The organism is Klebsiella sp. CN_Kp091, from assembly GCF_040065095.1.
In the GTDB taxonomy this organism is placed as follows: domain Bacteria; phylum Pseudomonadota; class Gammaproteobacteria; order Enterobacterales; family Enterobacteriaceae; genus Klebsiella; species Klebsiella aerogenes.
This window is the reverse complement of record NZ_JBEAIO010000003.1, coordinates 1-57551: the sequence shown is the minus strand read 5'-3', so window position 1 is coordinate 57551 and position 57551 is coordinate 1. Positions and strand designations below refer to the sequence as shown.

The following is a 57551-nucleotide window of genomic DNA, read 5'->3' as shown; positions in this document are numbered from 1 at the left end:
ACCGCCGAGGATAACGGCCAGAATCAGACGCGGGTTCATCAGCACGTACGGGAAGTAAATTTCGTGAATACCGCCCAGGAAGTGGATGATTGCCGCACCGCCCGCAGACTGCTTCGCGCTGCCGCGGCCAAAGAACATGTACGCCAGCAGAACGCCCATCCCCGGACCCGGGTTAGCTTCAATCAAGAAGAAGATGGATTTGCCAAGCTCATGGGACTGCTGGATACCCAGCGGCGAGAAGATACCGTGGTTAATCGCGTTATTGAGGAACAGGATTTTCGCCGGTTCAACAAAGATAGACGCCAGCGGCAGCATGTCGTGCGCCACCATGAAGTTAACGCCGGCCGCCAGCAGTTTTGACAGCACTTCAACCGCCGGGCCGATGCCGAGGAACGCCAGAATGGCAAGGATCATCCCGATAATGCCGGCGGAGAAGTTATTCACCAGCATTTCGAAACCGGATTTGATCTTACCGTCTACCCAGGCGTCAAATTTCTTAATGCAGTAGCCGCCGAGCGGGCCGGCGATCATCGAGCCGAGGAACATCGGCATATCCGCACCAACGATAACGCCCATGGTGGTGATAGCGCCGACGACGCCGCCTCGTTCGCCGCCAACCAGCTTACCGCCGGTATAACCGATCAGCAGCGGCAGCAGGTAGGTGATCATCGGGCCGACCAGCTTCGCCAGCGTCTCGTTCGGCAACCACCCTGTTGGAATAAATAACGCGGTGATAATCCCCCACGCGATAAACGCGCCGATATTCGGCATCACCATATTGCTGAGGAAACGACCAAAGCTTTGCACTTTGATCTTGATATCGGATGACATAAAACACCCCTTCTTCTGTTTTGCTTATCGCGCAGGCTGAACGCCCGAGGTTTGTTGTTAATGTGGCGGCAGAGGTAGCCGGACCCTGATTGATAGTGCGAAATCTGGCACTGAATCGTTAAGCTGTCCAGCGAGCGACTTTTTATGTGATTTGCGTCACATGAATATAGGTGTCTGGTACTTATATGTAGTGATCTTCATCACAAAAATGATGTGTAAAAAAACAACAACAGGAGATGAATGGCCATAAATCGCATATTTATGTGACGTTTATCACATTATAACTTTGTGTTTTTGTTATTTGTTTGTGATGCATATCACAAAATATTTTGCACTCAATTCCGCTGTGTGTGATCCACCGCAGGTTCTGCTTTCCCCAGCGGCCAACGATGTAACTTTGCAACCCGTCTGGGCGAAGAACATTTTTTGCCGCTAATGGCGGAAATGAAAGCGGTGAATTATGCTCAAATTGTCAGTCAGGCGTCGCTTCAGCGGCGTTCACAATTCCAATAATCTATTAGCGTGAATCGAGGAAATTATGTTTCTCAATTATTTTGCGCTGGGCGTTCTGATCTTCGTTTTCCTGGTTATTTTTTACGGGATTATTATTTTGCACGATATTCCGTATCTGATCGCGAAGAAACGTAATCACCCGCACTCTGATGCGATTCACGTCGCAGGGTGGGTTAGCCTGTTTACGCTGCACGTGATATGGCCATTTTTATGGATTTGGGCGACCCTTTATCAGCCGGAACGCGGCTGGGGAATGCAGCATAAGCCGAATGACGCAGAGCCTGATGGCACCGACAGCGAGCTGGCGCAGCTCAATCAGCGTATCGCGGAACTTGAACATAAAATCGCGCATTTGCAGCCGACAGCGCCGCCGTCCTCGCCGGAGAAATAATCATGGACCTGTTGATCATTTTGACGTACGTGGCCATTGCGTGGTCGGTATTTAAAATATTCCATATTCCGGTAAATAAATGGACAGTCCCGACAGCGGCCTTAGGCGGTGTATTTATTGTTAGCGCGCTTATTTTATTAATGAACTATAACCACCCTTATACTTTTACTGCGCAGAAAGCGGTTATTTCCATTCCTATTACGCCGCAGGTTACCGGCATTGTTAGCAGCGTGACCGATAAAGCCAACCAGCGGGTGAAAAAGGGCGAAGTACTATTTACTATCGACCCGGCGCGCTACCAGGCGCGTGTCGACAGGCTGCAGGCCGATCTGGTCACCGCATTGCACAGTATCAACACCCTGAAAGCCCAACTGCAGGAAGCGCAGGCGAACACCGTGCGCGTTTCCGCCGAGCGCGACCGGCTGTATAAAGATTATCAGCGCTATTTGAAAGGCAGCCAGGCGCGGGTCAATCCGTTTTCGGAAAGCGATATCGATAATGCGCGGCAAAACTACCTTGCCCAGGATGCGTTGGTGAAAGCCTCGGTTGCCGAGCAGGCGCAGATTCAGAGCCAGCTGGATAGCACGCTGAATGGCGAACAGTCGCAGGTGGTGAGCCTGCGCGCGCAGTTGGCGGAAGCGAAATATAACCTCGATCAGACCACCGTCCGGGCGCCGAGCGATGGTTACATTACCCAGGTGCTGATTCGCCCGGGAACCTACGCCGCGTCGCTGCCGCTGCGCCCGGTGATGGTCTTTATTCCGCAACAGAAACGGCTAATTGTCGCCCAGTTCCGCCAGAACTCGTTGCTCAGGCTGGAGGCCGGCGATGATGCCGAAGCGGTGTTTAACGCCCTGCCAGGCCAAGTATTCCACGGTAAACTGGTCAACGTATTGCCGGTGGTACCGGGTGGGACTTATCAGGCGCAGGGTTCGCTGCAGTCGCTGAGCGTCACGCCGGGTAGCGATGGCGTGCTGGCGACAATTGAGCTGGATCCGGATGCGCAGGTCGATGCGCTACCCGACGGCATCTATGCCCAGGTGGCGGTCTATTCCGACCATTTCACCCACGTGTCGGTGATGAGAAAAGTGCTGCTGCGCATGACCAGCTGGATGCACTACCTCTATCTCGATCATTAATGCGATCGGCGGCAGGTTGAGACAATGTCGCGCCTGCCATTTGCCTGCGCCTGAACCATACTGATCTTTTCGTTGGCGAAAGGAGCAGGCAATGAAACTTATCGGCAGCTACACCAGTCCTTTTGTACGCAAAATTTCTGTCATCTTGCTGGAAAAGGCGATCCCCTTCGAGTTTGTGAACGAATTCCCCTATAACGACGTCAACGGCGTGGCGCAGTACAACCCGCTGGGTAAAGTTCCGGCGCTGCTGACCGATGACGGCGCATGCTGGTTTGATTCGCCCATTATTGCGCAATATCTTGAACTGCTTAACGTCGCGCCGGCGATGCTGCCTACGGAACCTCTGGCGGCGCTGAAGATGCGGCAGCTTGAAGCCTTGTCTGACGGCATCATGGAGGCGGCGATCGCGCTGGTGCGGGAAAAAGCGCGTCCGGCGGCGCAGCAGTCAGAAACCGAACTGCTCCGCCAGCGGGAAAAAATCGCCCGCGGTCTTGATATGTTGGAAGGGTACGCCGCCGACGGCACCTTGCGTCACGGTGAGCTGAATCTGGCGACCATTACTGCCGCCTGCGCCATTGCTTATCTCAATTTCCGTCGCGTGGCGCCCGGCTGGTGCGCGACGCGGCCAAAACTGGTCAAACTGGTCGAGACGTTATTTCAGCGCGCCAGTTTTGCACGTACCGAACCGCCAGGGAGTTGACCCAGGCAGGTAACAGTTTCCTCGCGCAGGCGTTACAATCGCCACTCATTGTTGACTCCCTCTCCCGTCGGGAGGGGGGAAAATAACTTATCGTCAGGTTCACTCATGTCTACCGATACTCGCGCGCTTTATACCCGGCTTCCGGCCATTGATCGTTTACTTCGCGATCCCGCTTTTGCTTTACTGCTCGATCGCCATGGCCATTCGCAAATTGTGGCGCTGCTGCGCCAGATGTTGGATGAGGCGCGGGAGCATATCCGCCAGGCGCAGGCATTGCCAGAGTGGTGCGACGACTGGCCTCAGGAGACCGCCAGCCGGCTGAACCATAGCCAGCAGAGCGCGCTGCGTCCGGTATTCAACCTGACGGGCACCGTGCTGCACACCAATCTGGGTAGAGCCATTCAGGCGGAAGCCGCGGTGCAGGCGGTGGCGCAGGCGATGCGCGCGCCGGTCACGCTGGAATACGATCTCGACGATGCCGGGCGCGGTCATCGCGACCGGGCGCTGGCCGATCTGCTGTGCCGGATCACCGGCGCGGAAGATGCCTGTATCGTCAATAACAACGCGGCGGCGGTGCTGCTGATGCTGGCGGCGACGGCCAGCGGGAAAGAAGTGGTGGTCTCGCGCGGCGAACTGGTCGAGATCGGCGGCGCATTTCGCATCCCCGATGTCATGCGCCAGGCCGGTTGTCTGCTACATGAAGTGGGCACCACTAACCGCACCCACGCCAAAGATTATCGTCAGGCTATCAATGAGCAGACCGCCCTGCTAATGAAAGTGCATACCAGCAACTACAGCATTGAAGGCTTTACCAAAGCGGTCGATGAGGCGGAGCTGGCGGAAATTGGCCGCGAACATGGCGTGCCGGTGGTGGCCGATCTCGGCAGCGGCTCGCTGGTGGATTTGAGCCAGTACGGCTTGCCGAAAGAACCGATGCCGCAGGAATTGATTGCGGCGGGCGTGAACCTGGTGAGCTTTTCCGGCGATAAGCTGCTTGGCGGGCCGCAGGCGGGGATTATCGTCGGCGATCGGGCGTTGATCGCGAAGTTACAGAGTCATCCGCTTAAGCGCGCGCTGCGGGCGGATAAAATGACGCTGGCGGCGCTGGAGGCGACTCTGCGGCTGTATCTGCATCCGGAAGCGCTGACCAACGATCTGCCGACGCTACGTCTGCTAACCCGCCGCGCCGAGGATATCCGCCAGCAGGGCGAGCGTATTCAGCCTGCGTTAGCGGCGCACTATAGCGATTTTGACGTGCGCGTCGAAGCGTGTTTGTCGCAGATCGGCAGCGGGTCGTTGCCGGTCGACCGACTGCCCAGCGCCGCGTTAACCTTTACGCCGCGCGATGGTCGCGGCAGCCAGCTGGAAGCGCTGGCCGCCCGCTGGCGCGCCTTGCCGATACCGACGATCGGCAGAATTTATGATGGCCGCTTATGGCTGGATCTGCGCTGTCTTGAAGATGAACCCCGGTTTATGGAGATGTTATTGAGATGATTATTGCCACCGCCGGACATGTGGACCACGGCAAAACCACGCTGCTGCAGGCGATTACCGGCGTTAACGCCGATCGCCTGCCGGAAGAGAAATCGCGCGGGATGACTATCGATCTCGGCTACGCCTATTGGCCGCAGCCTGATGGCCGGGTGTTAGGTTTTATCGATGTGCCGGGGCATGAAAAGTTTTTGTCCAACATGTTGGCCGGCGTGGGCGGGATCGATCACGCGCTGCTGGTGGTGGCCTGCGATGACGGCGTGATGGCGCAAACCCGCGAGCATCTGGCGATTCTGCAGCTGACGGGAAAACCGACGTTAACCGTCGCGTTGACCAAAACGGACCGCGTGGACGCGGCGCGCGTTGCCGAAGTTCGGGCGCAGGTGGAATCCACGCTGAGCGAGCTGGGGTTCGACGACGTGGCTTTCTTCGCTACCGCGGCAACGGAAAACCTTGGCATTGCCGAACTGCGCAGCCATTTGCTACAGCTGGCCGAGCGCGCGCATCCGCAACAGCAGCGTTTTCGTCTGGCGCTGGATCGCGCCTTTACCGTCAAGGGCGCGGGGCTGGTGGTGACCGGGACGGCGTTATCCGGCGAGGTAAAAATCGGCGATACCCTCTGGCTGACCGGCGCCAATAAACCCATGCGCGTCCGCGGGCTACATGCGCAGAATCAGCCGGTTGAACAGGCGCGGGCCGGGCAGCGCATCGCGCTGAATATCGTTGGCGATGCGCAAAAAGAGGATCTCAGCCGCGGTGACTGGCTGCTCTCGGCTCAGCCCGCAGAACCTTGCGAGCGGGCGATCGTCGAGCTGACCTGTCACGCGCCGCTCAGCCAGTGGCAGTCGCTGCATATCCACCATGCCGCCAGCCATATCACCGGCCGCGTTTCGCTACTGGAAGGCAATCTGGCCGAGCTGGTGCTGGATACGCCGCTGTGGCTGGCGGATAACGATCGCCTGGTATTGCGCGATATTTCCGCCCGCTTGACGCTGGCCGGCGCGCGGGTGGTGACGCTGAATCCGCCGCGCCGCGGTAAACGCAAGCCGGAGTATCTGCAGTGGCTTTACGCGCTGGCCGAAGCGCAGGGCGACGACGTGCAGGCGTTGGATATACATCTGCAGCGCGATGCGGTGCGTCTTGACGAGTTTGCCTGGGCGCGGCAGCTGAGCGCTGACGGCCTCACGGCATTAATTAACCGTCCGGACTATCTGCAGGCCGGGAATAGCCTGCTTAGCGCGCCGCTGGCCGCCCGCTGGCAGAAAAAACTGCTCGACGCGCTGGCCCGTTATCACGACCAGCATCGCGATGAACCGGGGCCGGGGCGCGAACGTCTGCGGCGGATTGCGCTGCCGATGGAAGATGAAGCGCTGGTACTGCTGCTGATTGAGCAGATGCGCAGCAGCGGCGTCATTCAAAGCCATCACGGCTGGCTGCACCTGCCGGAGCATAAAGCCGGGTTTACCGATGAGCAGCAGGCCATCTGGCAGCGGGCGGAGCCGCTCTTCGCCGATGAGCCATGGTGGGTACGCGACCTGGCGCGCGATCTGAACGTCGAAGAGTCGTTGATGCGCGCGGTGCTGCGCCAGGCGGCGCAGCAGGGGATGATTACGGCGATCGTGAAAGATCGTTATTATCGCAACGATCGGATTGTTGAATTTGCGCAATTGATCCGCCGTCTGGATCTGCTGCGTGGTTCCACCTGCGCGGCGGATTTTCGCGATACGTTAAATATTGGCCGTAAACTGGCGATTCAAATACTCGAATATTTCGACCGCATTGGCTTTACCCGCCGCCGGGGCAACGATCATCTACTTCGCGATGCGCTGTTATTCCCTGAAAATAAAAACGGCGAATAATAACGCAAATGGAAAATTAAGCCGGTAATGTTTAACAGTACGTTAAAAAAGGAAATATTAACGTACTGTTTTTCATCCAATTTCTTGCCAGAAATGGCGTTCAGGTCATGTTTTTTATTACGACATCCTCGTACCCTTCCATGATATTCACCTAAATGAAGGAATCATCATGGCTGCATCGACTTTTTATATTCCGCCAGTGAACGTCATTGGCACTGGTTCTGTTACTGAAGCGATGAATACTATCCAGCAATACGGATATCGTCGGGCATTAATCGTCACCGACGCGATGCTGAATAAATTAGGTATGGCGGGTGAAGTACAAAAGGCGTTACAGGAACGGGATATTTTCAGCGTGGTGTATGACGGCGTGCACCCCAACCCGACGACCCTGAACGTCGAAAGCGGTCTGGCGCTGCTAAAAGAAAATAACTGCGACTGCGTGATTTCCCTGGGCGGCGGCTCGCCGCACGATTGCGCGAAAGGCATCGCGCTGGTCGCGGCAAACGGCGGCAACATCCGTGACTATGAAGGGGTGGACCGTTCGGCGAAACCGCAATTGCCGATGATCGCTATCAATACCACCGCCGGTACGGCTTCCGAAATGACCCGCTTCTGCATCATTACCGATGTCGATCGCCACATCAAAATGGCGATTGTCGATAAGCACGTGACTCCGGTTCTGTCGGTTAACGACTCCTCGCTGATGATGGGGATGCCGAAATCGCTGACCGCCGCCACCGGTATGGACGCGCTGACTCACGCTATCGAAGCCTATGTTTCCATCGCGGCGACGCCGATTACCGATGCCTGCGCGTTGAAAGCCATGACCATGATTTCACAGAATTTAACTCATGCAGTGGAAGATGGCAGTAATGAACAGGCGCGTGAAGCGATGGCCTATGCGCAGTTCCTTGCCGGTATGGCCTTCAACAACGCGTCGCTGGGCTACGTCCACGCGATGGCGCACCAGCTGGGCGGCTTCTACGATCTGCCGCACGGCGTCTGCAACGCCGTCCTGCTGCCGTTTGTGCAGGAGTACAACTGCAGCGTCGCCGCCGCGCGTCTGCGTGACTGCGCGCAGGCGATGGGCGTGAACGTAGCCGGGCTGAATGACAAACAGGGGGCGGAAGCCTGCATCGCGGCCATCCGCGAGCTGGCGCGTAAAGTCGGCATCCCGGCTGGTCTGCGCGATCTGAACGTTAAAGAAGAGGATATTCCGCTGCTGGCCAGCAACGCGCTGAAAGATGCCTGCGGTTTAACCAATCCGATTCAGGCGACCCACGAAGAGATTATGGCGATTTTCCGCGCCGCGATGTAATCCGAAAAACTCCCCGGCGGTGATATGCCGCCGGGTGATGTTAGTTTTGCCCGTAATAGGCATTCGCGCCGTGCTTACGCAGATAATGTTTATCGAGCAGTTCTTGCTGCATATCGGCCAGTTGTGGCGTGAGCTGACGGGAAAAAAGCCCCATATAGGCGCACTCTTCGAGGACGACGGCGTTATGCACGGCGTCGGCGGCGTTTTTACCCCACGCAAACGGACCGTGTGAATGCACTAGCACTGCCGGGACCTGCATGGGATCGAGATCGCGCGCTTCAAAGGTTTTAACGATCACCTCGCCGGTCTGATACTCATATTCACCATTAATTTCATCGGCGGTCATCAGGCGGGTACAGGGGATCGCGCCATAAAAATAATCCGCGTGCGTGGTGCCCCAGGCCGGTAAATCCAACCCTGCCTGCGACCAGATCGTCGCGTGGCGCGAATGGGTGTGAACGATACCGCCAATTTGCGGGTAGCGGCGGTACAACGCAAGGTGGGTTGGCGTATCGGAGGAGGGCTTTTTAGCGCCTTCAACCACATGGCCGCTGGCGATATCGACGACCACCATGTCGTCAGCCTGCATGACGTCGTACTCCACCCCGGATGGCTTGATAACCATCAGCTTTCCCGTTTCGTCGACGGCGCTCACGTTGCCCCAGGTGAACGTCACCAGCTGATGCGCAGGTAGCGCCAGGTTGGCGGCTAATACCTCAGACTTCAATTGTTCTAACATGTGAAACCTCCTTCTTGCATCCGCGCTTCTATCCAGCGGCGCGCCTGAATAATTTCCAGTACCGGTTCTTTGGCTTTTTCCGTCCACATTTCAATTAAGAATGAACCGCGATAGTTCAGCTCATGCAGCGTTTTGAAGATGCCGACAAAATCGACACAACCCTCGCCGAAGGGGATGTCGCGAAACTGCCCCGGCGATTGTGCGGTTACGGGTAGCGTGTCTTTAAGATGGATAGCGGCGATGCGGTCGATGCCCAGTTTGAGCTCGGCGCTGACGTCGTTGCCCCAGGCGCTCAGGTTGCCGACATCCGGATAGACGCTGAACCACGGCGAGGCAAGCATCTCGTCCCATTTTTTCCACTTGCTGATGGAGTTCATAAATGCGGTATCCATGATTTCGACCGCCAGCATGACCTGCGCCGCGGCCGCCTGTTCGACCGCCCACGCCAGTCCTTCGGCAAAACGCTGCTGTGTGCCGTCATCGTGTTCTTCGTAGTAGACGTCATAGCCTGCCAGTTGGATGGTGCGGATCCCTAAATCGCGAGCCAGTTGAATGGCTTTGGTCATGATCTCGCGCGCCCGCAGCCGGGTTGATTCATCGCGGCTGCCAAACGGGAAGCGACGATGGGCAGACAGGCACATTGAGGGGATGGCTACCCCGGTTTCCAGCATCGCCGCGACCAGCGAGGCGCGCTGGGTGGCGCTCCACTCCAGGCGCGCCAGACGCTCATCGGTTTCATCGACCGACATTTCGACAAAATCAAAACCGCAGCTTTTCGCCAGCACCAGCCGTTCCGGCCAGCTAAGGTTTTTCGCCAGCGCTTTCTCATAGATACCTAAGGGATGATTACGCATGCTGTTCTCCCCAGATGGCGTCGATTTGGGCGTGGAAATCACCTGCCACCTGCGCGGGCTGCGCCGCGCCCGCCAGCGCGCGTCCGGCAATAAACGCTTTGACGTCAATATCGCTAAACAGGGATAAGTCGGCCGGCGTGATGCCGCCGGTAATAGACAGTTGCAGGCCGATATCCGACAGCGCTTTCATACGCGCCAGATCGGCGTCGCCCCACTGCTGGCCGCTGGCCTGCGCATCGCGGCCGCGGTGATAAATCGCCTGGCGGACGCCGATGCGGTACCAGTCGCGCGCGTCGTCCAGCGTCCAGTTACCGAAGAGTTCGATCTGAATGTCGCCGCCGCAGGACTGGGCGACGGCATGGCCTTTCTCAACGGTCGCCAGCGGCGCGGCGCAGATAATGGTCATCCAGTTGGCGCCTGCGGCAAAGGCCTGTTGAGCCAGCGTTTCGCCAGCGTCGGCGACTTTCCAGTCGGCGACGATAATTTTATCCTGACACTGGGCGCGCAGGGCTTTTACCGCGTTGAGTCCTTCGGTCAGGCACAGAATTGTGCCCGCTTCCACGATATCAACGTGATGGCGCAGTACGGCGACATCGCGCTGGGCGGCTTCCAGGCTGGTATGGTCGAGCGCCAGTTGCAGTAATGGTCGGCTCATAATGTGTGCTCCTTAATGCGGGCGTGGTAGCCCTGTAGTGCGCTAATCAATTGCTGGTATTGGCGGTATTTACGCTGATAAAGACGGTGTGCGGTCATGTCAGGCTGCAGGGTTCGTACCGGATGCTGCAGGCTGCTCAGGGCCTCGCGGAAGTGGCGATAGACGCCGGTGCCGACGCGGGCGGCAAGCGCGGCGCCAAAACAACCGGTCTCTTCAACCTGCGGCAGTTCGATGCGCAGACCGCTGACGTCCGCCAGCATTTGCATCCATACCTCGGAATGCGCCGGACCGCCGGTGACGCGCAGAGCCTGGACTTGGGTAAAGCGCTCGCGCATGCGGTTGAGATGCGTCATATGGCTGAAGACCACCCCTTCATACACCGCCTGTAGTAAATGCGCGCGGGTGTGCATGGCCTGCATGCCGTAAAAACCGCCGGTCATCTCCAGGCCGGCGTTGCTACCGTAAAGGAACGGCAGAAAGAAGAGCTCGCTACCGGCTGTTGGCAGGCTGGCGACGGCCTCATTAATCTCGGTAAATGAGAGCCCTCCCCACTGCGCGGTAAACCATTCAAGATTGCCGGAAGAGGTGGGGCTCGCTTCGTGCACAATGTATTCGCCGTCATTGACGAACCGGCCATAGACGTAAGGATGAGCCTCATGCTCACGCAGCCCGTGGGTGATCCCGCTGGTGACCGCCCAGGTTCCCATCACCGCATTGAGCACTGATTCATCGTTGAGGCCCGCGCAGAGCGCGGTAGAAACCACATCAAACAGACCGCCGACGACGGGCGTTCCCGCCGCCAGACCGGTAACGGCGGCCGCCTGAGCGGTGATTTCCCCGCATATTTCCGCAGAGCCGACGATCGGCGGCAGCGCCTCGTCAATTTCACTAATGCCTAACCACCGGGTCAGGCGCGGGTCGTATTGCCCGCTGTGCATGTTGTAGAGATTGGACTCAGAAATGTTGCTCTCTTCGCAGCCCTTCATCCCGGTTAAACGCCAGCGAAGATAATCATGGGCCATCATGACGCAGCCGATTTGCCCATAGCGCTGCGGTTCATTTTCTTTCAGCCACCGCAGCAATGAAGCGGGATGGCCGGTCCACAGCGTCTGGCGGGTAAGGGGGTAAAGCCGCTCAGGGATGCCATCCTGCTGCCAGCGTTGAACGATTTCCAACGCCCGACGATCGGAGGAGAGCATCGCGTTACCTAACGGGCGATCCTGTTTATCAAGCAGAAATAGCCCTTTGCCCTGCGCGGAGATAGCGATACCTTTGATTTGCTTGCCATTGACGTTGGCGGCGCTGAGCAGCCTGGCGATGGTTTCATGGCAGCGTTGCCAGAGCAGATCCATTTCCCGCTCGGCGTAGCCCGGCTGCGCGCTGAGGGTGCGTAAAGGGCAGCGCTCGATACGCCGCTCTACGCCCTGGCTGTTATATAAACCGGCTTTTAGATAAGTACCGCCACAATCGATACCCAGCCAGAAGGTCTCTTTTTCACTCATCTTAGTCTTCCAGTTTTCCGGACGACGCCTGGCCATCCGGGGCAGTTTTAAGCTGCGTGGTTACGTGGAGTCATGGTCTTTGCGGGTGCTGCGCCGGCATCGCATTTTGCCGGCAGCAGCAGCGCCATCAGGGCCGCCAGCGCCAGTGAGATAGCCAGGCAATAAACGCCGGCATCTTTGCTGTAGAGGGTGATCAGTACGCCTACGGCGTAAGGGCCGCAGAAGCCGCCGAGGTTGCCGAGAGCGTTGATCACCCCGCGGGCTCCACCGGCCATTTCGGCGCTGAACAGGCGCGCCGGAATGGTCCAGAACACACCGGCGGCGGATTGCAAGAAGAACCCGCAGCCAACCAGCGCGGCATAGGCCAGCCAGATGTGATTTTTCAACGCCACGGAGAGGAACATGCACAGTGCGAAGCCGATCAGCGGCAGGCAGACGAATAGCTTGCGTTTGCCGGTACGGTCGGAGAGCGAAGAGAAAAGGAACATACCGGCAATCGCGCCAACGTAGGGCAGGATGGCGAGCACGCCGACTTGCCCCATACTGCTATGGGTCAGCTCTTTCAGAATGGTCGGCAGCCACAGGGTGTAACCGTAAATCCCGGTTTGATAGAAAAAGTTAAGGGCGATGAGCTGCCACATGGTTTTGTCAGAGAGCACCGCGCCGAGCGAGGCATTTTTGACTTCAGTTCCGGCAATCGCCTTTTGCTCCGCCGCCAGCGTTTCGACCAGGTAGGTTTTTTCCGCTGCTGATATCCAGCGCGCTTCCTGCGGGCGGTCATAAACGGTGTATGCCCACAGCGCCAGCACGACCACCGAGAGCAAGCCTTCGATAATAAATAGCCAGCGCCAGTCGAGAACGGTGATGATCCAGCCTGACAGCGGGGCGGTAATAATCCCGGCAATCGGCACAAACATAATCACAATGGCGTTGGCGCGGCCGCGTTCAGCGTCCGGGAACCAGTTGCTGATCATCGTTAGCACCACCGGCAGCATGCCGCCTTCCGCCACCCCTAATAAGAAGCGCAGGATCAGCAGTTGGTATTGATTGGTGATTAAACCGGTCAGTACGGAAATAATGGCCCAGGCGACCAGCGACCAGCCGATAAATTTCTTGCCGCTGCCGTGTACGGCGATTTTTCCGCCAGGGACTTGTAAGAATAAATAACCAATAAAGAAAATACCACCAGCGAGCCCCGCCATGGTAGCGGAAATACCCAGTTCGGCATCCATACCGCCCGGCATCGCAAATGCGATATTAACGCGGTCCATATAGGAAATAATACAGGCAATAAGAATCGGTGGGATAATTCTCAGCCAACGCTGGCGTGGAATATCTTTTGCTGTAGGGCGAGAGGTCATGTTCATATTAATATTCTCGTAGAGTAAATATTATGACAATGAAAACGTAGTTGTTCTTATGCGTTTTTTAATATGCTGATACCGTCACGCAAAATGGCTATGCGGTGGTTAACATCGGCATTTGGGTCTATTTCCAATAATTTAATACCGGCGAACTGCAACGATGCGCCTGCAGCGCAGGCGAAAATATCGCGGGCATGCTGCGCGGTCATCAGGCTTTGCGGGCAGAAGGGCGCAAATGGCGCGTGTAAATCCTGCCATTCGCCATATTCACCCTGGCGGGTGGTTCCGGAAAACATCAGCGCGCCCAGTTTACCGGCCTGTTTAACCTGCCGGGTATGGGCCAACGGCAGCGCGGTATCGCGGCCTTCAATGGCCGAGCGCGCCCAGTTGATGCACACGCTTATCTCATGGTCGGCAATGACTTCCAGTACATTATCCAGTGGCAGAAAGCCTTTACGCGGCGCTGGGCCATTCATCGCGTCACAGTGTTCCAGCACCAGATCGCAGCGCCAGTCCCAACTGGCGATTTCTTTGAGCGAGCGTGAAAAGGCGTCCGTTGCCTGGGCGATGTTTTGATCTCCCGCCAGCGGCGCGGCCTGTAACTCAAGCGCGGCGACTTTACCGGGTTGAATACCGTTGATTTTATTAATTTTGCGATGAAGGTGGCGGTAGTATTCAACGCAGGCTACACGCTGTTGTTCATCGCTGGAGGCCAGGCCGAAGCCGGCGTTTTCTCCGCGGCGGCGCATGGTTTCCATAATGGCGGTAATCACAATTTGCCAGTTATCCGGCGTATGGCGCAGCAGCCACTCATCGCCTAATGGATGGATATGCTCAAGACAAGGCTGTTCTATGCCACGAATATCTGGAGTATCGGCAAGTTGTCGCCAGAATTCCTTCTCTTCCTCTTCACTCTTTTGGTGAAATGAGGGTGCACAGGGATACGCACCGATAATATAACCGGTAGTAATATTCATTATGTGCTCCTGTAAATTTAATGAGATGATTAGTTCTTTTACAGAATATCGATAGCTACCTTAACGACGATTTTTCTAATAGGGGTAGCGGTGCTTTTAATACACCCAGGTCGATGTACATCTTGTGGGAAGAATATGGCATAGCTACCGGGTATCATTTCAATAAACGATTCGTGTTCACTATCGTGATAAAAAATAATATCGCGCTGTTCTAATAACGATTCGCTGATCTGGTTATTCCCATTATCAATGGCGATACCTATTTTTTCTTCACCGGAAGCGAGAAATTGAATATCTAAATAATGCCGATGTACCTCCGGACGGTTTTCTGTCGCCGTACGGGTAGTCAGATCGATGATCTGCGCAAAAATATTCTTACCATCAATTTCGACGACGCCGGGGGGCTGGTGGCGAAAATCGGTAGTCCGAAGAAAATCGAGCGCCTTTTCAATCGCTGCCGGTAGACGGCAAGGATTCGGTTGTGAAATATGGCCGAAAATCATAGTGGTTTCCCCTACAGAGCCTGAATTTTGGCCCATACGCTGTCGTCGACGGTGATCCCGTTACGGCGGTTTTCTTCCAGTAATCGCGTAAACTCGTGGCCCGGTAGGCGGACCGCTACATTTTCATCGGCGCGTTCGGCGGTGGTGATGAAGTCCATGATCCGCTGTAGTTTGGCGTCACGCGTTTTGCCATCAATGAGCTTGTCGACTTCAATAGCGATGAAAATCTGCGATACGCCATATTCGTCGCTATTGTCCTGGGTGACTTCAGCAACGGAGGAACCGTTGGAAAGTAGGGTGGCTATCATATCCAGCACAATTGATAAACCGGAACCCTTCCAGTAGCCCATCGGCAGGATACGGCGATTTTTCTCAATCACGCCGGGCTCTTTCGTCAAATTACCGTCATCATCAAACCCGCCATCTACCGGCAGCGTGCGACCAGCCAGGCGATTAACCTCCAGCATGCCGTAGGAGAACATCGACATCGACATATCGACCATTGTGATCGGAGTGGATGGAATTGCCACGATCAGCGGATTGGTGCCAATGCGGCACTCTTTAGCGCCCCACGGCGGCATGACGGCGATAGAGTTGGTCCAGCAGATGCCTATATAGCCTTTTTCCGCCGCCTGCCAGCCGTAGCTGCCGCCGCGCATCCAGTGATTGGCGTTGCGTAATGCCACCAGGCCAATGCCATGGTCGGAGGCCAATTCAATGGCGCGATCCATCATCTTTTTCGCCGTCAGATTGCCAATCGAACGCCGGGCATCCCACTGCTCAATAGCGCCAAGGCTGGTGACGCGCTGAGGTTTCGCATCCGGAATGATATCGCCGTTATCCAGTTGCTGAATAAAACGTGGAAAGCGATTCACTCCGTGTGAGTAGACGCCGGATTCCGTGGTGCGGGCGAACATTTCCGCGCAGGCGTCGGCGGTTTCCGCCGCAATACCGCGTGAGAGTAATACCCGATTGAACGCCTCTTTTAGCTGCGCAAAAGTTACTTTCATTCCCGTGTTCCCCTTAGGGTTTGAGTGATTTTTTATCTTCATGTTTCACATATCGAAATCTGATTTCAAATATAACGATCAATTTTTGACAGATCAACGGCAGATGCTATTTTTAAAAATCATTAAAATCAGTTGGTTGTGTTTTTTCGGTTCAGATCGTGAACTGAACCACACTTTGCGCTACCATCAGAGCGCGATTAAAAAGGAAGCCGAAGCGATGGGCACAAAAGAGAGTGAAATGACGCAAGAGAAAGAGAGGCCAGCCGGAAGCCAGAGTCTATTTCGCGGGTTAATGCTGATTGAGATCCTCAGTAACTATCCAAACGGTTGTCCGTTGGCGCATCTGTCTGAACTGGCGGGCCTGAATAAAAGTACCGTGCATCGGTTGTTGCAGGGCCTGCAGTCCTGCGGCTACGTTACTCCGGCGCCTGCCGCCGGAAGTTACCGCCTGACCACCAAATTTATTGCCGTTGGGCAAAAGGCGCTGTCGTCGCTGAATATTATTCATGTCGCTGCGCCGCATCTTGAAGCTTTAAACATCGCCACCGGCGAGACGGTGAACTTCTCCAGCCGTGAGGACGACCACGCGATTCTGATTTATAAGCTGGAGCCGACTACCGGTATGCTGCGTACCCGCGCCTATATTGGCCAGCATATGCCGCTGTACTGTTCGGCGATGGGTAAGATCTACATGGCGTTCGGCCATCCTGACTACGTTGCCAGCTACTGGGACAGCCATCAGGATATTATTCAGCCGTTGACCCGTAACACCATTACCGGCCTGCCGGCGATGAACGACGAGCTGGCGCAGATTCGCGAACGTAATATGGCGATGGATCGCGAAGAGAACGAACTCGGCGTCTCGTGCCTGGCGGTACCGGTATTCGATATTCACGGTCGCGTGCCTTACGCCATTTCGATTTCGCTGTCGACTTCGCGCCTGAAACAGGTTGGTGAGAAAAATCTGCTCAAACCATTGCGTGAAACGGCAGAGGCGATTTCCCGCGAGCTGGGGTTTGTGATTCGCGAAGGCTAAGGCAACTGGCGAGATCTTGCTGGGTATTTGCCTAAAACGCAGCTGATTCCATTCAGGATCAAAGCGCACAGCGGGGTTTTTCTGGCACGCTGCGTTTTTATCCCGAATGGAGTTGAGGATGAACCGGTTTATTATCGCCGATGCGCAAAAGTGTATCGGCTGTCGAACCTGCGAGGTGGCCTGCGTGGTGTCGCATCAGCAGGGGCAGGATTGTTCTACCGTTTCTGCAAGACGCTTTGCGCCGCGGATCCGGGTAGTGAAGAGCGATGAGCTATCAACGGCGACGCTGTGCCGTCAGTGCGAGGATGCGCCCTGCGCGAACGTCTGCCCGGAAGGGGCAATACGCCATGAAGGCGACGTCTGGCGTGTCGATCAACGGCTGTGCATTGGTTGTAAAAGCTGTATGGTGGCGTGCCCTTATGGGGCGATGACGGTGATGTTGACCGACGAAGGCGTGCAGGCGCTGAAGTGCGATCTGTGCGCGCACCGGCAAACGGGACCGGCGTGCGTAGCGGCCTGTCCGACTCAGGCGCTGCGCTGTATTGAGCCCGCCGAGCTGGAAAGATTAAGCGCCGAGCGCCGCCGTTGGGCGGCGCAGGCAATGTAACTGCATGTTCCCGGCCAGCGATGGCCGGGAAACACCATCAGGCGTCTTGCTCCTGCCAGGCGCGCTCAATCTCTTCGGCAAGAATTTTAACCCCCGCCTCGATTTTCTCCGGGTCCGGCACGTAGTTCATGCGCATGCACTGATGCGTATGCGGCCACGGCTTGTCCAGCCCCGGGAAGAAGTAATCGCCCGGCACCATCAGCACGCCGCGTTGTTTCAGGCGCTGATACAGCAGCTCGGTGGAGATCGGCAGATCCTTAAACCACAGCCACAGGAAAATCGCCCCTTCTGGTTTATGAATCAGGCAGCGTTCTTCCGGCAAATAGCGGCGAATGGTAGCGATGGTTTCCTGAACACGCTGATAATAGAACGGTTTAATCACCGTCTCCGACAGCCGTAGCAGGTCCTTACGCTTGATCATTTCGCACATCATCGCTGGCCCAATCCCGCCAGGAGCGAGGCTGATAATGCCGTTCATATTACTGATCGCGGTGATGATTTTCTCGTTGGCGATGATGATTCCGCAGCGGGTGCCCGGCAGCCCGAGCTTGGATAAGCTCATACATAGCACGATGTTCGGGTTCCACAGCGGGCGCGCTTCGCTAAAAATAATGCCCGGGAAAGGCACGCCATAGGCGTTATCAATAACCAGCGGCACGCCGTGCTGATTGGCGAGGGCATCAAGCTTAATAAGCTCTTCGTCGGTAATGACGTTGCCGGTCGGGTTAGTTGGCCGGGAGACGCAGATCATTCCCGTCTCTTCGGTGATCTGCAGGTGTTCGAAGTCCACGTGATATTTGAACTGGCCTTCCGGCAGCAGCTCAATGTTGGGGCGGGTGGCGACAAACAGATCCTCTTCCAGCCCGGAATCGGCGTAGCCGATATATTCCGGCGTCAGCGGGAACAGCACCTTGCGGGTGGTGCCGTCGGCACGGCGGCCGGCAAACAGGTTAAATAAGTAGAAAAATGCGCTCTGGCTGCCATTCGTCAGAGCAATATTCTGTGGTTCGATCTCCCAACCTAATTCTTCGCGCAGCATTTGCGCAAGCAAGGTCAGAAGCTCGCTTTTCCCTTGCGGACCATCATAATTGCAAAGCGCATCAAGGGCTTTGCCGTTATCCAGCATATCGGCCAGCAGGCTATTGAAGTATTCATTCATCTCCGGGATTTGCGCGGGGTTGCCGCCGCCCAGCATGATCGCGCCCGGTGTGCGCAGGCCGTCATTGAGGTCTTCCATCAGGCGGGTGATGCCTGAATGACGGGTGAATTTGTCGCCGAAAAGTGAAAATGTCATCGCGGATATTCTGTTGGTCTTCTGGAAAGGGAATTACCATAACGCCAGCGTCAACGCGGTGCAAATCGGCACAGGAGGGAGCGATTTATTTTTTGTTCTGCTAACAGTGTAAGTTTTAGTCATTTGTGCTGAAAAGGCTCCAGCCAGCGGCAAGGAGCCCGGTAAGCGACTGCTATTGCTGTCCGGCCCAGACAACCATCACTTTATCAGCGCTGCTTTCACGTACGAAACCATAGCCCTGCTCTAGCGTCAGCGTCTGTTGTTTTCCCATACCAATGGCCGGATGGCGGGCGCGGAATTGGGCGATTTTTTGCCAGTGCGCGACGTTATCGGATGCGCTACCGGCAACATCCTGCCAGTTCATATCGGAGCGTGTACCCTGCAGCGGGTCGGAACCCGTGGGGCCGAACGGGCGCGAAGACTCATCGCCATAGAAGAGTTGTACGGCGCCTGGGGCGAGTAATAACAGTTCCGCCGCCCGGCTGCCGCCTTCGCGGAACAAGCGGGTATCGTGCGAGGAGAGATAGCTCAGCACGTTGAAATCCTGCAGCTTGTCCGCCATCTGCTGCCAGGTGGCGTCCATGTTTGCCAGACAGTCCACCGCTTTCGCCGCCCGATCCTGATAATCGAAATTGATCATCGCGTCGAAGCCGTGGCGATAGTAGTCGCTTTGCATCACGCCGTGGCCCCAGGCCTCGCCGGTCATCCAGAATGGCGCGTCATCCAGCGCTTTCTGAGGATTCGCTTTTTTCCATTCCGCCAGCGCGGCCGTGGCCTGCGTTTTGAGCTGTTGCCAGGCATCCGGTTCGACGTGTTTTGCGGTATCGACGCGGAAGCCGTCAATACCGTAATCGCGTACCCATTGGCTGAGCCAGTGGGTCAGATAGTCGCGCGGCGTGAAGCCGGCTATCTCTTTGGCGGCGGTATCCGGCTTGTGACGGTAGAAATTTGGCAAGCCAGAAGGGAGCGTCGATTCGGTTTTCAGGTCCGGCAGGAACGCCAGCGACAGGGTGAAATCGTCGAAACCGGGATTGTCGTAGTTGCCGATATCGGTGCGGATCCATTTTTTTCCCCACCATTGTTCCCAGCCTGCTTTATCGCTGAAATTGATGTAATCATTGAAGCTGTGCCAGCTTTGCCCTGGCGCTGGTTTCCAGTCGGTCCAGCGCTCGCCAAGCGTTTTTTTCAGTTCATCGCCTTTCAGGTACAGCGAGCCGAAGTGAAATTCCTGCATATCGGCAAGCGTGGCGTAACCAGTATGGTTCATGACGACATCAAACAGGACGCGCATGCCGCGCCGATGGGCCTCATCAACCAGTTGCCGAAGGTCGGCTTCGTCGCCCATGTTGGCGTCAAGACGGGTCCAGTCCTGGGTGTAGTAACCGTGATAGGCGTAGTGGGGAAAGTCGCCTTTGGTGCCGCCGCCGACCCAGCCGTGAATTTGCTCCAGCGGTGAACTTATCCATAGCGCGTTGACGCCAAGCTGTTGAAGATAATCCAGCTTGCTGGTCAGCCCCTGTAAATCGCCGCCGTGGAAGGTGCCTATCTCCTGCATACCGTCTTTATGGCGCCCGTAGCTGTTGTCGTTGGCCGGATTGCCGTTAACGAAGCGATCGGTCAGGACAAAATAGATAGTGGCGTTATGCCAGTTAAACGGCGCGCTGGCGGCGCTATCCGCTTTTTCAAACAGCACGAGCCCATTACTGTCTGCGGCGGGCTGCAGCGTGATTTTACCTGCTTTCACCGTGGCGAGATTACCGCTGTAAAAATCACGCACCTGGCTTCCCTCGGCAAACGTCTGGCCGACATCGAGCGTCAGCGGTTTACCATCCCATTTCGGACACTGGCGCATCAGCGGCTGCGTGCTGGCCGTGTCCTGTGCCGCCAGCGACAGCATCAGCGTTGGCGTGCCGGAGCGGGTATCGACTTCCAGCGTATAGCGCCCGTCGCGGAACACGCGCCACTGCGGCGGCGTATCCCGACAAGGTTCCAGCGACAGCATCTGATTGAGTTTTATCGCCCCCGCAGGCTGCCAGCACTGTTGGTCAAAACTTATCCGCAAAGGGCGGGTACCCTTCGTCACCTCATTTTGCGTCGTGAAGCGGCCAGTATCCTGTTCAGTGAAGGTGGGAAAGTCAGCGGTTGTCCAGGCGGCAAAGGCCATCCCGGGCAGCAGTAGCGAGGCGAGCGCAGCGAGTTTCATGCCGGAGTCCTGTTAGCGGTTTTTATCACAGAGTGCCTGCGCGCCATAAGGTTGAACTCATCCTGCCGGTAATTTTGCGGGGAGGATGAAAAGGGGTGAGTGATTTAGTTCAAAAAATGAGCTATAAATGAGACGGAGATAGCATTTCTGCACCTTCGCGACGGTGCAGAAACCGATTTCAGATGACAGCGATTCGGAATTGGACTATTTCTCTTGATGCTCTCTCTGGGTATTTTTGATACTATTCGCGATTCAACTATCGATTTTTTGCGAAAAACAAGGTGTTGGAATGAGTAAATCCGACCAGGAGACCTAATGATATCGATTCCCATGCGACGATATGGGGCTGCGATACTCATGTTACTTACCTGTATATTTTCAGGTAGTGTGTTGGCGACAACGCACACAGCAACAAAGAGTCATAAAGCCTCAGTAGTTAAGAAAGTAAAGAAGCCCAGTAGTATCAAGGTTAGCAGTAAACAAGAGTATTCTCGCAATAGTGTAAAGAGCAGTTCACTTCCTGATTTGCGAAAATACCCTTCCGGGACACCAAGGAAAAAAGCGTTTCTCCGGACGGTTATGCCTTACATTACAAAGCAAAATCAAGCGATCACGGCAGATCGTAACTGGCTTGTCTCTAAGCAATACGACGGCCGTTGGTCGCCGAGCGAGCAGGCGCGTCTGAAAGACATCGCTTCACGTTACAAAGTGAAGTGGTCTGGCAATACTCGCCATATACCGTGGAATTCGCTGCTTGAGCGCGTCGACATTATTCCGAACAGCATGGTGGCAACCATGGCGGCTGCGGAAAGCGGTTGGGGCACCTCGAAGCTGGCGCGTGAGAACAACAACCTGTTTGGTATGAAGTGTGGCGGCGGCAACTGCCGCGGTGCAATGAAAGGTTACTCCCAGTTTGAATCTGTCGAGCAGTCGGTTCAGGCCTATGTTAAAAACCTGAATACGCACCCGGCTTATTCATCCTTCCGTAAGTCTCGCGCACAGCTGCGTAAGACGGACCAGGAAGTAACTGCCAGCACCATGATCCACAAGCTGAAGGGGTACTCGACGAAAGGGTCGAGCTATAACAACTATCTCTTCGCCATGTATCAGGACAATCAGCGCTTAATTGCCGCTCATATGTAATCATCAATGCCCGGTGCGTAAGCCCGGGCATTTTTCTTTCCCGCTACATCATCACTTCACTGTGCCGATCGCGGTATTCTTTCGGCGTCACATCGTACTCTTTCTTAAACACCGAATAGAAATACTGCAGCGACGGATAACCGCACATCTGCGAAATTTCGTTTATCGATAGCGTGGTGGAGACCAGCAGGCTGCGCGCTTTTTCCAGCTTTTCGCTGTGGATCACCGTGTGGATGGTTTCCCCGACCTCTTCTTTAAAGCGTTTCTCCAGATTCGATCGGGAAATACCGACGGCATCGAGCACCTGCTCAACCTTAATGCCTTTGCAGGCGTGATTGCGGATGTAATGCATCGCCTGAATCACCGCAGGGTCGGTGAGCGAGCGATAATCGGTGGAGCGCCGCTCAATGACGCGCATCGGCGGCACCAGCAGCCGCTGCAGCGGTAGCGCTTCGTTTTCCAGTAATCGATGCAGGAGTTTCGCCGCCTGGTAGCCCATCTGCCGGGTACCCTGCGCCACGGAAGAGAGCGCGACGCGGGAGAGATAGCGGGTCAATTCTTCGTTATCGATACCGATGACGCACAGTTTTTCCGGCACCGGAATATGCAGCAGCTCGCAGGCCTGCAGGACGTGACGGGCGCGGGCATCGGTCACGGCGATAATGCCGGTTTGCGGCGGCAGCGTTTGCAGCCAATCGGCGAGCCGATTTTGCGCATGCTGCCAGTTTTCCGGCGCGGTCTCCAGCCCCTGATAGACGACGCCACGGTATTTCTCTTTGGCGACTAGCTGGCAGAAGGCATGTTCGCGCTCCCTCGCCCAGCGCTTGCCGCTGGAGGTCGGCAGCCCGTAAAAAGCGAAACGGTTCACCCCTTTTTCTTTCAGATGCAGGAACGCGCTTTCGACCAGCGCGGCATTATCGGTGGCGATATAGTGGACTGACGGGTAGCACTCTGGTTGATGATAGGAGCCGCCGACGCCGACAATCGGTACTTTGACATCTGCCAGCAGTTTTTCTATCTCCGGGTCGTCGTAATCGGCGATAACGCCATCACCCAGCCACTCTTTGATGTTTTCAATACGCGCGCGAAAATCCTCTTCGATAAAAATATCCCATTCCAGCTGCGATGCCTGCAGATATTCGCCAACGCCTTCAACCACCTGACGGTCATAGGCTTTGTTGGCGTTGAATAACAGCGTAATGCGGTGACGCTTTTCAAACATAGATGATATTCCTGCTCTTACCCCGGTCATACAATACCGGCTAATGCCCGAATTATTTCAAGCGCCTTATGGCGAAGTTTGGCGGTGGCGCAAGTTATTCGGGCATTTTTCATCGTGATACCGTTATGTTCTCCGTTTGGTAGCCGAATCCATCCAGACCGCCAATAGTAAAATGGCGCCCTTAACGATGTATTGCCAGAAGGTGGCGACGTCCATCATGCTCATGCCATTATCCAGCGCCGACATAATAAACGCCCCCATTACCGCCCCTGCCACGCTGCCGATGCCGCCGGCCAGACTGGTGCCGCCAATCACGCAGGCGGCGATGGCGTCGAGTTCGGCGATATTACCGGCAGAAGGCGATCCCGCTCCCAGTCGCGAGCTGAGAATCAACCCGGCGATAGCGACCATCAGGCCGTTAATGGCGAAGACCGCAAGCTTGGTGCGCTCGACGTTAATCCCGGAGAGGCGGGCCGCTTCCAGATTACCGCCAATGGCATAGATGCGGCGGCCAAAAGCGGTACGGGTCGCCATAAACATGCCCGCCAGCAGCAGGGCGGCGAGTATGAGTACCGGCGTCGGCACGCCGCGATAATCATTGAGCAGCCAGATAGCGCCCAGCACGATAACCGCGGTGATGGTCTGACGGCCAACGGCGCCGCCAGAACTGGTGGTCGCCAGCCCTAACGCCTGTCGGCGCATCCGACCGCGCCATTGCCAGATGATAAAAGTCGCCATGCCAATAACGCCGATTCCAAAGCCGATACCGTCCGGTAAATAACTTTGACCGATTTGCGACATCGCCGGCGTGGTGGGCGAGACGGTGGTACCGTTGGTAATGCCGATTAAAATTCCGCGAAACGCCAGCATGCCGGCAAGGGTCACAATGAAAGAGGGCACCTTGCGATAGGCGACCCACCATCCGTTCCACGCGCCGAGCAGTAGCCCCATGACCAACGTAACGAGAATGGTGAGCGGCAGCGGCCAGCCGAGCCAAACGTCGAAAATCGCCGCCGCCCCGCCGAGCAAACCCATCATTGAGCCGACGGAGAGGTCGATTTCCGCCGAAATGATCACGAACACCATGCCGACGGCGAGGATGCCGGTGATGGCGGTTTGCCGCAGGAGGTTGGAAATATTACGCGCGCTCAAATAGGCGCCGTCGGTAACCCAGGTAAAGAACAGCATAATGGCGATAATCGCGGCGATCATCACGAAAACCTGGAGGTTAAGCCCTTTCAGCGCCGGGAAAGCGGCAGGGGCGGATGGGGTAAGTTTGATTTCAGACGACGTGTTTTTCGACATGGCGTTCGCTCCTCAGCGCGGCTTCCATCACCTGTTCCTGGGTCAGACCTTGATTATGCAAATTGGCCTTAAGCTTGCCTTCGTGCATCACCAGTACCCTATCGCTTAGCCCGAGCACTTCAGGCAATTCGGATGAGATCACGATGACGGCGATGCCTTGCTGCACCAGTTGATTGATAAGCTTGTAGATTTCGTATTTCGCGCCGATATCGATGCCGCGGGTTGGTTCATCGAGGATCAAAATGCGCGGGTTGAGCAGCAGGCAGCGGGCCAGAATCGCCTTTTGTTGATTGCCGCCGCTCAGGCGGCCAATCGCCAGATCCGGCGATGACGTTTTGATTTTCAGCCGCTGAATCGATTGCTGAATGCAGTGCTGCTCCGCGGCGTCGTCGAGGCTGCTCGCCGGGCCGGTGAACTGATTTAACGCCGCGAGAGTGATGTTCTTGCCGACTGCCATCACCGGCACGATGCCGTCTTTTTTGCGGTCTTCCGGCACCATGGCGATACCATGGGCAATCGCCTGTTGGCAGTTTTTAATCGTTACCGGCTGTCCGTCGATAAAGATGCTTCCCTGCCAGCGCCCCGGCCAGACGCCAAACAGACACTGTACCGCCTCGGTGCGCCCGGCCCCGACTAACCCGGCGATGCCGAGGATTTCGCCGCGGCGGAGGGAAAACGACACGTCGTTGACGCGCTTGATATGGCGGTTAACCGGGTGCCAGGCGGTGAGATGCTCGACCCGCAATATCTCATCGCCATGATTATGTGGTTCGTTTGGATACAAGGCCGTGAGTTCGCGCCCGACCATCATGGTGATGATGTCATCTTCGTTCATCCCGCTGGCGTCGCGGGTGCCAATATGCTGGCCGTCACGTATCACGCAGATAGTGTCGGAGATGGCTTTAACTTCATTGAGCTTGTGCGAAATATAAATACAGGCGATGCCGTGGTTTTGCAGATCGCGAATAATCGCCAGCAGCGTCGCGGTTTCTTGTTCGGTTAACGATGCCGTGGGTTCATCGAGGATCAGCAGCCGTACCTGTTTATTCAGCGCCTTGGCGATCTCGACCAACTGCTGCTGGCCGAGGCCTAAATCGCCAACGCGGGTATCGGGCGAGATCGATAAATTCACCTGCGCTAATAGTTTCTGGCAGCGCAGGGTCATGGTTTCGTAATCCAGCAGGCCATGGCGTGAGATCTCGGCGCCGAGAAAGATATTTTCCAACACCGTGAGATGTTTCACCAACGCCAGCTCCTGGTGAATAATGGCGATACCTTTGCGCTCGGTATCGCGAATATGATTCGCCTGCAGCGACTCGCCGGCGAAAATGATTTCACCTTCGTAACTGCCGTGTGGATAGATGCCGCACAGCACTTTCATTAGCGTCGATTTTCCCGAACCATTTTCACCGCATAACGACACCACTTCCCCGGCATTCAGCCGCAGGCTGACGTTATCCACGGCCTTAACCGCGCCGAAGGCTTTGGTGATGTTCTTCATTTCGAGTAACCAGGACATAGAGACTCCGCAAAAGCGATATCCGGCAGGACGAAAACGACGCCCCGAGGCGGGGCGTCAGCCATTACAGTTCACTCTTTTTGTGGAAACCGTCTTTAATCACCGTGGCGTCAATATTCTCTTTATTGACTTCAATTGGTGTTAACAGGCGCGAAGGGACATCTTTTAAGCCGTTATTCAACGTGGCGTCGGCCTTGGGTTGCTGGTCATTACCTAATTCAACGGCGATTTCGGCAGCGTTAGTGGCAAGCGTGGTAATCGGTTTATAAACGGTCATCGTCTGGGTGCCGGAAATAATACGTTTCACGCCAGCCAGATCGGCATCCTGCCCGGAAATGGCGACTTTACCCGCCAGCCCCTGGGCGCTTAGCGCCTGGATAGCGCCGCCGGCGGTCGCATCATTGGAAGCCACTACCGCGTCAATTTTGTTGTTATTCGCCGTTAGCGCGTTTTCCATGATTTTTAACGCGTTTTCCGGCAGCCAGCCGTCGACCCACTGATCGCCGACGATCTTAATTTTGCCGTCATCAACATAAGGTTTGAGCACCTTCATCTGACCGGCGCGGAACAATTTGGCGTTATTATCCACCGGCGAGCCACCCATCAGGAAATAATTTCCCTGCGGCACTTTGTCGACCAGGCTTTTGGCCTGCATTTCACCGACTTTTTCATTATCGAAAGAAATATAAAAATCGATGTCAGCATTATTAATCATGCGATCGTAGGCGAGAACTTTAATTCCTTCTTGTTTCGCTTCTTTAATAACGTTGCTGAGCACCTGGCCGTTGTAAGGAATAATCACTAAAACATCGACGCCGCGGTTGATCATATTTTCAATTTGCGACATTTGCGTTTCTTCGTTGCCATTGGCGGACTGCACAAATACTTTGGCGCCTAAGGATTCCGCTTTATTAACGAAAATATCGCGATCTTTTTGCCAACGTTCCAGACGAAGATCGTCGATGGCCATCCCAATCTTAACTTCTTTAGCCATACCCGCCATGCTGGCGAGAAGGAGCGATGAGGCGCAGAGCGTAAGGCAAAGGTTCTTTATCTTCATAATAACGATACCTTTTCAAAGGGTAGGTAAGGCGAACAGGAATAAACTTCAGGTTGCAGATACGTTGCAGATTCTTAACGGGGAAGCGAGGGCTGGCAATTACCTGTTCTTATTTTCGCATTATGAAATTTAGTTTGTTTCGTAATTTATGACCGCGATCGTATTTTATTCAAGAGTATGCAGGTTATTTCATTCTTCTTCCATCATAGGGTTCCAGAAATGATGCAAAGAGGAATTGTTTTTGCGAGCTGGCGCACGTTTGTGGATTCTCTCAATGGCGGTGTGAAATAACGTAATTGAGGAAGATGAAAATGGAATTCTATATTGGCGTATCACTTGTTACTCGCCGCACCCCTGAATATGGAGTTCTCTATGCAAACCTATTTCGATCAACTCGATCGCGTTCGTTATGAAGGCCCGAAATCGACTAACCCGCTGGCTTTTCGTCACTACAATCCGGATGAATTAGTACTGGGTAAGCGCATGGAAGACCACCTGCGTTTCGCCGCCTGCTACTGGCACACTTTCTGCTGGAATGGCGCGGATATGTTTGGCGTGGGATCCTTCGATCGTCCATGGCAGCAGCCGGGCGAAGCGCTGGAAATGGCGAAACGTAAAGCCGAAGTGGCATTTGAGTTTTTCCATAAGTTGAATGTGCCGTATTACTGCTTCCATGATGTCGACGTTTCCCCGGAAGGCGCTTCGCTGAAAGAGTACAGCAACAACTTTGCTCAGATGGTGGACGTGCTGGCGGAAAAACAGCAGCAGAGCGGCGTGAAACTGCTGTGGGGGACGGCAAACTGCTTTACCAACCCACGTTATGGCGCAGGCGCGGCGACGAACCCCGATCCGGAAGTCTTCAGTTGGGCGGCGACTCAGGTAGTTACCGCAATGAATGCGACCCACAAGTTGGGCGGTGAAAACTACGTGCTGTGGGGCGGTCGCGAAGGCTACGAAACCCTGCTTAATACCGATCTGCGTCAGGAGCGCGAGCAGATTGGCCGCTTTATGCAACTGGTGGTTGAACACAAACACAAAATTGGTTTCCAGGGCACCCTGCTGATCGAGCCGAAGCCGCAGGAGCCGACCAAGCATCAATATGATTATGATGCCTCCACGGTTTACGGATTCCTGAAACAGTTTGGTCTGGAAAAAGAGATTAAACTGAACATTGAAGCCAACCACGCCACCCTTGCCGGCCACTCTTTCCACCACGAGATCGCCACGGCTATTGCGCTGGGCCTGTTCGGTTCGGTTGATGCTAACCGCGGCGATGCGCAGCTGGGCTGGGATACCGACCAGTTCCCGAATAGCGTGGAAGAGAACGCCCTGGTGATGTATGAGATCCTCAAAGCGGGCGGCTTCACCACCGGCGGCCTGAACTTTGATGCTAAAGTTCGTCGCCAGAGCACCGACAAATACGACCTGTTCTACGGTCATATCGGCGCGATGGACACCATGGCGCTGTCGCTGAAAGTTGCGGCGCGCATGATTGAAGACGGCGAGCTGGATAAACGCGTGGCGAAACGCTACGCCGGCTGGAACGGTGAATTGGGCCAGCAGATCCTCACAGGCCAGATGACCCTGACCGACATCGCGCACTATGCGACTCAGCACAACCTGGCGCCGCAGCACCACAGCGGGCACCAGGAACTGCTGGAAAACCTGGTGAATCATTACCTGTTCGATAAGTAATGCCGACGAAAGCGCCCGGTAAATCCGGGCGCTGGCTGTAACCATTTTTGCTGCGCCACGCTTTGCCGTGGCGTTCGTGTTAAGGAGACGCTGCATGTATATCGGGATTGATTTAGGGACCTCGGGCGTAAAAGCCATTCTGCTCAACGAACAGGGCGACGTACTGGCGACGCATACCGAAAAACTGACCGTCTCGCGCCCGCATCCGCTCTGGTCCGAACAAGATCCCGAACAGTGGTGGCAGGCGACGAATACCGCGATGCAAGCGCTGGGCGCGCAACATTCCCTGCGCGAGGTAAAAGCTTTAGGGATTGCCGGACAGATGCATGGCGCCACGCTGCTCGACAAACAGCAGCGGGTCCTGCGTCCGGCGATTTTGTGGAATGATGGCCGCTGCGGCGAAGAGTGCATGCTGCTGGAAGAAAAAGTCGGCGCTTCGCGGCAAATCACCGGCAACCTGATGATGCCGGGTTTTACGGCGCCGAAGCTGCTGTGGGTACAGCGTCACGAAGCCGAAATTTTTAAACAGGTCGATAAGGTCCTGTTGCCGAAAGATTATCTGCGGCTACGCATGAGCGGCGAATTCGCCAGCGATATGTCCGACGCCGCCGGCACGATGTGGATGAACGTCGCGCGACGCGACTGGAGCGATGAGATGCTCGCCGCCTGCGGGCTCGGCCGTGACAATATGCCGGCCCTTTTTGAAGGCTGCGAAGTGACCGGCCGACTGCGTGCTGAGGTAGCCCAGGCCTGGAATATGCCGCGGGCGCTGGTGGTAGCGGGCGGCGGTGATAACGCGGCAGGCGCTGTCGGTGTTGGCATGGCCGATGCCGGTCAGGCGATGTTATCGCTGGGGACCTCAGGCGTCTATTTCGCCGTCAGCGATGGTTTTCTGAGTAAACCGGAAAGCGCGGTGCATAGTTTCTGCCACGCCCTGCCGGGCCGCTGGCACCTGATGTCGGTGATGCTCAGCGCCGCGTCTTGTCTGGATTGGGCGGCAAAGCTGACCGGCCTCGGCAGCGTACCGGCGATGATCGCCGCGGCGCAGTCGGCGGATGACAATGCCGACCCGGTGTGGTTCTTGCCTTATCTTTCCGGCGAGCGTACGCCGCACAACAATCCGCAGGCTAAAGGCGTGTTCTTCGGCCTTACCCATCAACATGGTCCCGCCGAACTGGCGCGGGCGGTGCTTGAGGGGGTGGGTTACGCGCTGGCTGACGGTATGGATGTTGTGCACTCCTGTGGTGTGAAGCCAGACAGCGTCACCCTTATCGGCGGCGGCGCGCGCAGCGCATACTGGCGGCAAATGCTTGCCGATATCAGCGGACAACAGCTGGATTTCCGCACCGGCGGCGATGTCGGCCCGGCGTTAGGCGCGGCAAGGTTGGCGCAGTTGGGCGTTCATCACGATGCGGCTTTCTCTGACCTCCTACCGCAGCTGCCGCTGGAGCAGGCGCACCTGCCTGATGCTCAACGGTTTGCCCGTTATGCGCCGCGTCGTGAAACGTTCCGCCAGATCTATCAGCAGCTTAAGCCACTGATGTCATAAGTTGTTCTCGCCCCATTTATTGGGGCGAATTTCCTTTCTGAATGATTCGCTTTGCATTGATTTAATTCACATATTTATTTATTCCGAATTGTGGGTTTCAATTTGCGGAAACTGCCGCAACCGGCAATTCCCCGGTCATAATGAGCGCTACCATGGCCAGGGAGGCGCAATGAAATTAAAACGTACGACGGCAAGATTAGTCATGCTGCTGGGCTCGCTGGTTTACTTAATCGGTATCTGGCGAACGTGCCCGCTATTCAGCGGCAAAGGTTACTTTCTTGGTGTACTGGTGATGGGAATGTTTGCCGTACTTACGCATCAGCGAACGGAGCTGGAAGCGCAGCGAGACGATGATTTTATCTCTCTGTGCCGGCTGGTGCTGTTGCTATCGGTGGGATTGCTGCTGGTCGGCGCCTGGTTTGTCCCGGCGCCGTGGCGTGAAAAAAGCATCTACGTGGTGGCATGGTTTGTCTGTATGTATGGCGCTTCAGCGATATCTTATCCCGCCAGACTCGCGGATAAAGCTCGCAATAGCTCAGTGGAATAAGCTGTCAGTCGACAGCGAAGAGAGGTAGTCAGCAATGGAAATGAAAGCGACGACATATTCACCCGCGTTTCACCTAATCTCATGGATTGCGCTGGTGGGCGGTATCCTCGTGTATTTGATTGGCCTGTGGAATGCGCCAATGGAGCTCAATGAAAAGGGCTACTATTTTGCCGTATTGGTGCTGGGTCTTTTTTCCGCCGCTTCTTATCAGAAAACGGTTCGTGATAAATACGACAAAATTCCAACCACCGCTATGTATTACATGTCCTGCTTGATCGCTTTCGTGATTGCGGTGGGTCTGCTGGTGGTGGGATTGTGGAACGCAACGCTGATGCTAAGCGAGAAAGGCTTTTATGGCCTGGCATTCTTTTTGAGCCTGTTCGGCGCGGTAGCCATACAGAAGAATATTCGCGATGCCTGGGATCGCTCGCCGCTAAGTGAGGGGAGCGCAGTAACAGAAGAGACCGCGGAGTAATCGACGGCGCCCGCGTTAAACGGCGGGCGCTTTTTTTAGCTCACTAACCGGCGACGGTCAATTCGTTGAACCAGTATAGATAGCGCCAGGCTACCCAACAGCGCGGCGGCGAAAATCCATGCAATATCCAGTAATGGCCAGCGGTTAAGTTCCAGGCCACTTGCGCGTAGCGCGTGTATAAACAGCGCGTGAAAACCATAAATGCCTAATGAATGTCTGGAAATTAACGCAATACCCGGAAGCTCACGGCTATTGAGGACGTTTTTGCCCAGCGTAAGCAACGAGGTCGCGCAGACAAACACTGCCGGCCCGCAGTACAGATACCAGGTATCGCCGAAATCACCGCGCCATTGCAGTTCATGCAGCGTGCCGCGTGAAATGATCCACACCGCGGCGGTAAACAGCAGCGCGCACAGCAGGGTTAATCCTCTTCGGTCGGTGTTCATGGCGCCGATCGCCCGGCCCAGTATCCCGTACAGTACGTAGTAAAAGGTATCGCCGTTGATATAAAGATTGATCGGTAGCCATTCAATGCCGCCGGCTTTAATACTTACCGTATTAGGGTTGGCGATGAGGCCAATCACCAGCATCAGCGCCAGCAGCATTTTGCCGCTGACCTGCTTCACCTGAATCAGCGGCGAGAGTAGATAAATCACCACAATGGCAAAGAAAAACCACAGGTGATAAAACACCGGCTTTTGCAGTAAATTTTTTAATGACAGCTCAACGTTGATATGGGTAAACAGGGTGATATAGAGCAGCGCCAGCGCGCTGTAGAACAGGATGCACAGCCCGATGCGCAGATAATGGCGCGGCTGGGCGCTGCGCTCGCCAAAAAACAGATAACCTGAAATCATGAAAAAAAGCGGGACGCTGACGCGCGATGCCGAGTTAAGCAGATTAGCGATATTCCATTCAAACAAGCTGATGCTATGAGGATGGGTAATGTACCAGGTGGTGCTGTGAATCATCACGACCATCAGACATGCTATGCCGCGCAAGTTGGTAATCCAGCTTATTTTTTCCTGCATCTGTACCTCATTGGCCCTTGCGTAAAAAGAGTCTGACTCCCGTAGTTTGTCGTCATCACAATGGAATATTCTGAGTTTATCGCCACACTCTTGTAGAGCATCCGCGAGATTCGCAAAATGTTTGTCTGGTTTTACATGGTCTGCACGATAACAATTGGCTAACAAGGCGGTTGAGAAAAATGGTGATGAAATATTTCGTATCTGCCCTGGTGGCGCTGCTGCTGGTTGGCTGCAGCCAGACACCTGCTCAACCTGTCCAAAAAGCGCAAAAGGCACGTATCACGCCGCAAACGACGCTGAACATGGAGAAACTATGCAAGGATCAGGCGGCGTTACGTTATAGCACAGACACTCGTCGCGTCGACGTTAATCATTTCGAGCAGTTCCAGGCAAGCTATGAGCTTTCCGGCCTGACTTCGCGGAATGAGCGTTTTATCTGTTCTTTTGATCCGGACGGCCAGTTTTTGCATCTTTCTATGCGCTAAATGCGGCTTAAACGCCGCATGATGGCGCCGCTTTGCTCAAATTTCGCTAAACAAAGGCGTTTCATACTGTATATCTCGCAGCCAGCGGGTATACTGATCCCTTCCTTTAAATCCACACGTATCCAGCACGAAATAATATGCAAAAGTTTGATACCAGGACCTTCCAGGGCCTGATCCTGACCTTACAGGATTACTGGGCTCGTCAGGGCTGCACCATTGTTCAACCACTGGACATGGAAGTCGGCGCCGGCACCTCCCACCCGATGACCTGCTTACGCGCGTTGGGGCCAGAGCCGATGGCGACCGCTTACGTGCAGCCATCTCGTCGCCCGACCGACGGTCGCTATGGCGAAAACCCGAACCGCTTACAGCACTATTACCAGTTCCAGGTGGTGATTAAGCCGTCTCCGGACAACATTCAGGAGCTGTACCTCGGATCTCTGAAAGAGCTGGGTATGGACCCGACTATCCACGATATCCGCTTCGTTGAAGATAACTGGGAAAACCCGACGCTGGGCGCCTGGGGGCTGGGTTGGGAAGTGTGGCTGAACGGTATGGAAGTGACGCAGTTCACTTACTTCCAGCAGGTTGGCGGCCTGGAATGTAAACCGGTGACCGGTGAAATCACTTACGGCCTGGAGCGTCTGGCGATGTACATCCAGGGCGTGGACAGCGTCTACGATCTGGTCTGGAGCGATGGTCCGCTGGGCAAAACCACCTACGGCGACGTGTTCCACCAGAACGAAGTGGAACAATCCACCTATAACTTTGAATATGCGGACGTAGACTTCTTGTTCACCTGCTTCGAGCAGTATGAGAAAGAAGCGCAGCAACTGCTGGCGCTGGAAAACCCGCTGCCGCTGCCAGCCTACGAACGTATTCTTAAAGCCGCCCATAGCTTTAACCTGCTGGATGCGCGTAAAGCCATCTCCGTCACCGAGCGTCAGCGCTATATTCTGCGCATTCGCACCCTGACTAAAGCAGTGGCAGAAGCTTACTATGCTTCCCGTGAGGCCCTTGGCTTCCCGATGTGCAACAAAGATAAATAAGAGGCGGCCATGTCTGAGAAAACTTTCCTGGTGGAGATCGGCACCGAAGAGCTGCCACCAAAAGCACTGCGCAGCCTGGCTGAATCCTTCGCTGCCAACTTTACTGCGGAACTGGACAACGCTGGCCTTGCGCACGGCGCCGTCGAATGGTTTGCCGCGCCGCGCCGCCTGGCGCTGAAAGTGGCGAATCTGGCCGCCTCGCAGCCGGATCGTGAAGTCGAAAAACGCGGCCCGGCCATTGCCCAGGCGTTTGACGCGGAAGGTAAACCAAGCAAAGCGGCCGAAGGCTGGGCGCGTGGCTGTGGTATTACCGTCGATCAGGCTGAACGTCTGACCACCGATAAAGGCGAATGGCTGTTGTATCGCGCCCACGTTAAAGGTGAAAGCGCGCAAACGCTGCTGCCGAACATGGTTGCGACCTCGCTGGCGAAGCTGCCAATCCCGAAACTGATGCGTTGGGGCGCTTCCGACGTTCACTTCGTGCGTCCGGTACACACCGTAACCCTGCTGTTGGGCGATCAGGTTATCCCGGCGACCATTCTGGGTATCGCTTCCGACCGTATCATTCGCGGACACCGTTTTATGGGCGAGCCGGAATTCACCATCGACAATGCCGACCAGTATCCGCAGATTCTGCTGGAGCGCGGTAAAGTGATGGCGGACTACGCCGAGCGTAAAGCCAAAATCAAAGCGGATGCTGAAGCGGCGGCGCGTAAGATTGGCGGTAACGCTGACCTGAGCGAAAGCCTGCTGGAAGAAGTGACCTCTCTGGTCGAGTGGCCGGTAGTGCTGACGGCGAAGTTTGAAGAGAAATTCCTCGCGGTGCCATCCGAAGCGCTGGTTTACACCATGAAGGGCGACCAGAAGTACTTCCCGGTCTACGCTAATGACGGCAAACTGCTGCCGAACTTCATCTTCGTGGCGAATATCGAGTCCAAAGATCCGCAACAGATCATCTCTGGTAATGAGAAGGTCGTTCGTCCGCGTCTGGCCGATGCCGAGTTCTTCTTCAATACCGACCGTAAAAAACGTCTGGAAGATAACCTGCCGCGTCTGGAAACCGTGCTATTCCAACAGCAGCTGGGAACCCTGCGCGACAAGACCGATCGCATTCAGGCGCTGGCGGGCTGGATTGCCGAACAAATTGGCGCTGACGTTAACCATGCGACCCGCGCGGGTCTGCTCTCCAAGTGTGACCTGATGACCAACATGGTCTTCGAGTTTACCGACACGCAGGGCGTGATGGGTATGCACTACGCGCGTCATGACGGCGAAGCGGAAGATGTCGCAGTGGCGCTGAACGAGCAGTATCAGCCGCGTTTTGCCGGCGATGCGCTGCCGTCTAACCCGGTCGCCTGCGCGGTGGCTATTGCCGACAAGATGGACACTCTGGCGGGTATCTTCGGTATCGGCCAGCATCCGAAAGGCGATAAAGACCCGTTTGCGCTGCGCCGCGCCGCGCTGGGCGTGCTGCGTATCATCGTTGAGAAGAACCTGAATCTCGATCTGCAAACGCTGACCGAAGAAGCCGTGCGTCTGTACGGTGAGAAGCTGACTAACGCCAACGTCGTTGATGACGTTATCGACTTCATGCTGGGCCGCTTCCGTGCCTGGTATCAGGACGAAGGCTACGGTGTTGACACTATCCAGGCGGTACTGGCGCGTCGTCCGACCCGCCCGGCGGATTTCGATGCGCGCATGAAGGCCGTGTCACACTTCCGTACGCTGGAAGAGTCCTCCGCCCTGGCGGCGGCAAACAAACGCGTATCCAACATCCTGGCGAAATCCGACGAGACCCTGAACGATATCGTTCATGCCTCGGTGCTGAAAGAAGCGGCGGAAATCAAGTTGGCCGGTAATCTGGTGGTGCTGCGCGATAAGCTGCAGCCGTACTTCGCCGAAGGCCGTTATCAGGATGCGCTGATTGAGCTGGCTGCGCTGCGCGAGCCGGTTGATGAGTTCTTCGAAAATGTGATGGTTAACGCTGAAGACAAAGATGTTCGCATCAACCGTCTGACGCTGCTGTCCAAACTGCGCGAGCTGTTCCTGCAGGTTGCGGATATTTCACTGCTGCAGTAACTATCTCGTGAGAGGTTAAAAGCCTGCCATCCGGCAGGCTTTTTTTTGCCTTATTGCCATGGTGAAAAAATAATCTTGAAATCCAGGCTCAGGCCTGGCTATCCTATGCCCCGACGAATCCCTCGTCTCACTGGAGCGCACACGACAAATGAACAAACACGACTGATGAATTTCACGCCTTACCTCGCAGAGGCTGCGGGTAGGGGAGTATTGATTTCATTCAGGAGTGCTTATGGCTCATTGCGCCCACACCCCCTCTTTTGTTTTACATCAGGTCACCTGTCAGTTCGCGACGGGACAGACGCTTTTTGGCCCGCTGAATTTATCGCTGGAACCGTTGCGTTGCGGCCTCGTTGGTCGCAACGGCGTTGGCAAAACACGCCTGTTACGTCTGCTGGCGGGCCTCGATTCTCCCTCCGGCGGGCATATTGAACGATCGGTTTCCGTTGCCTGGGTGGCGCAGCAGCCGACCCTCATGGCCGGGACCACCATTGCCTCGCTATTGGGTTATGCACCGCTATTTGACGCCTTGTCCCGTCTTGAACAGGGGAAAGGGCTGGCGGATGACTTCGAACTGTTAGATGGTCGTTGGGATCTGCCCGATCGCCTGAGTTCAGCCTTTCGCGATGCCGATCTCCCGGCATTCTCCGCCGATCGTCCCGCTTTTTCGCTCAGCGGCGGCGAACGAATGAAGGCGCTGCTGTGCGGCGCGTTAGTTTCCGGCGCGGACTATCTGCTGCTGGATGAACCTACTAATCATCTCGATCGTCAGGGCCGGGAGTGGCTGTATCAGCAACTGGAAATCTGGCGGGGCGGGGCATTAATCGCCAGCCACGACCGTGAATTACTGGCTCGAATGTCGAAGATTATTGAGCTGACGCCGGCGGCGCTGCGCAGCTACGGTGGTAATTATGCCGAATATCAGCAGCAGCATGAAGCGGAGCAACAGGCCGCCCGCTCGGCGCTGGAGCATGCCGCAATCGAACGGCGGCGCACCCGGGCGCGGATGCAAAAGGAGCATGATGCGGCCCAGCGGCGATCGGCGCAGACGCTGCGTACCGTCGATGCGCTGAATATCGCTTCTTTCGAACGCGTGAAGTACAAAGGGGCGGCAAAAGAGCGTCCGGGAACGCTGCGCCGTCAGCATCGAGAGCAGAACAGTAGCCTGAATGCCGCCGTGCAGCAGGCGCGGGAGCGGGTAGAAGAAGATAATCCGGTGATGTTTACGCTGCCGGGCAGTGAAGTGGCCGCCGGCAAGCAGGTACTGGTGCTGGAATCACTGCAGTTAGCTCACTCATCCCCCGCGCCGCTCGACTGGCGGGTGGATGGCCCGATGCGTATTGCGCTAAGGGGGCCAAACGGCTGTGGCAAAACAACATTGTTGAAAACCCTGATGGGGCTGGAACAGGCAACCTCTGGCGATGTTCGGCTATCGGTGAGCGCGGCGTATCTCGATCAGCATCTGACGCAGCTGGATTTATCACTATCGGCAATGGAACACTTGAACTTAGGAAACACTCCGCTGGATGAAGGAATGCTGCGTAGCCGTCTGGCGCAGCTCCAGTTGGGGGCTGACAAGGTGAGTCTTCCGCTAGCGGCGCTAAGCGGCGGCGAACGACTGAAAGCGGCGCTTGCCTGCGTGCTCTGGCGGCGGGACTCAACCCAACTGCTGCTACTGGATGAGCCAACCAATCATCTCGATCTGGCTTCAACGCAGGCGATTGAAAGCGCGCTGGCGGCGTTTCCCGGCGCCATGCTGGTGGTATCGCATGATGAGGCATTTTTACAGGGTCTGAAGCTGACCCATTGTCTGGAGTGGCGGGAAACGGGCTGGCATTTTACTGTCATTTAAAAGCGTCCATTTTTGGGAATTCATTTATACCCGCGGGCGATCGGCAGGAATATGATGACTGATAGCCCGCATATTTTAGGTATATATGGACAACCTAATTTTAAAATTAATTGTTTTCTATCAACGGATTGTCTCTCCCCGTAAAGGCTACCGCTGTGCCTATGGCGTGTTACATCATACGCAAGGTTGTTCAGGTGCGGTAAAAGACATTATTCATAACAAAGGCGTCGTTGACGGTTGGCGGGAAATTCGTCAGCGATTTGCCGACTGTCGGGCGGCTGCGGAAACCCTAAAGCTACAAAAATTAGCGGCTAACCCAGCGGGTAAAAAAAGACGTAAACCGGAAAGAAAGCGCGGTGCTTGCGATGGTTGTGATGTTATCACAGGCTGCGATGGTAAGTGCTGTTCCCACCTGGTGCCGGATACGTTGCCGGATCTGGATTGTCCTTGTGATTGTTTATCGGTGAGGGTATGGCGCGGGAATAGATAAAAAAAATCCCCGCTATAAGGCAGGGATTTATTATTCTTAGCGGCTTGAACTTACAGAGAAGTTACGTTGCCAGCTGCCGGGCCTTTAGCGCCGCTTTCGATGGTGAAGGAAACTTTCTGACCTTCGTCCAGGGATTTGTAGCCATCGTTCTGGATAGCGGAGAAGTGTACGAACACGTCTTTAGAGCCATCGTCAGGAGTGATGAAGCCGAAGCCTTTGTCAGCGTTGAACCATTTTACGATACCAGTCATTTTACCGGACATAGTGAATTACCTTTAAAAAAATTAGTGAGCCTTGCGGCGTAGTGGTCTGGACTACAGATTTAAAGCGATAAAGGGAAAGTTCACTACGGGGATATCTAATGGATAACCTTTGAAGGACTGCTCTATTCGACTGCTCTGTGGTCTGTAAATCAAACCTGCGAGCATTAACGCATGTTCTCAGTCGGATAGCAAACTTTTTTTCATCAGGATATAAAACGGCCCTGCATCAGGACCGTTACCAAAAGAAGATAGTAAACCAGTTTTTCAATCTATTAGCTGCCTTGAGAGCTGCGGATTGGCCATCATCAGGCGCATCAGTTTGAGCTCCGTGGATGACGGTTTAACCCGTCGCGACTCCCACTCTTCAACCATCGCAACGCTGACGCCCATGGCATTGGCGAAATCATCGGTCTTAAGTCCTGTGCCCTTACGCAGCTGTTCAAATTCATTAAAAACGCTTGGGGTACGGGCAAGCGTGGCCGTTTGCGGCTGATCTTTAAAAACAATTTGTTCCAGGTTACTCAACAAATCAAATACGGGATCTTTATATTCCATTGAGAGCTCCTATTCTGTCTCACTGCGGAGAGGAAAATACATCGAGCCATTTAAGAATAGTCGCAAAAGCAAGGAAAATAATAACCACTGTGATTATTTGTTAGCGTGGTTTCGTTAATCACCCGCAAAAGAGGTGAATGTGAAAGCTAAGGTGATGATTACTAACATCGACAGCGGCTTTGGAAAATTTATGTAAATGATGGTTAGCGGAAGAAAAAGCCAGCGCAGGCGCTGGCTGGATTGATTAGGCTTTCTGTAGGTTTTTACCGTCATTTGGCTTAACGGCAGGTTGGCGCTGGCTCATTTTGTATTTCACTACCAGGGCGAAGGCCGATAAAAACGCCGGGATCGCCAGCATCGTGAAGATGGTCTCAAACGACAATTGCGCCTGCATCAGGAAAGCGCCGCTGAAGGCGCCGAGGATCCCGCCGAAGCGGCCGATACCGAGCATCCAGGCAACGCCGGTGGCACGGCCCTGGGTTGGATAGAAACCGGCAGCCAGCGCCGGCATTGATGATTGCGCGCCGTTCATAATGCTGCCGGCGATAAACACCATTACTCCCATCAACAGCAGGTTGCTGGTTGAGAATCCGACCAGGCAAACAAAGACGCCGGTGAGCAGCCAGCCGACGGCAACCACCTTGTTAGGGTTGATCTTGTCCATTAGCGCGCCGAGGATCAGCACGCCAATCCCGCCGCCGAGTGGGAACAGGGCGGTGATGATAGAAGCCTGGCTCATCGAGGCTCCGGTTTCACGGATCAGCAGCGGTAGCCAGCTGGTCAGCAGATAGAAAATCAGCAATCCCATAAAATAGGTCAGGCACAGCATCACGGTGCCCACGGCGTAGCGCGGGGAGAAAATCACGCCAATGGCTGACTTTTCCTTCACCTGGCCTGCTTCACGTAGCTCAAATTCAACCGCATCCGGCAGCGGCGCGATACGCTTCAGGATGGCGGCGATGCGTTGTGCCGGCTGCCGTTTCACGACCATATAGCGGGCGGATTCCGGCAGCAGGAATATTAACGCTACCGCCAGCAGCAGCGGCATCACGCCGCCAAGCACCAGCACGCTTTGCCAGCCATAATGCGGGATCATCCAGGCTGACAGAAACCCTCCCAGCGACGACCCCATCGGAAAGCCGACGAACATCAGGTTTACCATCAGCGCGCGGCGGCGTTCCGGAGCATATTCGCTCATTAGCGTCGCGGCATTCGGCATTGCCGCGCCTAAGCCCAACCCGGTGAGGAAGCGTAATAATGTCAGCTGGTTAAGGCTGCTGGCAAACGCGGTTAACAAACTAAAGCCGCCGAATACCAGGATCGACATAATCAACACTTTCTTGCGGCCAATACGGTCGGCGAGCGGCCCGGCCGTCAGCGCGCCGACGGCGAGCCCGACCAGAGCGGCGCTCATTACCGGGCCCAGCGCGGATTTCTCAACGCCCCATTCCTGTACCAGGTCTGAGGCGATAAAACCAATAATCGCGGTATCAAATCCGTCCATCGCGACGGTAATAAAACATAAGGCGAGAATCATCCATTGGTACTTGGTGAATGGATGTTCGTTGATAAAAGCCTGAATATCGATGGTTGTTTTCTTCATACGGCATTCCTGGCAGGCTGAGCGGGGGACAGAGGTATTGTTATAGTCTCCCTCGCTGTCATTGATGTTGTTTGTGCGATAATCGAACATAACGCCGTTAATCGCTCATTAATCAAACCATTGAACCTGCCTGTAGACAATGCGCCGCCTTCAGGAAGCGTGCGATTATCGTCCGCTTTGCCCATTTATTTGGCTGGTGATTTCATTAATTTTAATTAAATCAAAAAGATATTTACTATTTTTGCGGGTTACGTTATCGCGTTAAATGTGATGAACTTAACAGCGGGCCTGGCTTACGCGGGGAGGCGAAAAAGGGCGTTTTCCGCGGTAAGATTATCAGGAAAGGGTATCCTGCAAGCCCGTCCTGGACTATCCTTGTCAGCGTCTGGCACGCGTGTGCCTGTTTGCGCTTTTTTTGGCTGAAGGAGTAAAAAAATGGCGACAGGAAAGTCCTGCTCTCGCTGGTTTGCGGCCGTTGCGGCCATATTAATGGTGGTTAGCCTGAGTGGGTGTTTTGATAAAGAAGGCGATCAGCGCAAAGCGTTCATCGACTTCCTGCAGAATACGGCGATGCGTAGCGGCGAACGTCTGCCAACGCTTACTGCCGATCAGAAAAAACAGTTCGGCCCCTTCGTTTCCGATTATGCGGTGATTTACGCTTATTCACAGCAGGTCAGCCAGGCGATGGATGCGGGTTTGCGCCCGGTGGTTGATAGCGTTAACGCCATTCGCGTGGCGCAGGATTATACCACTCAACGTGAACCGCTGCGTCAGGCTAACGGCGCTCTGGGCGTGCTGAGCCAGCAGCTGGAAAACGCCAAAATGCAGGCCGATGCTGCGCATGGCGCGCTGAAGCAGGCTGAAGACCTTAAGCCGGTTTATGACCAGGTGTTTAATAAAGTCGTGACGGCGCCGGCGAATGCGCTGCAGCCGCTGATCCCGGCCGCGCAGATCTTTACTCAGCAGCTGGTCCAGGTGGGTGATTTTGTCGCTCAGCAGGGGACGCAGGTGAGCTTCGTGGCTAACGGTATTCAGTTCCCGACGTCTCAACAGGCGAGTCAGTATAATGCGCTGATTGCTCCGCTGGCCGCTCAGCATCAGGCCTTTAATCAGGCCTGGACGGCGGCGGTTAACGCCACGCGTTAATCAGTATATCGCTGTTCTCCCGGCTGACTGCGCAAACGCCGTCAGCCGGGCTTTTCCTTTCCTCGCTTACTTCACCTGCGGGTTCACGCAGTTCTTCTCTACCTTGCCGTTCAACGCGTCAATCAGATTGTCTACCGCGCAGGCCGCCATGTTATAGCGGGTCTCGTGGGTCGCTGAACCAATATGCGGCAGCGCGACCACGTTCGGCAGTTTCAGTAATGGCGAATCTTTTGCCAGTGGTTCATGTTCAAAGACATCAAGACCGGCGGCGTGAATCTCACCGGCCTGCAGCGCCGCAATCAGCGCCTGCTCGTCAACCACCGGACCGCGCCCGGCGTTAATGAAGATGGCGGAAGATTTCATTTTGGCAAACTGCGCTTCGCCGAACAGGTGGTGGGTCTCTTCGCTCAGCGGCAGGATCAGGCAGACGAAATCCGCTTCCTGTAACAGGGTATCGAGATCGCAGTAGCGGGCGTTAAAGCGCTCTTCCGCCTGCGGATGCTGACGACGCGCGTTATACAGAATCGGCATGCCGAAACCGAAATGCGCGCGCTGCGCCAGCGCCATGCCAATGCGGCCCATGCCGACGATGCCTAAGGTTTTATGGTGCACATCGCAGCCGAACCAGTCCGGCCCGATGCTTTTGGTCCATTCGCCCGCTTTCACGCGTTCAGCGACCTCAACCACCCGACGCGCGGTGCTCAGTACCAGCGCCATCACCGTATCGGCGACGGTTTCGGTCAGCACGGTCGGCGTATGCATCAGCAAAATCTTGCGCGCGTTCAACGCATCGACATCAAAATTGTCGTAGCCGACGGAAACGGTAGAGGTCGCACGCAGCTTCGGCATTTTCTCCAGTAACTCGGCGTCAACCTTTTCACTCGAACCCAGTAAACCTTCCGCCTGGGCGAAGGCCTCCGCGTGTTGCGAAACGGTTTCCGGACGCAGGTTTTTCACCTGGGTGACGGAAAAATGTTCCTCCAGACGATGTAACAGGTCGTCGGGAAGCGTTTTATAGAGAATGACAGACGGCTTCATGCGAATCTCCGTAGCGTAAGTAGTTCAGGCGTGATGAGCGCCAAGCGGAAGTTTTTGATTCTTAGCAGGCTTAACAATTAAAGTAAGCCATACCGAGGCGAAAAGCGCCACACCCATGAAAATGTACGAGGCGGACGGACTGCCGGTTGCGCCGTTGAGATAGCCGACGAACCACGAGCCAAAGAAGGAACCCAGCGCTCCCATACTGTTGATCAGCGCCATCGCGCCGCCGGCGACGTTGCGCGGCAGCATCTCCGGGATAATCGCAAAGAACGGGCCATACGGGGCGTACATGGCCGCGCCGGCGATCACCAGCAGGGTATAAGAGACCCAGAAATGGTTGGCGCCGACGGCCCACGAGCCGATGAACGCCAGCCCGCCAATGAGCAGCAGCGGCCAGACAAACAGCTTACGGTTCTGCATCTTATCGGAAGCCCAGGAGACGGCGATCATCGCAATCGTTGCCGCCAGATAGGGTACTGAAGAGAGCCAGCCTACCTCGACCATCCCCATGTTTTCGCCGCCGCTGCGGATGATTGACGGCAGCCACAGTACGAAACCGTACACGCCGATGCTCCAGGCGAAATATTGCATACACAGCAGTACCACGTTGCGTGAACGGAAGGCTTCGCCATAGTTACGCACCGCTTTGATACCCTGCTGTTCGCGCTCCAGCTGTTCCTGCAGCGCCGCTTTTTCACTTTCCGCCAGCCAGTTCACCTGCGACGGTTTGTCTTTCACCAGTACCCACCAGCAGAAGGCCCAAATCACCGCAGGGATCCCTTCAAGGATAAACATTTCACGCCAGCCGAAGGCCTGGATCAGATAACCCGATACGACCGACATCCACAGTACGGTGACCGGGTTGCCGAGGATCAGGAAGGTGTTGGCGCGCGAGCGCTCTGATTTTGTGAACCAGTTACTGATGTAAATCAGCATCGCCGGCATGACCGCCGCTTCCACCACGCCAAGGATAAAGCGGATGGCCGCCAGCGCCGGAATGTTATGCACTACGCCGGTCAGCGAGGCGCAGCCGCCCCAAAGGATCAGACAGATAAAGATAAGTTTACGCACGCTGCGGCGTTCGGCGTAAATTGCCCCAGGGATTTGGAAGAAGAAATATCCAAGGAAGAAAAGAGCGCCAAGCAGCGATGAGATGCCTTTAGTGATGCCAAGGTCTTCGGTAATGCCCGCGGCCGATGCAAAGCTGAAGTTGGCGCGGTCAAGGTACGCCAGGCTATACGTGATAAACACGATAGGCATGATGTACCACCAACGTTTTGCTGCATTTGTTGAACTGTTCATAGGCTTGCCTCTGTCAATGAGGTGACATACGCCCGCCGGGACGGGCGCTGCTGTGCCGCGCTGCATGTAGGGTACAGGACGGCTGTTTTAGGTGAAAAGTTTATTCGCCCAGCGTTTCGCGGGTGGGCAGCCCTTCGCTATCGCCCTGTACCTGAATGGCCAGCGAGCCAATTTTGTTACCGCGGTTCACGGCTTGCGTCAGCGTTTTGCCTTCCAGCAGCGCGCTGATCACCCCGACGGCAAAGCCATCGCCCGCGCCGACGGTGTCCACCACGTTATCGACTTTAATCGCGGCGATGGCGCCCTGTTCGCCGTCGGCGGTCTTGAACCATGCGCCGTCGCAGCCGGTTTTAATCACCACCGCCTTAACGCCGCGCGACAGATAGAAATCAGCGATACCTTCCGGCGTCTGTTGGCCGGTGAGAATGACGCCCTCTTTTAAGCCTGGCAAAACCCAGTCAGCCTGGAAGGCGAGGCGGTTCAGTTTCTCCACCATCTCGGCTTCGCTTTTCCACAGTACCGGGCGCAGGTTTGGATCAAATGAGAGGGTTTTCCCTTCGGCTTTCATCACCCTGGCCGCATGTTCCAGCAATGCATACGAGCTGTCGGACAGCGCGGCGGCGACGCCGCTTAAGTGCAAATGGCGGGCGCTGGTGAAGTAATCGGCGCGGAAATCTTCCGTCGACAGATGGCTGGCAGCCGATCCTTTACGGAAATATTCCACGATGGGATCGGTTCCATTTTCGACTTTAGATTTCATCTGGAAGCCGGTAGCGTAGCGCTCGTCAACGGCTACGCCGCGCGCGTCAATACCTTCTTTGGCCAGCGAATTCAGCACGAAGCGGCCAAAGCTATCGTTGCCGACGCGGCTTACCCAGCCCACCTTCAGCCCCAGGCGCGCCAGGCCGGTCGCCACGTTCAGTTCAGCGCCGGCGACGCGTTTGATAAAGCGTTCGACTTCCTCCAGTTCGCCGGTTTCGGTGGCGACAAACATCGCCATGGCTTCGCCAATGGTAATGACATCTAAGTTTTCCATGGCTTAATCCTCGCGTAACAGATCAACGTAATGGCGGGTGACGGCGGTCAGATCGTCACCGACCAGCGGGAATTCAATACCGCGCGGCGCGTCGGCGGGCAGGTTATCGAGCAGCGCCAGCCAGCGAGCGTCCGCCTGGTCCGGTGGGACGGCGCGATACTTCTCATGATGAGGCTCCGCCGCCTTCACATGAATATAGCTGACTGCAGGGGCGAGGTAGCGCGCGGCTTCTTCCGGCGAATCGCCGACCCACAGCCAGTTCCCCATGTCGAAAGTCAGCGTCACCGGCATCTGATGGACCCGGCAGGCGGCTTTGAAACGCTGCATCGGCGCCAGTTGGCCGCAATCGGTCTGGTCATTTTCCACCACCAGCGCCATGCCGCTGGCGCTCAGAATGTCGCGCAGCGTCTCCAGCTGTTGGTTATGGATGAAATGACCGAGGGAGAGCTTCAGCCACAGAGCATTGAGGGTTTGCGCTTCCTCAAGTAACGAGGGGAGATGGGGATTGAGCTCGCCGTGGTCGGTGAACAGCGCTTGTGGCGCGGAGTAGCAGGCCAGCAGCCCCTGTTTTTCAATGTCGGCCGCCAGCATTGGCAACTGCTTCAGTTCCGCCGCGCTGAACAGCTCGCGGCGAATTTCCACGCCATCGGCGCCGGAACCGGCGATAAAGGGTAATACGGCGGACTGCCCGCCAAGCGCTTTAACGTGGTCGTTGCCATAAGCGGCGGTGACGACAATGATTTTTCTGGCCATTGAACAAACTCCTGGCGTGGTGGGGCTTAACTCCCTATTACGCTAGATGGTACCGGTTCCAAAGAAAAGGCCAGGATGTTTAATTTATGATCGTCATCACGATGAATCGTTAACGAGACGTTGATCCCCGGACGATAAGTTCGCCGGAGAAGACCCGCTCGCAGATGGGGTCGCTGCCGCCTTCGATACGTCTGACGACCTGTTCGACCGCGGCATAGCCAATCTGCCAGGTTGGCTGTTTGAGGGTGGTGATACCGACGCCCGCCAGCTCCGCCCATTCCAGCTCATCGAAGCCCAGCAGGCCGATATCGCTACCCCATATGAGATCAACGCGCTTCAGTGAACGGGCGACCTGTAACGTCAGGGCACCATTGGCGGAAATCACCGCTTTGCGCATTCCGCGGTGGCGGGCGTGGAACTGACGCAGGACGTTATCCATCATGGCGCCGTCGTTGAGCGGGACCTCGGCGTTTTCCGCCACTATTCCGGTATGGCGCTGCAGAGTCGCGCGAAAGGCGTCCAGGCGCTCGCGGCGGGTGTTTACGGAGCCTATCGGCTCGCTTAAAAACAACAGCGCTTCAAAACCCTTTTCCACCAGATGCTCGGTGGCGGTGGTGGCGGCCTGAGTGTTATCCAACCCCACGACATCACAGGCGAAATCGGGGATTTTACGGTCGATAAGCACCATCGGCAGCGAGGATTGCTGCAGGCGGTTGAGGCCTTCTTCGCGCATGCCCACCGCATTAACCACAATCCCTTCAACCTGATAGCTGCGTAGGAGGTCGAGATAGTGAAGCTCCTGATCGATTTCGTTGTTGGTATTACACACCAGCAAGGTGAAGCCTTTTTCGCGGCAGGCGGCTTCAATCCCGCTTAACACGTTCACGGAGTAAGGGTTGGTGATATCGGCGATGATCAGGCCAATCAGGCGGGTACGACCATGTTTTAGGCCACGGGCCATCAGGCTGGGACGGTAGTTGAGCTCGGCAATCGCTTTCTCAATCCGCGCCAGCAGATCGTCGGAAAGCAGATGCTTTTCGCCGTTGAGATAGCGTGAAATGCTGGTTTTACCGGTTTTCGCGGCTTTCGCCACGTCGCTGATGGTTGCTCGCGCCGCTTTCGCCATGATGGCTTCCTTTGCTGAAAATCTGCCAACACCTTAGCGCGAAAAATAGCGATATCAAGCATTTTGCCCGGCAGGAAGGCTGCCGGGCCGGAAACAAGAGGATTACTGCAGCGGGCTGAGGGTAATTTCCACGCGACGGTTCTGCGCTTTGCCTTCCGCCGTGCTGTTGCTGGCGATCGGGTTCGCCGGGCCCATGCCGGTGGTGCGAATACGGTTGGCCGCCACGCCCTGAGTGATGAGCGCGCTGGCGACGCTATCGGCACGCTGTTGCGACAGACGCATGTTCAGATCGTTGCTGCCGGTGCTATCGGTGTAGCCGACGACGTTAACGGCGGTTTTCTCGTACTCTTTCAACACCATCGCGACGCCGGTCAGGGTGTTGGCGCCTGCAGGTTTCAGGTTGGCGCTGCTGCTGTCAAAAGTGACGTTATTCGGCATGTTAAGCACGATGTTGTCGCCATTTCGCGTCACGCTGACGCCGGTTCCCTGCATTTTTTCGCGCAGTTTCGCTTCCTGCACGTCCATGTAGTAACCGATGCCGCCGCCGAGCGCCGCGCCTGCTGCTGCGCCAATCAGCGCGCCTTTGCCGCGGTCATGCTTGGAAGAGGAGAGCGCGCCGACGCCTGCGCCCACTAAGGAGCCGATACCCGCGCCGATGCCGGATTTTCCCGCTTCGCGTTCGCCGGTATAAGGGTTGGTAGTACAACCAGAAATAGCCAGTGTGCCGCTAACGATAGCAGCAATCATGAGTACGCGTTTTTTCATCTTATTTCCTTAATCCTTTTTATTCTTTGCCACCGCAAGCGTGACGGTTGATTATGACGTCCGAATACGGAGAAAATTCCCCGCAGGGTATCTCTTTTTGTAAGTAACATTGAACGGTTGACTAACAAACCGTCACAACACCTGCATTCGCTGACCCAGGAGCCTGCTTTGCCAACCTCATCTGCAACTAAAACCATCTTAACCGCGGCCCACTGGGGGCCAATGCTGGTGGAGACGGATGGTGAAAATGTGATTTCGTCCCGCGGCGCGCTGGACACCCCCTTCGCCAACTCGCTGCAAACGGCGGTGCGCGAACAGGTGCACAGTAAAACTCGCGTTCGCTATCCGATGGTGCGAAAGGGCTTTCTTGCTTCGCCACATCAGCCGCAGGGCGTACGCGGCCAGGATGAATTCGTGCGGGTAAGCTGGGAGCAGGCGCTTGACCTGATTGATGCTCAGCATCGACGGATCCGCGAAAGCTTCGGCCCGCAGTCGATTTTCGCCGGTTCCTATGGCTGGCGTTCTAACGGCGTGTTGCATAAGGCGGCAACCCTGCTGCAGCGCTATATGAGTCTTACCGGGGGCTATACCGGACACCTCGGCGATTATTCAACCGGCGCGGCGCAGGCGATCATGCCTTATGTGGTTGGCGGTAATGAAGTTTATCAACAGCAAACCAGCTGGCCGCTTATCCTGGAGCACAGCGAGGTGGTGGTACTGTGGAGCGCCAATCCGCTGAATACGCTGAAAATTGCCTGGAACGCCTCGGATGAACAAGGGATCCCCTGGTTTGACCGCCTGCGCCAGAGCGGCAAACGGCTGATCTGCATCGATCCTATGCGATCGGAAAGCGTTGATTTCTTTGGCGAATCAATGGAGTGGATCGCGCCGCATATGGGCACTGACGTCGCGTTGATGCTGGGGATCGCCCATACCCTGGTAGAGCATGGCTGGCAGGACGATGAATTCCTCGCCCGCTGTACCAGCGGTTATGACATTTTCGCCCGCTATTTGAGTGGTGAAAGCGATGGCATCGCCAAAACCGCCGAATGGGCGGCGGCAATCTGCGGCGTACCGGCGGATAAAATCCGCGAACTGGCGAAACTTTTCCACGAAAACACCACCATGCTGATGTCCGGCTGGGGCATGCAGCGCCAGCAATTCGGCGAGCAAAAACACTGGATGCTGGTGACGCTGGCGGCGATGCTGGGGCAGATTGGCACGCCAGGCGGCGGTTTTGGGCTTTCTTACCACTTTGCCAACGGCGGCAACCCGACGCGTCGCGCCGCGGTGCTGGCTTCCATGCAGGGCAGCGTAGCGGGCGGCGTAGACGCGGTGGAAAAAATCCCGGTCGCCCGTATCGTTGAGGCGCTGGAAAACCCAGGGGCAAGCTATCAGCACAACGGGATGACGCGGCGCTTTCCCGACATCCGCTTTATCTGGTGGGCGGGCGGCGCCAACTTTACCCATCATCAAGATACCAACCGCCTGATTCAGGCCTGGCAGAAGCCGGAGCTGATTGTGATTTCCGAATGCTTCTGGACCGCCGCCGCGCGCCATGCCGATATCGTCTTACCGGCGACCACTTCGTTTGAGCGCAACGATCTGACCATGACCGGGGACTACAGCAATCAGCATCTGGTGCCGATGAAGCGGGTGGTCGCGCCACGCGATGAAGCGCGCGACGATTTTGATGTCTTTGCGGATCTGAGCGAACGCTGGGAGGCGGGCGGCCGCGAACGCTTCACCGAAGGAAAAAACGATTTGCAATGGCTGGAGAGCTTCTACCAGATTGCCGCCCAGCGCGGGGCGCAGCAGCAGGTGACGCTGCCGCCGTTTGCCGAATTCTGGCAGGCTAACCAGCTAATTGAAATGCCGGAAAACCCGGATAACGCCCGTTTCTCTCGTTTCGCGGCATTCCGCGCAGACCCGCAGGCTAACCCGTTAAAAACCGCGAGCGGGAAAATTGAAATTCACTCGCCGACCATTGCCGGCTTTGGCTATGCCGATTGTCCGCCGCACCCGATGTGGCTCGAACCTGATGAGTGGCACGGCAACGCCGAGGAAGGTCAGCTACAGGTGCTTTCCGCCCATCCGGCGCACCGCCTGCATAGCCAGTTGAACCAGACCTCGCTGCGCGAAAGGTATGCGGTGGCCGGGCGTGAGCCGCTGACTATCCATCCGCTGGACGCGCAGGCGCGCAATATCATCGACGGCGATCTGGTGCGGGTGTGGAATTCACGTGGTCAGGTACTGGCCGGCGCGGTGGTCACGGAAGGTATTCGTCCGGGGGTGATTTGCCTGCATGAAGGCGCATGGCCGGATATCGACCCCGATGCCGGAATATGCAAAAACGGTGCGGTGAACGTGCTGACGAAAGATATTCCGACCTCGCGTCTGGGCAACGGTTGCGCCGGGAATACGGCGCTGGCATGGCTGGAAAAATATGATGGGCCCGCGCTGGCGCTCAGCGCATTTGATCCGCCGGCCAATGCATAATCCAGGTTGGGTGCTGGGTGTCGTCCTGCCATGCGCAGTCTTCTATTCGGAAGCCCTGCGCGTGGTAGAAATTCACCGCCCGCACGTTTTTCTGATAAACCTCCAGGCTTAGCCAGTCGTAGTGCTGCTTGACCTCATCAAGCAGCGCGCGGCCGATACCGTGGCGGATCGCTTGCGGGGCGACGAAAAGCGCCCCGACGAAGCGCGAATCCATCACGCTGACAAACCCTTTCAGCGCGTCATTCTCCTGCCACACCCAAGTGGCGGCGGCGGGGAGATAGACATCGCGCACGACTTCCAGACTCTCCCGCCAGTAGCTTTCGGCAATAAACGGATGCGCATAAATGGTGCTTTCCAGCCACAACTCGAGCAGCGGGCCGGTCTCTGTGGCATCCCATTTTTGGATCATGCTGGTCTCCCTGGGTGGCAAAAGCAGCCTGTCACGTGATCGTTGACTAACCCGCAGGCCTGCATAAACGAATAACAGATGGTGGAGCCGACAAACTTAAAGCCGCGCTTTTTCAGCGCCTTAGATAGGGCATCAGAGGCTGGTGTGGTGGTGGGGATTTCGGCGAGCGTCGCGGCATGGGTAATTTGCGGCTGGTTCTCGACAAATGACCAGACGAAATCGCTGAATGCTTCGCCGTTGGCTTCCATGGCGAGAAACGCCCGCGCATTGCCGATGATGGCCTGGATCTTTCCCCGATGGCGGATGATGCCCGCATCCTGTAGCAGGCGCTCGACGTCTGCTTCATCCATGGCCGCTACGCGAACTGGGTCGAACTGGTGAAAGGCCTGACGATAGTTTTCCCGTTTTTTCAGTACGGTTATCCACGAAAGCCCCGCCTGCTGGCCTTCGAGGCAGATCATTTCAAACAGCTTTTGCGGCGTTCTCTCGGCGACTCCCCATTCGTTATCGTGATACTGGATATAAAGAGGATCCTGGCTTACCCATCCGCAACGTTGCATGTTTCTCTCCCTTTCGTCAGAAAACTTTTTCATCCGCCTTGACGGCTGAAAGATAAAGATAATAGTTAATACAGGGAAACCACTTCCCATCAACTCCTTATACTTCAAGTTGCGTAGAAGTGGGCGGCAGCTCGAATTATTTTGAGTATAAAAACACAGCAACATTGCCGATTCGGCTCTTTTGGAGTCGCATTAATGATAATAAAGAAATGCAATGGCCTCCGGGGTGGGTTGATCCCGGCGTGCATCACTATCTGGGTGTCGTGTGTTTCAGGCGCTAATGCCTGGCAACAGGAATATATCGCTAACGATACAAAAAGTAATACGTCCGAACGCTATACATGGGATAGCGATCACCAACCGCGTTATGAAGACATTCTTGCCGAGCGTATGAGAGCGTCAGAAGCGCCCGCCGGACTGGCATTGAATCAGGCGCTGGCGCCGCCGGATTTGGGGCACGGCATGAGCGTGGGATGGAACTATTCACTGGCCAGCGGCGTGACCTCCGGGCCGGTCGCCAGCTTGCGTAGCGATCTCAACCCGCCGCCAGCGACGCGTCGCGCGGGCGAAAGTATTTACGTCAACACGCTCGGCTGGCGTATGGATTATCAGCAGCTGTGGGGCGTGCATCCATGGGCGCAGGTGAGCTATAACCAGTCTATCTCTATCGATAACAATGCGTCGATTAGCCGCGGCAAAGACGGTAGCTGGGGCGATGTGACGCTGGGCGCCGATATGCCGCTTGGTTCTCATCTGGCGGCATGGGCCACACTTTCGCAGGCGGATAATGTGCCGTCGGGTGAAAACACGCTATATCTGATGGGCGTCAGCGCCAATTTCTAACCTGTTTTGTTACGCATTTGAAACTCAGTCGTTACTGTTAAATCTCAGTAACGGCGCGTTTCTGTGAGATAGCGCACACTAACTTTTTAGGTAAAATTTAGGGAATGAATGTTTTGCAATGTCATTCATTCCGCCATAAATGCATTTCATTCCTCGTTGATGGCAGTTCATGCCGTTTTCCCCCACCGGATTTGGGGATTTGGTTATTGTGGCGGCAGTTAATCCTTCAGGACATCTGCTATGAACGCTGCAAACACTCAATATACCCGTTGGCTCACGCTGATTGGCACGATCATTACGCAATTCGCACTGGGATCGGTTTATACATGGAGTTTGTTTAATAGTTCTCTGGCCAGCAAACTGGACGAGCCAGTAAGCCAGGTGGCATTTTCCTTCGGCCTGTTAAGTCTTGGGCTGGCGTTATCCTCTTCCGTTGCCGGTAAATTGCAGGAACGCTTTGGCGTGAAACGCGTCACCATGGCATCCGGTATCCTGCTTGGCGTCGGGTTTTTCCTCACGGCCCATGCCAACAGCCTGATGATGCTGTGGCTGAGCGCCGGCCTGCTGGTCGGTCTGGCGGACGGCGCGGGCTATCTGCTGACGTTGTCGAACTGCGTGAAGTGGTTCCCGGAGCGTAAAGGTCTGATTTCCGCCTTCTCGATTGGCGCTTATGGCCTTGGCAGCCTCGGTTTTAAATTTATCGATAGCCACCTGTTGGCGACGGTCGGGCTGGAAAAAACCTTTGTTATCTGGGGCGCTATCGTACTGGTGATGATCGTCTTTGGCGCCACCCTGATGAAAGATGCGCCGAATCATCCCGCGACAACCACCGCTAACGGCGTCGTCGAAAATGATTTCACCCTCGCTGAATCCATGCGTAAACCGCAGTACTGGATGCTGGCGGTGATGTTCCTGACGGCCTGCATGAGCGGACTGTATGTGATTGGCGTAGCAAAAGATATCGCCCAGGGTATGGTGCACCTCGATGTGGCGACGGCGGCGAATGCGGTTACCGTGATTTCTATCGCCAACCTGAGCGGCCGCCTGGTGCTGGGCATCCTGTCTGATAAGATCTCCCGTATCCGCGTGATTACCATCGGTCAGGTGGTCTCCCTGGTCGGTATGGCGGCCCTGCTGTTCGCGCCACTAAATGCGATGACCTTCTTTGCGGCGATTGCCTGTGTGGCCTTTAACTTCGGCGGCACCATTACCGTCTTCCCTTCGCTGGTAAGCGAGTTCTTTGGCCTCAATAACCTGGCGAAAAACTACGGTGTGATTTATCTCGGCTTCGGTATCGGTAGTATTTGCGGTTCGCTGATTGCCTCCGTGTTCGGCGGCTTCTATGTCACCTTCTGTGTCATCTTCGCTCTGCTGATTTTGTCACTGGCGCTTTCCACCACAATTCGCCAGCCGAAAAGCGAAATTTACCACCAGGCGCACGCCTGATAGCGTCACCTTTCCTAAGCTAATAATGCCTTGCCAGCCAGATATTTTGTAAATATCTGGCTGAATCACATTCCTCGCGGATACTTTTGCCATTTGCTGTGGTCTACTTAGCGCGCTTTGTAGAGGTTTCCGATAACCAACCCAGACGCACTTAATTAATCTTCCTGTTTATATCGTTTTAATCAGGGCGGTTTTATCTCTTCGTTTCCCAGGTTTGCTTGCATGAAATACATTAAAACGATGTCACAGCAGAAGCTGAGTTTTTGGCTTGCGCTGTACATCGGCTGGTTTATGAACGCCGCGGTGTTTTTCCGTCGTTTCGATGGTTACGCTCAAGAGTTTACCGTCTGGAAAGGGTTGTCCGGAGTGGTGGAACTGGTGGCGACGGTGCTGGTCACCTTCTTCCTGCTGCGTCTGCTCTCGTTATTTGGTCGCCGGGTCTGGCGCATCTTAGCTACGCTGGTGGTGTTGTTTTCCGCTGGGGCAAGTTATTACATGACTTTCCTTAATGTGGTCATTGGCTACGGCATAATCGCTTCGGTGATGACCACCGATATTGACCTGTCGAAAGAGGTTATCGGCTGGCATCTGATCCTGTGGCTGGCCGCGGTTAGCGTTTTGCCGCTCCTTCTTATCTGGAGCAACCGCTGCCGTAAGACGCTGCTGCAACAGGTCAAAACGCCGGGTCAGCGGGTGAAAAATATCCTGATAGTCGTACTGGCCGGGCTGATGGTCTGGGGGCCGATTCGCCTGCTTGAGCTACGTCAGCATGATATCGAGCGTAACTCTGAAGTCGATATGCCAAGCTACGGCGGCGTCATTGCCAACTCGTATCTGCCTTCGAACTGGCTGTCGGCGCTTGGGCTGTACGCCTGGGCGCAGGTGGATGAATCGTCTGATAATAAGTCGCTGATTAACCCAGCGAAAAAATTTACCTATGTGGCGCCGCAGGATCTTGATGATACTTACGTGGTGTTTATTATCGGCGAGACCACCCGCTGGGATCATATGGGTATTCTCGGCTATAACCGTAATACCACGCCGAAGCTGGCGCAGGAGAAGAATCTTGTCGCCTTCCGCGGCACCTCTTGCGATACCGCCACCAAGTTATCGTTGCGCTGTATGTTCGTACGCGAGGGCGGGGCGGATGATAATCCGCAACGGACGCTGAAAGAGCAGAATGTGTTTGCCGTACTGCATCAGCTGGGCTTTGCAGGCGACCTGTACGCCATGCAGAGTGAGATGTGGTTCTACAGCAATACGATGGCCAACAATATCGCCTATCGCGAGCAGATCGGCGCCGAGCCGCGCAATCGCGGCAAGAACGTGGATGATATGCTGCTGGTCGATGAAATGAAGCGCGGCATGGAGCAAAATCCTGATGGCAAGCGCTTGATTATCCTGCATACCAAGGGATCGCACTTTAACTACACCCAGCGTTATCCGCGCAGCTTCGCGCAATGGAAACCGGAGTGTATCGGCGTGGACAGCAAATGCTCGAAGGCCGAGTTGATTAACTCCTACGATAACAGCGTCACCTACGTGGATCACTTTATCGTCAGCGTGCTGGACCAACTGCGGGATAAAAAGGCTATCGTGTTCTACGCCGCCGATCACGGCGAGTCGATTAATGAACACGAACATCTGCACGGTACGCCGCGCATGATGGCGCCGCCGGAGCAGTTCCGCGTGCCGATGATGGTCTGGATGTCGGATAAATATCTGGCGAACCCGGACCATGCCGCCTCCTTTGCGCGTCTCAAGCAGCAGGCGGCGACGAAGGCTCCGCACCGTCACGTTGAGCTGTATGACACCATTATGGGTTGTCTTGGTTATACCTCGCCGGATGGCGGGATCAATGAAAACAACAATTGGTGTCGGAAAAAGTAAGACGTACGGTCTATTTTCAGAATCTCGGGTCTGTTTTCGTTTCCTGAGACCAGGATAAGTTAATCCCTCACAAGGCTTGTGCCGTGTGAGGGATTTTTTATTTCGCACAATGGACGCGTTTACCAGGCTGTTTCTCCTCGCTGTTCCTTTCCTGTTTCTCTCGTTCCACCCTGTGCTCGTGCTTTCATGGAGAGAAAGAATGAACCTCATTAAGTGTTTGAGCCTGTTATTTTTGTTTTTACTGGCTGGTTGTCAGTCAGAGGAGGAAACCCTGTCGTTTCTGCTGGCCTGTAAATACGACAGCGTCGTAAATGTTGAAACCATGCTGAATAACGGCATTGATGTTAATGGTAAAAGCAAAGCAGGCATTACCGGGTTAATGGTGGCGGCTGCAGAAAATCGCCGGGAAGTCGTTGAACTGCTGCTGAAGCATCATGCTAAACCAAATATCCAGACTCGAGCCGGTACATCGGCTCTTATGCTGGCTTCAGCAAGGGGAAGTGAAGCTGCCATTATCTCCGATTTGATTCATGCAAAAGCGGATGTGAATCTGGTTACCCGAAACAAGAATACGGCACTGATGTCTGCTATTTCTGATGGTGAGGAGGTCAAGGATGACTATCTGCATATTATCGAGTTGAAAAAACCGGGCGCCCCTCAAGAAGAAGAGAGCGTGCTTGATAAAATAGTCGCAGCGACAGCGGAGCGGTCGCTGGCCAGAAACGGTAGCGCGCTGATGACCGAAGATATGGCCTTAAAAGCCGCGCCCGGTATATTGAAGAAAAATGGTGAGGAGATCGTCGCACTGCTTTTAAAGTCCGGAGCGGATGTGAATGCGGTCAATAATGATGGCGAGACGGCGTTTTACCAGGCGATTAACCACAATCGTTCAGCGTCGGTGATTAAAGCGTTAACAGATGCTGGCGCGGATGTGAACAAGGCGGACAACGAAGGAACTTCGCCTCTGATGCTGGCTGCGGTAAGCACTGACCCTACACTGATAAACATGCTGGCGTTACCGGGGCTGGATGTCGATCAAACCAACCGCGATGGGTTGACACCCTTGCAGATTGCCTCCGCCTATGGCGCGCCAGCTGTAATTTCAGCGCTGGTGGAGCGAGGGGCAAAGGTTGATTTTCTCTCTTCAAAAGATTTCACCGCGTTGATGATGGCCGTGAAAATGGAGAAAAAATCGAGCGTTGTTGCCCTGCTTGCCGCTGGTGCTAACGTCAATCTTAAAAACAAAGCGGGATATACGGCGATAGGATATAGCCGTAGCGGAGAAATACGCCAGTTATTAATCGATAATCATGCTGATTTAACGGGACAGGTTGCGCTGATGGCGCAAAGCGAGCTCCAGTTCTGTGCGAATAAGTTAGCGGATTCACTCGCTTATTCGGATATTGCCCGTTCGATTAGCGGTGATTCTCGTCCAGACATTATGATGCATCGGCAGGATTGTCCTGGGCTAGGGCAATTGACCATGCTGCTGGGCAGTTTTGAATTTAAGCCTGCAGGGACGCAATATATGGGACAAACGGTAACCTGCACGGTATCGGAACACCGCAAAGAGTTTGAGGCGAAGTGTCATTGAAGAAACTGAAAAAGCGAAGCGAGCGATAAGTTGCTGAGTTTTTCGTCGCTTGATTGATTTTTTGCTAATAAGGCATTGACGGGTGTGCATCCCAGCAGTAAGATGCGCCCCGCATTCGGTGATTGGCGCAGCCTGGTAGCGCACTTCGTTCGGGACGAAGGGGTCGGAGGTTCGAATCCTCTATCACCGACCAAATTCGAAAGCCTGCTCAACGAGCAGGCTTTTTTGCA

The 57551-nt window shown here is 55.4% G+C and carries 51 protein-coding genes and 1 tRNA gene (1 of these 52 running past the window's edge); 25 read left to right on the top strand and 27 right to left on the bottom strand.

Annotated features, from left to right (window positions below; all coding sequences use genetic code 11):
* Positions 1-831 carry the start of a PTS mannitol transporter subunit IICBA gene (gene mtlA, locus ABLV17_RS02390; RefSeq protein ID WP_047047680.1) on the bottom strand. It extends 1080 nt beyond the left edge of the window, so the window shows 831 of its 1911 coding nt (coding positions 1-831); it begins with the start codon at positions 829-831; the stop codon falls past the left edge of the window.
* Between the two features lie 538 nt (positions 832-1369).
* Here mtlA and ABLV17_RS02385 point away from each other — a divergent pair.
* From ABLV17_RS02385 to yiaY, 6 genes are all read left to right on the top strand, one after another.
* Complete coding sequence (locus ABLV17_RS02385) at positions 1370-1735, top strand: DUF3302 domain-containing protein (protein ID WP_087858947.1); 366 nt, start codon at positions 1370-1372, stop codon at positions 1733-1735.
* Between the two features lie 2 nt (positions 1736-1737).
* Positions 1738-2874, top strand: coding sequence for an HlyD family secretion protein (locus ABLV17_RS02380; RefSeq protein ID WP_087858948.1), 1137 nt, complete (start codon positions 1738-1740; stop codon positions 2872-2874).
* Between the two features lie 91 nt (positions 2875-2965).
* Complete coding sequence (locus ABLV17_RS02375; RefSeq protein ID WP_113374033.1) at positions 2966-3574, top strand: glutathione S-transferase; 609 nt, start codon at positions 2966-2968, stop codon at positions 3572-3574.
* Positions 3575-3679: 105 nt separating this feature from the next.
* On the top strand, positions 3680-5068 hold the full coding sequence (gene selA, locus ABLV17_RS02370; RefSeq protein ID WP_308957652.1) for an L-seryl-tRNA(Sec) selenium transferase: 1389 nt from the start codon (positions 3680-3682) through the stop codon (positions 5066-5068).
* Positions 5065-6924: a selenocysteine-specific translation elongation factor gene (gene selB, locus ABLV17_RS02365; RefSeq protein ID WP_308957653.1), complete on the top strand. Its 1860-nt coding sequence runs from the start codon at positions 5065-5067 to the stop codon at positions 6922-6924. The genes selA and selB overlap by 4 nt, the downstream gene beginning before the upstream one ends.
* 169 nt (positions 6925-7093) lie before the next feature.
* Entirely contained in the window at positions 7094-8245 is a 1152-nt protein-coding gene (gene yiaY / locus ABLV17_RS02360; protein WP_113374030.1) for an L-threonine dehydrogenase, read from the top strand.
* A gap of 40 nt (positions 8246-8285) precedes the next feature.
* Here yiaY and araD read toward each other — a convergent pair whose 3' ends face one another.
* Genes araD through yiaK form a run of 8 tightly spaced genes read right to left on the bottom strand, consistent with a single transcriptional unit; the run spans position 8286 to position 15849 of the window.
* Positions 8286-8984, bottom strand: coding sequence for an L-ribulose-5-phosphate 4-epimerase (gene araD / locus ABLV17_RS02355; protein WP_213317596.1), 699 nt, complete (start codon positions 8982-8984; stop codon positions 8286-8288).
* Positions 8978-9838, bottom strand: coding sequence for an L-ribulose-5-phosphate 3-epimerase (locus ABLV17_RS02350; protein WP_087858954.1), 861 nt, complete (start codon positions 9836-9838; stop codon positions 8978-8980). The genes araD and ABLV17_RS02350 overlap by 7 nt, the downstream gene beginning before the upstream one ends.
* Entirely contained in the window at positions 9831-10493 is a 663-nt protein-coding gene (gene ulaD, locus ABLV17_RS02345; protein WP_308957654.1) for a 3-keto-L-gulonate-6-phosphate decarboxylase UlaD, read from the bottom strand. Before ulaD ends, ABLV17_RS02350 begins: the two co-directional genes overlap by 8 nt.
* Positions 10490-11995 carry an FGGY-family carbohydrate kinase gene (locus ABLV17_RS02340; RefSeq protein ID WP_348854069.1) on the bottom strand — a complete coding sequence of 502 codons (1506 nt, stop codon included), beginning with the start codon at positions 11993-11995 and terminating at the stop codon, positions 10490-10492. The genes ulaD and ABLV17_RS02340 overlap by 4 nt, the downstream gene beginning before the upstream one ends.
* A gap of 47 nt (positions 11996-12042) precedes the next feature.
* On the bottom strand, positions 12043-13362 hold the full coding sequence (locus ABLV17_RS02335; RefSeq protein ID WP_047047711.1) for an MFS transporter: 1320 nt from the start codon (positions 13360-13362) through the stop codon (positions 12043-12045).
* Between the two features lie 50 nt (positions 13363-13412).
* Positions 13413-14336, bottom strand: coding sequence for a DUF4862 family protein (locus ABLV17_RS02330; protein ID WP_348854068.1), 924 nt, complete (start codon positions 14334-14336; stop codon positions 13413-13415).
* Between the two features lie 38 nt (positions 14337-14374).
* Entirely contained in the window at positions 14375-14839 is a 465-nt protein-coding gene (locus ABLV17_RS02325) for a YhcH/YjgK/YiaL family protein (protein WP_213794194.1), read from the bottom strand.
* Positions 14840-14850: 11 nt separating this feature from the next.
* On the bottom strand, positions 14851-15849 hold the full coding sequence (gene yiaK / locus ABLV17_RS02320) for a 3-dehydro-L-gulonate 2-dehydrogenase (RefSeq protein ID WP_045390698.1): 999 nt from the start codon (positions 15847-15849) through the stop codon (positions 14851-14853).
* A 217-nt stretch (positions 15850-16066) separates the two neighbouring features.
* Between yiaK and yiaJ the strand changes: the two genes are divergently transcribed.
* Both yiaJ and ABLV17_RS02310 read left to right on the top strand, forming a co-directional pair.
* Complete coding sequence (gene yiaJ, locus ABLV17_RS02315; protein ID WP_045390824.1) at positions 16067-16885, top strand: IclR family transcriptional regulator YiaJ; 819 nt, start codon at positions 16067-16069, stop codon at positions 16883-16885.
* Positions 16886-17003: 118 nt separating this feature from the next.
* Positions 17004-17492 (top strand): 4Fe-4S binding protein, encoded by a 489-nt coding sequence (locus ABLV17_RS02310; RefSeq protein ID WP_045390701.1) that lies wholly within the window; start codon positions 17004-17006, stop codon positions 17490-17492.
* Between the two features lie 37 nt (positions 17493-17529).
* Here the strand turns inward: ABLV17_RS02310 and avtA are convergent, their stop codons facing one another.
* Both avtA and ABLV17_RS02300 read right to left on the bottom strand, forming a co-directional pair.
* Positions 17530-18786, bottom strand: a complete 1257-nt coding sequence (gene avtA, locus ABLV17_RS02305; RefSeq protein ID WP_015369199.1) for a valine--pyruvate transaminase — start codon at positions 18784-18786, stop codon at positions 17530-17532.
* Positions 18787-18958: 172 nt separating this feature from the next.
* Positions 18959-20989, bottom strand: a complete 2031-nt coding sequence (locus tag ABLV17_RS02300; RefSeq protein ID WP_348854067.1) for an alpha-amylase — start codon at positions 20987-20989, stop codon at positions 18959-18961.
* Positions 20990-21304: 315 nt separating this feature from the next.
* Here ABLV17_RS02300 and ABLV17_RS02295 point away from each other — a divergent pair, with 315 nt between their 5' ends.
* On the top strand, positions 21305-22132 hold the full coding sequence (locus tag ABLV17_RS02295) for a protein bax (protein WP_087858963.1): 828 nt from the start codon (positions 21305-21307) through the stop codon (positions 22130-22132).
* Between the two features lie 43 nt (positions 22133-22175).
* On the opposite strand, the gene xylR is transcribed toward ABLV17_RS02295, so the two are convergent.
* The 4 genes from xylR to xylF form a co-directional block, all read right to left on the bottom strand.
* A complete protein-coding gene (gene xylR, locus ABLV17_RS02290; protein WP_348854066.1) occupies positions 22176-23354 on the bottom strand; it encodes a D-xylose utilization transcriptional activator XylR in 1179 nt (392 codons plus the stop codon).
* A 123-nt stretch (positions 23355-23477) separates the two neighbouring features.
* Positions 23478-24659 (bottom strand): xylose ABC transporter permease XylH, encoded by a 1182-nt coding sequence (gene xylH, locus ABLV17_RS02285; RefSeq protein ID WP_213794192.1) that lies wholly within the window; start codon positions 24657-24659, stop codon positions 23478-23480.
* Positions 24637-26178 carry a xylose ABC transporter ATP-binding protein gene (locus tag ABLV17_RS02280; RefSeq protein WP_213794191.1) on the bottom strand — a complete coding sequence of 514 codons (1542 nt, stop codon included), beginning with the start codon at positions 26176-26178 and terminating at the stop codon, positions 24637-24639. Before ABLV17_RS02280 ends, xylH begins: the two co-directional genes overlap by 23 nt.
* A gap of 64 nt (positions 26179-26242) precedes the next feature.
* Positions 26243-27238: a D-xylose ABC transporter substrate-binding protein gene (gene xylF, locus ABLV17_RS02275; protein WP_087858966.1), complete on the bottom strand. Its 996-nt coding sequence runs from the start codon at positions 27236-27238 to the stop codon at positions 26243-26245.
* Positions 27239-27610: 372 nt separating this feature from the next.
* On the opposite strand from xylF, the gene xylA reads away from it, so the two are divergent.
* From xylA to yiaA, 4 genes are all read left to right on the top strand, one after another.
* Positions 27611-28933, top strand: coding sequence for a xylose isomerase (gene xylA, locus ABLV17_RS02270; protein WP_015703780.1), 1323 nt, complete (start codon positions 27611-27613; stop codon positions 28931-28933).
* A gap of 94 nt (positions 28934-29027) precedes the next feature.
* A complete protein-coding gene (gene xylB / locus ABLV17_RS02265; protein ID WP_213794190.1) occupies positions 29028-30482 on the top strand; it encodes a xylulokinase in 1455 nt (484 codons plus the stop codon).
* 169 nt (positions 30483-30651) lie between these two features.
* Positions 30652-31029 (top strand): inner membrane protein YiaB, encoded by a 378-nt coding sequence (gene yiaB, locus ABLV17_RS02260; RefSeq protein WP_213794189.1) that lies wholly within the window; start codon positions 30652-30654, stop codon positions 31027-31029.
* Between the two features lie 34 nt (positions 31030-31063).
* Positions 31064-31504, top strand: coding sequence for an inner membrane protein YiaA (gene yiaA, locus ABLV17_RS02255; protein ID WP_348854065.1), 441 nt, complete (start codon positions 31064-31066; stop codon positions 31502-31504).
* A 35-nt stretch (positions 31505-31539) separates the two neighbouring features.
* On the opposite strand, the gene ABLV17_RS02250 is transcribed toward yiaA, so the two are convergent.
* A complete protein-coding gene (locus tag ABLV17_RS02250) occupies positions 31540-32535 on the bottom strand; it encodes an acyltransferase (protein WP_113374014.1) in 996 nt (331 codons plus the stop codon).
* A 185-nt stretch (positions 32536-32720) separates the two neighbouring features.
* Between ABLV17_RS02250 and ABLV17_RS02245 the strand changes: the two genes are divergently transcribed.
* From ABLV17_RS02245 to yidD, 5 genes are all read left to right on the top strand, one after another.
* Positions 32721-33020 (top strand): YsaB family lipoprotein, encoded by a 300-nt coding sequence (locus ABLV17_RS02245; RefSeq protein WP_162750193.1) that lies wholly within the window; start codon positions 32721-32723, stop codon positions 33018-33020.
* Positions 33021-33157: 137 nt separating this feature from the next.
* Complete coding sequence (glyQ, locus tag ABLV17_RS02240; RefSeq protein WP_001168551.1) at positions 33158-34069, top strand: glycine--tRNA ligase subunit alpha; 912 nt, start codon at positions 33158-33160, stop codon at positions 34067-34069.
* A 9-nt stretch (positions 34070-34078) separates the two neighbouring features.
* Positions 34079-36148 (top strand): glycine--tRNA ligase subunit beta, encoded by a 2070-nt coding sequence (glyS, locus tag ABLV17_RS02235; RefSeq protein ID WP_020077709.1) that lies wholly within the window; start codon positions 34079-34081, stop codon positions 36146-36148.
* 232 nt (positions 36149-36380) lie between these two features.
* Positions 36381-38000 (top strand): ABC-F family ATP-binding cassette domain-containing protein, encoded by a 1620-nt coding sequence (locus ABLV17_RS02230; protein WP_213794188.1) that lies wholly within the window; start codon positions 36381-36383, stop codon positions 37998-38000.
* Positions 38001-38085: 85 nt separating this feature from the next.
* On the top strand, positions 38086-38490 hold the full coding sequence (yidD, locus tag ABLV17_RS02225) for a membrane protein insertion efficiency factor YidD (protein ID WP_213794187.1): 405 nt from the start codon (positions 38086-38088) through the stop codon (positions 38488-38490).
* Between the two features lie 50 nt (positions 38491-38540).
* On the opposite strand, the gene cspA is transcribed toward yidD, so the two are convergent.
* The 3 genes from cspA to ABLV17_RS02210 all read right to left on the bottom strand — a co-directional run bounded on the left by cspA (position 38541) and on the right by ABLV17_RS02210 (position 40911).
* Complete coding sequence (cspA, locus tag ABLV17_RS02220; RefSeq protein WP_000014594.1) at positions 38541-38753, bottom strand: RNA chaperone/antiterminator CspA; 213 nt, start codon at positions 38751-38753, stop codon at positions 38541-38543.
* A gap of 264 nt (positions 38754-39017) precedes the next feature.
* Positions 39018-39308, bottom strand: coding sequence for an HTH-type transcriptional regulator (locus ABLV17_RS02215; protein WP_087858974.1), 291 nt, complete (start codon positions 39306-39308; stop codon positions 39018-39020).
* A gap of 244 nt (positions 39309-39552) precedes the next feature.
* Positions 39553-40911 (bottom strand): aromatic acid/H+ symport family MFS transporter, encoded by a 1359-nt coding sequence (locus ABLV17_RS02210; protein WP_213794186.1) that lies wholly within the window; start codon positions 40909-40911, stop codon positions 39553-39555.
* Positions 40912-41346: 435 nt separating this feature from the next.
* Here ABLV17_RS02210 and ABLV17_RS02205 point away from each other — a divergent pair, with 435 nt between their 5' ends.
* Positions 41347-42057 carry a DUF3053 domain-containing protein gene (locus ABLV17_RS02205; protein WP_045375371.1) on the top strand — a complete coding sequence of 237 codons (711 nt, stop codon included), beginning with the start codon at positions 41347-41349 and terminating at the stop codon, positions 42055-42057.
* A 66-nt stretch (positions 42058-42123) separates the two neighbouring features.
* Here the strand turns inward: ABLV17_RS02205 and ghrB are convergent, their stop codons facing one another.
* The 6 genes from ghrB to ABLV17_RS02175 form a co-directional block, all read right to left on the bottom strand.
* Positions 42124-43095, bottom strand: a complete 972-nt coding sequence (ghrB, locus tag ABLV17_RS02200) for a glyoxylate/hydroxypyruvate reductase GhrB (RefSeq protein WP_213794185.1) — start codon at positions 43093-43095, stop codon at positions 42124-42126.
* Between the two features lie 24 nt (positions 43096-43119).
* Positions 43120-44400: an MFS transporter gene (locus ABLV17_RS02195; RefSeq protein WP_087858977.1), complete on the bottom strand. Its 1281-nt coding sequence runs from the start codon at positions 44398-44400 to the stop codon at positions 43120-43122.
* A 100-nt stretch (positions 44401-44500) separates the two neighbouring features.
* A complete protein-coding gene (locus tag ABLV17_RS02190; protein ID WP_271032724.1) occupies positions 44501-45436 on the bottom strand; it encodes a sugar kinase in 936 nt (311 codons plus the stop codon).
* 3 nt (positions 45437-45439) lie between these two features.
* A complete protein-coding gene (locus ABLV17_RS02185) occupies positions 45440-46189 on the bottom strand; it encodes a sugar phosphate isomerase/epimerase (protein ID WP_348854064.1) in 750 nt (249 codons plus the stop codon).
* A 109-nt stretch (positions 46190-46298) separates the two neighbouring features.
* The gene (locus ABLV17_RS02180) at positions 46299-47315 is read right to left on the bottom strand and encodes a LacI family DNA-binding transcriptional regulator (protein WP_087858980.1); all 1017 of its coding nucleotides are present in this window, start codon (positions 47313-47315) and stop codon (positions 46299-46301) included.
* A 102-nt stretch (positions 47316-47417) separates the two neighbouring features.
* On the bottom strand, positions 47418-48080 hold the full coding sequence (locus ABLV17_RS02175) for an OmpA family lipoprotein (protein ID WP_015369222.1): 663 nt from the start codon (positions 48078-48080) through the stop codon (positions 47418-47420).
* A gap of 168 nt (positions 48081-48248) precedes the next feature.
* Between ABLV17_RS02175 and ABLV17_RS02170 the strand changes: the two genes are divergently transcribed.
* Entirely contained in the window at positions 48249-50579 is a 2331-nt protein-coding gene (locus tag ABLV17_RS02170; RefSeq protein WP_213794183.1) for a molybdopterin guanine dinucleotide-containing S/N-oxide reductase, read from the top strand.
* Here ABLV17_RS02170 and ABLV17_RS02165 read toward each other — a convergent pair.
* Entirely contained in the window at positions 50548-50988 is a 441-nt protein-coding gene (locus ABLV17_RS02165; RefSeq protein ID WP_042893599.1) for an N-acetyltransferase, read from the bottom strand. The two genes, ABLV17_RS02170 and ABLV17_RS02165, sit on opposite strands and share 32 nt — an antisense overlap.
* Complete coding sequence (gene tag, locus ABLV17_RS02160; RefSeq protein ID WP_087859093.1) at positions 50985-51548, bottom strand: DNA-3-methyladenine glycosylase I; 564 nt, start codon at positions 51546-51548, stop codon at positions 50985-50987. The genes ABLV17_RS02165 and tag overlap by 4 nt, the downstream gene beginning before the upstream one ends.
* Positions 51549-51806: 258 nt before the next feature.
* Here tag and ABLV17_RS02155 point away from each other — a divergent pair, with 258 nt between their 5' ends.
* The 5 genes from ABLV17_RS02155 to ABLV17_RS02135 all read left to right on the top strand — a co-directional run bounded on the left by ABLV17_RS02155 (position 51807) and on the right by ABLV17_RS02135 (position 57514).
* Positions 51807-52391: an autotransporter outer membrane beta-barrel domain-containing protein gene (locus tag ABLV17_RS02155; protein WP_162750192.1), complete on the top strand. Its 585-nt coding sequence runs from the start codon at positions 51807-51809 to the stop codon at positions 52389-52391.
* 240 nt (positions 52392-52631) lie between these two features.
* A complete protein-coding gene (locus ABLV17_RS02150; protein ID WP_020077719.1) occupies positions 52632-53837 on the top strand; it encodes an MFS transporter in 1206 nt (401 codons plus the stop codon).
* Between the two features lie 222 nt (positions 53838-54059).
* Positions 54060-55727 carry a kdo(2)-lipid A phosphoethanolamine 7''-transferase gene (gene eptB, locus ABLV17_RS02145; protein ID WP_213317580.1) on the top strand — a complete coding sequence of 556 codons (1668 nt, stop codon included), beginning with the start codon at positions 54060-54062 and terminating at the stop codon, positions 55725-55727.
* A 199-nt stretch (positions 55728-55926) separates the two neighbouring features.
* A complete protein-coding gene (locus ABLV17_RS02140) occupies positions 55927-57321 on the top strand; it encodes an ankyrin repeat domain-containing protein (RefSeq protein ID WP_271032726.1) in 1395 nt (464 codons plus the stop codon).
* Between the two features lie 116 nt (positions 57322-57437).
* Positions 57438-57514, top strand: a tRNA-Pro gene (locus ABLV17_RS02135).
* The last annotated feature ends 37 nt before the right edge of the window (positions 57515-57551 follow it).

What these genes read in the sequence shown, in the direction of transcription:
- ABLV17_RS02385 (WP_087858947.1), top strand. Translation starts at nt 1,370, where the DNA reads ATGTTTCTCAATTATTTTGCGCTGGGCGTTCTGATCTTCGTTTTCCTG.
- ABLV17_RS02380 (WP_087858948.1), top strand. Translation starts at nt 1,738, where the DNA reads ATGGACCTGTTGATCATTTTGACGTACGTGGCCATTGCGTGGTCGGTA.
- ABLV17_RS02375 (WP_113374033.1), top strand. Translation starts at nt 2,966, where the DNA reads ATGAAACTTATCGGCAGCTACACCAGTCCTTTTGTACGCAAAATTTCT.
- selA (WP_308957652.1), top strand. Translation starts at nt 3,680, where the DNA reads ATGTCTACCGATACTCGCGCGCTTTATACCCGGCTTCCGGCCATTGAT.
- selB (WP_308957653.1), top strand. Translation starts at nt 5,065, where the DNA reads ATGATTATTGCCACCGCCGGACATGTGGACCACGGCAAAACCACGCTG.
- yiaY (WP_113374030.1), top strand. Translation starts at nt 7,094, where the DNA reads ATGGCTGCATCGACTTTTTATATTCCGCCAGTGAACGTCATTGGCACT.
- araD (WP_213317596.1), bottom strand. Translation starts at nt 8,984, where the DNA reads ATGTTAGAACAATTGAAGTCTGAGGTATTAGCCGCCAACCTGGCGCTA.
- ABLV17_RS02350 (WP_087858954.1), bottom strand. Translation starts at nt 9,838, where the DNA reads ATGCGTAATCATCCCTTAGGTATCTATGAGAAAGCGCTGGCGAAAAAC.
- ulaD (WP_308957654.1), bottom strand. Translation starts at nt 10,493, where the DNA reads ATGAGCCGACCATTACTGCAACTGGCGCTCGACCATACCAGCCTGGAA.
- ABLV17_RS02340 (WP_348854069.1), bottom strand. Translation starts at nt 11,995, where the DNA reads ATGAGTGAAAAAGAGACCTTCTGGCTGGGTATCGATTGTGGCGGTACT.
- ABLV17_RS02335 (WP_047047711.1), bottom strand. Translation starts at nt 13,362, where the DNA reads ATGAACATGACCTCTCGCCCTACAGCAAAAGATATTCCACGCCAGCGT.
- ABLV17_RS02330 (WP_348854068.1), bottom strand. Translation starts at nt 14,336, where the DNA reads ATGAATATTACTACCGGTTATATTATCGGTGCGTATCCCTGTGCACCC.
- ABLV17_RS02325 (WP_213794194.1), bottom strand. Translation starts at nt 14,839, where the DNA reads ATGATTTTCGGCCATATTTCACAACCGAATCCTTGCCGTCTACCGGCA.
- yiaK (WP_045390698.1), bottom strand. Translation starts at nt 15,849, where the DNA reads ATGAAAGTAACTTTTGCGCAGCTAAAAGAGGCGTTCAATCGGGTATTA.
- yiaJ (WP_045390824.1), top strand. Translation starts at nt 16,067, where the DNA reads ATGGGCACAAAAGAGAGTGAAATGACGCAAGAGAAAGAGAGGCCAGCC.
- ABLV17_RS02310 (WP_045390701.1), top strand. Translation starts at nt 17,004, where the DNA reads ATGAACCGGTTTATTATCGCCGATGCGCAAAAGTGTATCGGCTGTCGA.
- avtA (WP_015369199.1), bottom strand. Translation starts at nt 18,786, where the DNA reads ATGACATTTTCACTTTTCGGCGACAAATTCACCCGTCATTCAGGCATC.
- ABLV17_RS02300 (WP_348854067.1), bottom strand. Translation starts at nt 20,989, where the DNA reads ATGAAACTCGCTGCGCTCGCCTCGCTACTGCTGCCCGGGATGGCCTTT.
- ABLV17_RS02295 (WP_087858963.1), top strand. Translation starts at nt 21,305, where the DNA reads ATGATATCGATTCCCATGCGACGATATGGGGCTGCGATACTCATGTTA.
- xylR (WP_348854066.1), bottom strand. Translation starts at nt 23,354, where the DNA reads ATGTTTGAAAAGCGTCACCGCATTACGCTGTTATTCAACGCCAACAAA.
- xylH (WP_213794192.1), bottom strand. Translation starts at nt 24,659, where the DNA reads ATGTCGAAAAACACGTCGTCTGAAATCAAACTTACCCCATCCGCCCCT.
- ABLV17_RS02280 (WP_213794191.1), bottom strand. Translation starts at nt 26,178, where the DNA reads ATGTCCTGGTTACTCGAAATGAAGAACATCACCAAAGCCTTCGGCGCG.
- xylF (WP_087858966.1), bottom strand. Translation starts at nt 27,238, where the DNA reads ATGAAGATAAAGAACCTTTGCCTTACGCTCTGCGCCTCATCGCTCCTT.
- xylA (WP_015703780.1), top strand. Translation starts at nt 27,611, where the DNA reads ATGCAAACCTATTTCGATCAACTCGATCGCGTTCGTTATGAAGGCCCG.
- xylB (WP_213794190.1), top strand. Translation starts at nt 29,028, where the DNA reads ATGTATATCGGGATTGATTTAGGGACCTCGGGCGTAAAAGCCATTCTG.
- yiaB (WP_213794189.1), top strand. Translation starts at nt 30,652, where the DNA reads ATGAAATTAAAACGTACGACGGCAAGATTAGTCATGCTGCTGGGCTCG.
- yiaA (WP_348854065.1), top strand. Translation starts at nt 31,064, where the DNA reads ATGGAAATGAAAGCGACGACATATTCACCCGCGTTTCACCTAATCTCA.
- ABLV17_RS02250 (WP_113374014.1), bottom strand. Translation starts at nt 32,535, where the DNA reads ATGCAGGAAAAAATAAGCTGGATTACCAACTTGCGCGGCATAGCATGT.
- ABLV17_RS02245 (WP_162750193.1), top strand. Translation starts at nt 32,721, where the DNA reads ATGAAATATTTCGTATCTGCCCTGGTGGCGCTGCTGCTGGTTGGCTGC.
- glyQ (WP_001168551.1), top strand. Translation starts at nt 33,158, where the DNA reads ATGCAAAAGTTTGATACCAGGACCTTCCAGGGCCTGATCCTGACCTTA.
- glyS (WP_020077709.1), top strand. Translation starts at nt 34,079, where the DNA reads ATGTCTGAGAAAACTTTCCTGGTGGAGATCGGCACCGAAGAGCTGCCA.
- ABLV17_RS02230 (WP_213794188.1), top strand. Translation starts at nt 36,381, where the DNA reads ATGGCTCATTGCGCCCACACCCCCTCTTTTGTTTTACATCAGGTCACC.
- yidD (WP_213794187.1), top strand. Translation starts at nt 38,086, where the DNA reads ATGGACAACCTAATTTTAAAATTAATTGTTTTCTATCAACGGATTGTC.
- cspA (WP_000014594.1), bottom strand. Translation starts at nt 38,753, where the DNA reads ATGTCCGGTAAAATGACTGGTATCGTAAAATGGTTCAACGCTGACAAA.
- ABLV17_RS02215 (WP_087858974.1), bottom strand. Translation starts at nt 39,308, where the DNA reads ATGGAATATAAAGATCCCGTATTTGATTTGTTGAGTAACCTGGAACAA.
- ABLV17_RS02210 (WP_213794186.1), bottom strand. Translation starts at nt 40,911, where the DNA reads ATGAAGAAAACAACCATCGATATTCAGGCTTTTATCAACGAACATCCA.
- ABLV17_RS02205 (WP_045375371.1), top strand. Translation starts at nt 41,347, where the DNA reads ATGGCGACAGGAAAGTCCTGCTCTCGCTGGTTTGCGGCCGTTGCGGCC.
- ghrB (WP_213794185.1), bottom strand. Translation starts at nt 43,095, where the DNA reads ATGAAGCCGTCTGTCATTCTCTATAAAACGCTTCCCGACGACCTGTTA.
- ABLV17_RS02195 (WP_087858977.1), bottom strand. Translation starts at nt 44,400, where the DNA reads ATGAACAGTTCAACAAATGCAGCAAAACGTTGGTGGTACATCATGCCT.
- ABLV17_RS02190 (WP_271032724.1), bottom strand. Translation starts at nt 45,436, where the DNA reads ATGGAAAACTTAGATGTCATTACCATTGGCGAAGCCATGGCGATGTTT.
- ABLV17_RS02185 (WP_348854064.1), bottom strand. Translation starts at nt 46,189, where the DNA reads ATGGCCAGAAAAATCATTGTCGTCACCGCCGCTTATGGCAACGACCAC.
- ABLV17_RS02180 (WP_087858980.1), bottom strand. Translation starts at nt 47,315, where the DNA reads ATGGCGAAAGCGGCGCGAGCAACCATCAGCGACGTGGCGAAAGCCGCG.
- ABLV17_RS02175 (WP_015369222.1), bottom strand. Translation starts at nt 48,080, where the DNA reads ATGAAAAAACGCGTACTCATGATTGCTGCTATCGTTAGCGGCACACTG.
- ABLV17_RS02165 (WP_042893599.1), bottom strand. Translation starts at nt 50,988, where the DNA reads ATGATCCAAAAATGGGATGCCACAGAGACCGGCCCGCTGCTCGAGTTG.
- tag (WP_087859093.1), bottom strand. Translation starts at nt 51,548, where the DNA reads ATGCAACGTTGCGGATGGGTAAGCCAGGATCCTCTTTATATCCAGTAT.
- ABLV17_RS02150 (WP_020077719.1), top strand. Translation starts at nt 52,632, where the DNA reads ATGAACGCTGCAAACACTCAATATACCCGTTGGCTCACGCTGATTGGC.
- eptB (WP_213317580.1), top strand. Translation starts at nt 54,060, where the DNA reads ATGAAATACATTAAAACGATGTCACAGCAGAAGCTGAGTTTTTGGCTT.
- ABLV17_RS02140 (WP_271032726.1), top strand. Translation starts at nt 55,927, where the DNA reads ATGAACCTCATTAAGTGTTTGAGCCTGTTATTTTTGTTTTTACTGGCT.